This window comes from Flavicella sp. (assembly GCF_029238425.1).
Classification (GTDB): Bacteria; Bacteroidota; Bacteroidia; order Flavobacteriales; family Flavobacteriaceae; genus Flavicella.
In genome coordinates this window covers 1-57,671 of record NZ_JAQWGB010000017.1, presented here as the reverse complement: position 1 = coordinate 57,671, position 57,671 = coordinate 1, and the positions used below count along the sequence as shown (strand labels likewise).

General features: G+C 33.3%; 59 protein-coding genes and 1 pseudogene (1 of these 60 running past the window's edge). 28 read left to right on the top strand and 32 right to left on the bottom strand.

Annotation, left to right across the window (positions count from 1 at the left end; translation table 11 throughout):
- Nucleotides 1-114, top strand: partial view of a glycine cleavage system aminomethyltransferase GcvT gene (gcvT, locus tag P8H68_RS01205; RefSeq protein WP_300320573.1) — the 3' end only. It extends 969 nt beyond the left edge of the window; the window shows 114 of its 1,083 coding nt (coding positions 970-1,083); its start codon lies beyond the left edge, outside the window; the stop codon is at nucleotides 112-114.
- A gap of 10 nt (nucleotides 115-124) precedes the next feature.
- Complete coding sequence (locus tag P8H68_RS01200; protein WP_300320571.1) at nucleotides 125-613, top strand: CIA30 family protein; 489 nt, start codon at nucleotides 125-127, stop codon at nucleotides 611-613.
- Between the two features lie 23 nt (nucleotides 614-636).
- On the opposite strand, the gene P8H68_RS01195 is transcribed toward P8H68_RS01200, so the two are convergent.
- Complete coding sequence (locus P8H68_RS01195; RefSeq protein WP_300320569.1) at nucleotides 637-1,470, bottom strand: carboxypeptidase-like regulatory domain-containing protein; 834 nt, start codon at nucleotides 1,468-1,470, stop codon at nucleotides 637-639.
- 115 nt (nucleotides 1,471-1,585) lie between these two features.
- On the opposite strand from P8H68_RS01195, the gene P8H68_RS01190 reads away from it, so the two are divergent.
- Both P8H68_RS01190 and P8H68_RS01185 read left to right on the top strand, forming a co-directional pair.
- Nucleotides 1,586-2,281, top strand: coding sequence for a YafY family protein (locus P8H68_RS01190; RefSeq protein ID WP_300320566.1), 696 nt, complete (start codon nucleotides 1,586-1,588; stop codon nucleotides 2,279-2,281).
- Between the two features lie 65 nt (nucleotides 2,282-2,346).
- On the top strand, nucleotides 2,347-2,805 hold the full coding sequence (locus P8H68_RS01185; RefSeq protein WP_300320564.1) for a GyrI-like domain-containing protein: 459 nt from the start codon (nucleotides 2,347-2,349) through the stop codon (nucleotides 2,803-2,805).
- 23 nt (nucleotides 2,806-2,828) lie between these two features.
- On the opposite strand, the gene P8H68_RS01180 is transcribed toward P8H68_RS01185, so the two are convergent.
- From P8H68_RS01180 to nadC, 11 genes are all read right to left on the bottom strand, one after another.
- Nucleotides 2,829-3,095 (bottom strand): hypothetical protein, encoded by a 267-nt coding sequence (locus P8H68_RS01180; protein WP_300320561.1) that lies wholly within the window; start codon nucleotides 3,093-3,095, stop codon nucleotides 2,829-2,831.
- Nucleotides 3,082-4,131, bottom strand: a complete 1,050-nt coding sequence (locus P8H68_RS01175) for an FAD-dependent oxidoreductase (RefSeq protein WP_300320558.1) — start codon at nucleotides 4,129-4,131, stop codon at nucleotides 3,082-3,084. The genes P8H68_RS01180 and P8H68_RS01175 overlap by 14 nt, the downstream gene beginning before the upstream one ends.
- Before the next feature lie 65 nt (nucleotides 4,132-4,196).
- Nucleotides 4,197-5,315 (bottom strand): DEAD/DEAH box helicase, encoded by a 1,119-nt coding sequence (locus P8H68_RS01170; protein WP_300320556.1) that lies wholly within the window; start codon nucleotides 5,313-5,315, stop codon nucleotides 4,197-4,199.
- A gap of 108 nt (nucleotides 5,316-5,423) precedes the next feature.
- Complete coding sequence (gene folE / locus P8H68_RS01165; RefSeq protein ID WP_300320554.1) at nucleotides 5,424-6,110, bottom strand: GTP cyclohydrolase I FolE; 687 nt, start codon at nucleotides 6,108-6,110, stop codon at nucleotides 5,424-5,426.
- A 23-nt stretch (nucleotides 6,111-6,133) separates the two neighbouring features.
- The gene (gene hisS, locus P8H68_RS01160) at nucleotides 6,134-7,510 is read right to left on the bottom strand and encodes a histidine--tRNA ligase (RefSeq protein WP_300320551.1); all 1,377 of its coding nucleotides are present in this window, start codon (nucleotides 7,508-7,510) and stop codon (nucleotides 6,134-6,136) included.
- Nucleotides 7,511-7,780: 270 nt separating this feature from the next.
- The gene (locus tag P8H68_RS01155; RefSeq protein WP_300320548.1) at nucleotides 7,781-9,175 is read right to left on the bottom strand and encodes an NAD(P)(+) transhydrogenase (Re/Si-specific) subunit beta; all 1,395 of its coding nucleotides are present in this window, start codon (nucleotides 9,173-9,175) and stop codon (nucleotides 7,781-7,783) included.
- A gap of 50 nt (nucleotides 9,176-9,225) precedes the next feature.
- A complete protein-coding gene (locus tag P8H68_RS01150) occupies nucleotides 9,226-9,534 on the bottom strand; it encodes an NAD(P) transhydrogenase subunit alpha (protein ID WP_300320545.1) in 309 nt (102 codons plus the stop codon).
- An 11-nt stretch (nucleotides 9,535-9,545) separates the two neighbouring features.
- Nucleotides 9,546-10,646 carry a Re/Si-specific NAD(P)(+) transhydrogenase subunit alpha gene (locus P8H68_RS01145; RefSeq protein WP_300320542.1) on the bottom strand — a complete coding sequence of 367 codons (1,101 nt, stop codon included), beginning with the start codon at nucleotides 10,644-10,646 and terminating at the stop codon, nucleotides 9,546-9,548.
- Nucleotides 10,647-11,082: 436 nt separating this feature from the next.
- Nucleotides 11,083-12,963 (bottom strand): T9SS type A sorting domain-containing protein, encoded by a 1,881-nt coding sequence (locus P8H68_RS01140; RefSeq protein WP_300320539.1) that lies wholly within the window; start codon nucleotides 12,961-12,963, stop codon nucleotides 11,083-11,085.
- Nucleotides 12,964-13,043: 80 nt separating this feature from the next.
- A complete protein-coding gene (locus tag P8H68_RS01135; RefSeq protein ID WP_300320535.1) occupies nucleotides 13,044-13,946 on the bottom strand; it encodes a YihY/virulence factor BrkB family protein in 903 nt (300 codons plus the stop codon).
- Nucleotides 13,947-13,966: 20 nt separating this feature from the next.
- Nucleotides 13,967-14,824 carry a carboxylating nicotinate-nucleotide diphosphorylase gene (gene nadC, locus P8H68_RS01130; protein ID WP_300320533.1) on the bottom strand — a complete coding sequence of 286 codons (858 nt, stop codon included), beginning with the start codon at nucleotides 14,822-14,824 and terminating at the stop codon, nucleotides 13,967-13,969.
- 129 nt (nucleotides 14,825-14,953) lie between these two features.
- Between nadC and rlmH the strand changes: the two genes are divergently transcribed.
- The 4 genes from rlmH to P8H68_RS01110 all read left to right on the top strand — a co-directional run bounded on the left by rlmH (nucleotide 14,954) and on the right by P8H68_RS01110 (nucleotide 17,762).
- Nucleotides 14,954-15,427 (top strand): 23S rRNA (pseudouridine(1915)-N(3))-methyltransferase RlmH, encoded by a 474-nt coding sequence (gene rlmH / locus P8H68_RS01125; RefSeq protein ID WP_300320531.1) that lies wholly within the window; start codon nucleotides 14,954-14,956, stop codon nucleotides 15,425-15,427.
- A 74-nt stretch (nucleotides 15,428-15,501) separates the two neighbouring features.
- Nucleotides 15,502-16,170 carry a methyltransferase gene (locus P8H68_RS01120; protein WP_300320528.1) on the top strand — a complete coding sequence of 223 codons (669 nt, stop codon included), beginning with the start codon at nucleotides 15,502-15,504 and terminating at the stop codon, nucleotides 16,168-16,170.
- 94 nt (nucleotides 16,171-16,264) lie between these two features.
- Nucleotides 16,265-17,530, top strand: a complete 1,266-nt coding sequence (locus tag P8H68_RS01115) for a T9SS type A sorting domain-containing protein (RefSeq protein WP_300320525.1) — start codon at nucleotides 16,265-16,267, stop codon at nucleotides 17,528-17,530.
- Nucleotides 17,531-17,609: 79 nt separating this feature from the next.
- The gene (locus P8H68_RS01110; protein ID WP_300320522.1) at nucleotides 17,610-17,762 is read left to right on the top strand and encodes a PspC domain-containing protein; all 153 of its coding nucleotides are present in this window, start codon (nucleotides 17,610-17,612) and stop codon (nucleotides 17,760-17,762) included.
- Here the strand turns inward: P8H68_RS01110 and P8H68_RS01105 are convergent, their stop codons facing one another.
- Nucleotides 17,763-18,995: a glycosyltransferase family 4 protein gene (locus tag P8H68_RS01105; protein ID WP_366144916.1), complete on the bottom strand. Its 1,233-nt coding sequence runs from the start codon at nucleotides 18,993-18,995 to the stop codon at nucleotides 17,763-17,765.
- The gene (locus tag P8H68_RS01100) at nucleotides 18,995-21,286 is read right to left on the bottom strand and encodes a type IA DNA topoisomerase (RefSeq protein ID WP_300320518.1); all 2,292 of its coding nucleotides are present in this window, start codon (nucleotides 21,284-21,286) and stop codon (nucleotides 18,995-18,997) included. The genes P8H68_RS01105 and P8H68_RS01100 overlap by 1 nt, the downstream gene beginning before the upstream one ends.
- Nucleotides 21,287-21,451: 165 nt before the next feature.
- Between P8H68_RS01100 and P8H68_RS01095 the strand changes: the two genes are divergently transcribed.
- Nucleotides 21,452-22,141, top strand: a complete 690-nt coding sequence (locus P8H68_RS01095; protein ID WP_300320513.1) for a hypothetical protein — start codon at nucleotides 21,452-21,454, stop codon at nucleotides 22,139-22,141.
- Nucleotide 22,142: 1 nt separating this feature from the next.
- On the opposite strand, the gene P8H68_RS01090 is transcribed toward P8H68_RS01095, so the two are convergent.
- The gene (locus tag P8H68_RS01090; protein WP_300320511.1) at nucleotides 22,143-22,691 is read right to left on the bottom strand and encodes a TlpA disulfide reductase family protein; all 549 of its coding nucleotides are present in this window, start codon (nucleotides 22,689-22,691) and stop codon (nucleotides 22,143-22,145) included.
- A gap of 117 nt (nucleotides 22,692-22,808) precedes the next feature.
- Here P8H68_RS01090 and P8H68_RS01085 point away from each other — a divergent pair, with 117 nt between their 5' ends.
- The 3 genes from P8H68_RS01085 to P8H68_RS01075 all read left to right on the top strand — a co-directional run bounded on the left by P8H68_RS01085 (nucleotide 22,809) and on the right by P8H68_RS01075 (nucleotide 25,361).
- Nucleotides 22,809-23,441 (top strand): CoA pyrophosphatase, encoded by a 633-nt coding sequence (locus P8H68_RS01085; protein WP_300320509.1) that lies wholly within the window; start codon nucleotides 22,809-22,811, stop codon nucleotides 23,439-23,441.
- A gap of 51 nt (nucleotides 23,442-23,492) precedes the next feature.
- The gene (locus P8H68_RS01080) at nucleotides 23,493-24,308 is read left to right on the top strand and encodes a lysophospholipid acyltransferase family protein (protein ID WP_300320507.1); all 816 of its coding nucleotides are present in this window, start codon (nucleotides 23,493-23,495) and stop codon (nucleotides 24,306-24,308) included.
- 108 nt (nucleotides 24,309-24,416) lie between these two features.
- Nucleotides 24,417-25,361: a hydrogen peroxide-inducible genes activator gene (locus tag P8H68_RS01075; RefSeq protein WP_300320504.1), complete on the top strand. Its 945-nt coding sequence runs from the start codon at nucleotides 24,417-24,419 to the stop codon at nucleotides 25,359-25,361.
- A 37-nt stretch (nucleotides 25,362-25,398) separates the two neighbouring features.
- Here P8H68_RS01075 and P8H68_RS01070 read toward each other — a convergent pair whose 3' ends face one another.
- The 4 genes from P8H68_RS01070 to kdsB form a co-directional block, all read right to left on the bottom strand.
- Complete coding sequence (locus P8H68_RS01070; protein ID WP_300320502.1) at nucleotides 25,399-25,593, bottom strand: hypothetical protein; 195 nt, start codon at nucleotides 25,591-25,593, stop codon at nucleotides 25,399-25,401.
- A gap of 104 nt (nucleotides 25,594-25,697) precedes the next feature.
- On the bottom strand, nucleotides 25,698-25,964 hold the full coding sequence (locus tag P8H68_RS01065) for a hypothetical protein (protein WP_300320499.1): 267 nt from the start codon (nucleotides 25,962-25,964) through the stop codon (nucleotides 25,698-25,700).
- A gap of 73 nt (nucleotides 25,965-26,037) precedes the next feature.
- Nucleotides 26,038-26,742, bottom strand: coding sequence for an HAD family hydrolase (locus P8H68_RS01060; RefSeq protein WP_300320497.1), 705 nt, complete (start codon nucleotides 26,740-26,742; stop codon nucleotides 26,038-26,040).
- Complete coding sequence (gene kdsB / locus P8H68_RS01055) at nucleotides 26,733-27,461, bottom strand: 3-deoxy-manno-octulosonate cytidylyltransferase (protein ID WP_300320494.1); 729 nt, start codon at nucleotides 27,459-27,461, stop codon at nucleotides 26,733-26,735. The genes P8H68_RS01060 and kdsB overlap by 10 nt, the downstream gene beginning before the upstream one ends.
- A gap of 273 nt (nucleotides 27,462-27,734) precedes the next feature.
- Here kdsB and aqpZ point away from each other — a divergent pair, with 273 nt between their 5' ends.
- The 5 genes from aqpZ to P8H68_RS01030 all read left to right on the top strand — a co-directional run bounded on the left by aqpZ (nucleotide 27,735) and on the right by P8H68_RS01030 (nucleotide 31,574).
- Complete coding sequence (gene aqpZ / locus P8H68_RS01050) at nucleotides 27,735-28,436, top strand: aquaporin Z (RefSeq protein ID WP_300320491.1); 702 nt, start codon at nucleotides 27,735-27,737, stop codon at nucleotides 28,434-28,436.
- A gap of 22 nt (nucleotides 28,437-28,458) precedes the next feature.
- Nucleotides 28,459-29,061, top strand: a complete 603-nt coding sequence (locus P8H68_RS01045) for a DUF975 family protein (protein WP_300320488.1) — start codon at nucleotides 28,459-28,461, stop codon at nucleotides 29,059-29,061.
- A 466-nt stretch (nucleotides 29,062-29,527) separates the two neighbouring features.
- On the top strand, nucleotides 29,528-29,896 hold the full coding sequence (locus P8H68_RS01040) for a hypothetical protein (RefSeq protein WP_300320486.1): 369 nt from the start codon (nucleotides 29,528-29,530) through the stop codon (nucleotides 29,894-29,896).
- An 88-nt stretch (nucleotides 29,897-29,984) separates the two neighbouring features.
- A complete protein-coding gene (locus tag P8H68_RS01035; RefSeq protein WP_300320484.1) occupies nucleotides 29,985-31,235 on the top strand; it encodes a DEAD/DEAH box helicase in 1,251 nt (416 codons plus the stop codon).
- Nucleotides 31,236-31,382: 147 nt separating this feature from the next.
- Complete coding sequence (locus tag P8H68_RS01030; RefSeq protein ID WP_300320482.1) at nucleotides 31,383-31,574, top strand: cold shock domain-containing protein; 192 nt, start codon at nucleotides 31,383-31,385, stop codon at nucleotides 31,572-31,574.
- A 74-nt stretch (nucleotides 31,575-31,648) separates the two neighbouring features.
- Here the strand turns inward: P8H68_RS01030 and P8H68_RS01025 are convergent, their stop codons facing one another.
- The gene (locus P8H68_RS01025) at nucleotides 31,649-33,856 is read right to left on the bottom strand and encodes a fibronectin type III domain-containing protein (RefSeq protein ID WP_300320479.1); all 2,208 of its coding nucleotides are present in this window, start codon (nucleotides 33,854-33,856) and stop codon (nucleotides 31,649-31,651) included.
- A 104-nt stretch (nucleotides 33,857-33,960) separates the two neighbouring features.
- On the opposite strand from P8H68_RS01025, the gene P8H68_RS01020 reads away from it, so the two are divergent.
- A complete protein-coding gene (locus P8H68_RS01020) occupies nucleotides 33,961-34,254 on the top strand; it encodes a type II toxin-antitoxin system HigB family toxin (RefSeq protein WP_300320477.1) in 294 nt (97 codons plus the stop codon).
- A gap of 1 nt (nucleotide 34,255) precedes the next feature.
- Nucleotides 34,256-34,612 carry a helix-turn-helix domain-containing protein gene (locus P8H68_RS01015; RefSeq protein ID WP_300320474.1) on the top strand — a complete coding sequence of 119 codons (357 nt, stop codon included), beginning with the start codon at nucleotides 34,256-34,258 and terminating at the stop codon, nucleotides 34,610-34,612.
- Nucleotides 34,613-34,866: 254 nt separating this feature from the next.
- On the opposite strand, the gene P8H68_RS01010 is transcribed toward P8H68_RS01015, so the two are convergent.
- Nucleotides 34,867-36,501, bottom strand: a complete 1,635-nt coding sequence (locus tag P8H68_RS01010) for an ABC transporter substrate-binding protein (protein ID WP_300320471.1) — start codon at nucleotides 36,499-36,501, stop codon at nucleotides 34,867-34,869.
- A 131-nt stretch (nucleotides 36,502-36,632) separates the two neighbouring features.
- On the opposite strand from P8H68_RS01010, the gene mtaB reads away from it, so the two are divergent.
- The 4 genes and pseudogenes from mtaB (at nucleotide 36,633) to P8H68_RS00990 (ending at nucleotide 40,376) form a co-directional block, all read left to right on the top strand.
- Nucleotides 36,633-37,949 carry a tRNA (N(6)-L-threonylcarbamoyladenosine(37)-C(2))-methylthiotransferase MtaB gene (gene mtaB, locus P8H68_RS01005; protein WP_300320468.1) on the top strand — a complete coding sequence of 439 codons (1,317 nt, stop codon included), beginning with the start codon at nucleotides 36,633-36,635 and terminating at the stop codon, nucleotides 37,947-37,949.
- Between the two features lie 26 nt (nucleotides 37,950-37,975).
- Nucleotides 37,976-38,629 (top strand): alpha/beta hydrolase, encoded by a 654-nt coding sequence (locus tag P8H68_RS01000; protein ID WP_300320466.1) that lies wholly within the window; start codon nucleotides 37,976-37,978, stop codon nucleotides 38,627-38,629.
- A 69-nt stretch (nucleotides 38,630-38,698) separates the two neighbouring features.
- On the top strand, nucleotides 38,699-39,586 hold the full coding sequence (locus tag P8H68_RS00995; protein WP_300320463.1) for a lytic transglycosylase domain-containing protein: 888 nt from the start codon (nucleotides 38,699-38,701) through the stop codon (nucleotides 39,584-39,586).
- Nucleotides 39,587-39,602: 16 nt separating this feature from the next.
- Nucleotides 39,603-40,376 (top strand): annotated as a pseudogene (locus P8H68_RS00990) (sulfite exporter TauE/SafE family protein).
- 8 nt (nucleotides 40,377-40,384) lie between these two features.
- Here the strand turns inward: P8H68_RS00990 and P8H68_RS00985 are convergent.
- The 4 genes from P8H68_RS00985 to P8H68_RS00970 all read right to left on the bottom strand — a co-directional run bounded on the left by P8H68_RS00985 (nucleotide 40,385) and on the right by P8H68_RS00970 (nucleotide 47,017).
- Nucleotides 40,385-41,326 carry a nitronate monooxygenase gene (locus tag P8H68_RS00985; protein ID WP_300320460.1) on the bottom strand — a complete coding sequence of 314 codons (942 nt, stop codon included), beginning with the start codon at nucleotides 41,324-41,326 and terminating at the stop codon, nucleotides 40,385-40,387.
- Between the two features lie 36 nt (nucleotides 41,327-41,362).
- The gene (locus P8H68_RS00980) at nucleotides 41,363-42,982 is read right to left on the bottom strand and encodes a S8 family serine peptidase (RefSeq protein WP_300320457.1); all 1,620 of its coding nucleotides are present in this window, start codon (nucleotides 42,980-42,982) and stop codon (nucleotides 41,363-41,365) included.
- Between the two features lie 75 nt (nucleotides 42,983-43,057).
- Nucleotides 43,058-45,514 carry an endopeptidase La gene (gene lon / locus P8H68_RS00975; RefSeq protein WP_300320454.1) on the bottom strand — a complete coding sequence of 819 codons (2,457 nt, stop codon included), beginning with the start codon at nucleotides 45,512-45,514 and terminating at the stop codon, nucleotides 43,058-43,060.
- A gap of 183 nt (nucleotides 45,515-45,697) precedes the next feature.
- Nucleotides 45,698-47,017, bottom strand: coding sequence for a PDZ domain-containing protein (locus P8H68_RS00970; protein ID WP_300320451.1), 1,320 nt, complete (start codon nucleotides 47,015-47,017; stop codon nucleotides 45,698-45,700).
- Between the two features lie 136 nt (nucleotides 47,018-47,153).
- On the opposite strand from P8H68_RS00970, the gene P8H68_RS00965 reads away from it, so the two are divergent.
- The 3 genes from P8H68_RS00965 to P8H68_RS00955 are packed head-to-tail and all read left to right on the top strand — an operon-like array spanning nucleotide 47,154 to nucleotide 50,565.
- Entirely contained in the window at nucleotides 47,154-48,356 is a 1,203-nt protein-coding gene (locus tag P8H68_RS00965; RefSeq protein ID WP_300320448.1) for a pyridoxal phosphate-dependent aminotransferase, read from the top strand.
- Nucleotides 48,357-48,361: 5 nt separating this feature from the next.
- A complete protein-coding gene (murB, locus tag P8H68_RS00960; RefSeq protein WP_300320445.1) occupies nucleotides 48,362-49,372 on the top strand; it encodes a UDP-N-acetylmuramate dehydrogenase in 1,011 nt (336 codons plus the stop codon).
- An 8-nt stretch (nucleotides 49,373-49,380) separates the two neighbouring features.
- Nucleotides 49,381-50,565, top strand: a complete 1,185-nt coding sequence (locus tag P8H68_RS00955; RefSeq protein WP_300320442.1) for a TIGR03862 family flavoprotein — start codon at nucleotides 49,381-49,383, stop codon at nucleotides 50,563-50,565.
- Here P8H68_RS00955 and P8H68_RS00950 read toward each other — a convergent pair.
- From P8H68_RS00950 to sucD, 7 genes are all read right to left on the bottom strand, one after another.
- The gene (locus P8H68_RS00950; RefSeq protein WP_300320439.1) at nucleotides 50,515-50,940 is read right to left on the bottom strand and encodes a transmembrane 220 family protein; all 426 of its coding nucleotides are present in this window, start codon (nucleotides 50,938-50,940) and stop codon (nucleotides 50,515-50,517) included. The two genes, P8H68_RS00955 and P8H68_RS00950, sit on opposite strands and share 51 nt — an antisense overlap.
- A 1-nt stretch (nucleotide 50,941) precedes the next feature.
- Nucleotides 50,942-51,775, bottom strand: coding sequence for a prohibitin family protein (locus tag P8H68_RS00945; RefSeq protein WP_300320436.1), 834 nt, complete (start codon nucleotides 51,773-51,775; stop codon nucleotides 50,942-50,944).
- 16 nt (nucleotides 51,776-51,791) lie between these two features.
- The gene (locus tag P8H68_RS00940; protein WP_300320433.1) at nucleotides 51,792-52,076 is read right to left on the bottom strand and encodes a hypothetical protein; all 285 of its coding nucleotides are present in this window, start codon (nucleotides 52,074-52,076) and stop codon (nucleotides 51,792-51,794) included.
- Nucleotides 52,077-52,544: a MaoC family dehydratase gene (locus P8H68_RS00935; protein WP_300320430.1), complete on the bottom strand. Its 468-nt coding sequence runs from the start codon at nucleotides 52,542-52,544 to the stop codon at nucleotides 52,077-52,079.
- Between the two features lie 21 nt (nucleotides 52,545-52,565).
- Nucleotides 52,566-53,549, bottom strand: coding sequence for a type I phosphomannose isomerase catalytic subunit (locus P8H68_RS00930; protein WP_300320427.1), 984 nt, complete (start codon nucleotides 53,547-53,549; stop codon nucleotides 52,566-52,568).
- Between the two features lie 76 nt (nucleotides 53,550-53,625).
- Complete coding sequence (gene fabG / locus P8H68_RS00925) at nucleotides 53,626-54,375, bottom strand: 3-oxoacyl-[acyl-carrier-protein] reductase (protein WP_152287437.1); 750 nt, start codon at nucleotides 54,373-54,375, stop codon at nucleotides 53,626-53,628.
- A gap of 174 nt (nucleotides 54,376-54,549) precedes the next feature.
- Nucleotides 54,550-55,422: a succinate--CoA ligase subunit alpha gene (sucD, locus tag P8H68_RS00920; protein ID WP_300320417.1), complete on the bottom strand. Its 873-nt coding sequence runs from the start codon at nucleotides 55,420-55,422 to the stop codon at nucleotides 54,550-54,552.
- Between the two features lie 329 nt (nucleotides 55,423-55,751).
- On the opposite strand from sucD, the gene P8H68_RS00915 reads away from it, so the two are divergent.
- Nucleotides 55,752-56,981, top strand: a complete 1,230-nt coding sequence (locus tag P8H68_RS00915; protein ID WP_300320414.1) for an ABC transporter permease — start codon at nucleotides 55,752-55,754, stop codon at nucleotides 56,979-56,981.
- 13 nt (nucleotides 56,982-56,994) lie between these two features.
- The coding region (locus P8H68_RS00910) for an ABC transporter permease (protein WP_300320412.1) at nucleotides 56,995-57,671 on the top strand (677 nt) is incomplete at its 3' end.

The following is a 57,671-nucleotide window of genomic DNA, read 5'->3' as shown; positions in this document are numbered from 1 at the left end:
GGTATGGGATATGTATCTACTGAGTTTTCAAAAATTGGAAGTGAAATATACATCAAAGTAAGAAAACGCTCGCTAAAAGCACAGGTTGTAAAAATGCCATTTTATAAAAAATAATTTTTTAGAGATGCAAGAAAGTAAGCTCTTCGACTTTAATAACAACATTGATATTTCTCAATGGAGAATTGTCAATGATTTTGTCATGGGTGGCATTTCTAAAAGTGAGTTTTTAGTCGATCAAAACAACGGAGTTTTTAGAGGATCTGTTTCTCTCGAAAACAATGGAGGTTTTGCCATGGTAAAGTATACTTTTCCAAAAATAAATATTGCGGATTTTTCAAAAATAAAGATTTCTTTAAAAGGGGATACTAAAAATTATCAAGTAAGAATAAAAGAAAACAGCACTCAAAAACATTCATACATACATCCATTCAAAACGACCAATGAATGGCAAGACATTGAATTTATTCTCCAAGACTTTATTCCTATGTATCGAGGAAGAAAAATGGAACTCACTAATTTTCAAGAAAACAGTATTTCTGAAATTGTTTTTTTGATAGGAAACAAAAAAAGCGAAGATTTCGAATTACGATTGAATAAAATCGAACTCCTATAGGTTTAAGTAAAAAAATCACAAACTCATTTCAAGTTATGTAGAGTTTTGTATCCTTTTATTTCCTCTAGAAACACTTCCATAATCCCAAATTTATCATTCCTAACATACAATTCAGCAATACCTTTTGATACACAATGCTTGATAAATAAATCAATATGAGCCTCTGGAAGCTTTAAAATTCCTATAAAAAACTTATCACCAAAATCAGGTCTAATTTTATCCAAAGCCTCTGAAACCTCTTTCTCATGATTTTTTTTTCGCTTTTTACTTGTTTTTTTCTCAGATCTCCTCGTTTTTCCAATTTTGGCTAAAGGACTCAATAATATCCCTACAAGCTCTATAAGATTAGCCCCACCACCACCTTTAAAAAGTGAAATATCATCATTGCTTGATGCCAGTATCTCATCAACAGTCATTTCATAGGGTTCATTCAATGGAACAAAGGTAAAATCCAAAGCGATAGAAGAGAGCTCAATTGTATCGGAAGTGTCTTTTCCACCAAGACTAACTAAAAGAACGTTCTTATTATCTAAAAAAACTTCATTTAATTCATTGGTAAATTCTTCCAACTCAACTGTCATGTTTTTCTGAATACTTATCATTTCTTCAATTACTATTTTTTTTGGTAAATATTTCACTCCCGAAAAAAATAATGTATCATTCAAACTCGTTTCAATTTCAAACTCGCCATTTTCATTGGTTACAGCTCCCAAATCATTATTTAAGTTTAATACATGAATTCCTTCCACAGGAACTGAATCATTCATAATTCGTCCTTTAATTTGACCCCTTATTTCTTGTATATTTATGATACATAGACACAAGAAGCCTAGTCTAAAAACAGTTTTAAATAGCATCCTTTTTTTATTCTAAAAATATTATCATTAGCTTACAATCGCAATTAATCAAACATAAAACACCGTTAACCAAAAGCAAAAAACCTGTTAACATTTGTTCATCAACTAAAACTATATGGAAGAAAAACCTAGAATATCAAGACTTACTTCTATTCTCACTCAATTACAATCACAGCATATTACGACAGCTAGAAGTCTAGCTGAAAAACATAAAGTTAGTATTAGAACTATATATCGCGATATTCGAACTTTAGAAAACTCTGGTATTCCTGTATTTACTGAAGAAGGGAAAGGTCATTCTCTGATGGAAGGTTACAAATTGCCACCAGTTATGTTTACCGAAGAGGAGGCGAATGCTTTGATTACTGCAGAACAACTGATTCTAAAAAACAAAGATTCCTCTTTTACCAAACACTATAGTGAGGCCATTTTAAAAATAAAGGCCACTCTAAAATCACAACAAAAAGAAAAGACAACCCTACTATCGGATAGAATATATTTTAATGCCAATTTTCAAGAACAAAAGACAAGTAATTACTTAATGCTTTTACAGTCTGCCATCACCAATTTTGAACTTTTAGAAATTAATTATCTATCTCTACAATCAAAAGAATCTAAAAGAGAAGTAGAACCTTTTGCGCTCTATAGCACACAAGAGAATTGGTTGCTAATAGCTTTTTGCAGATTGCGACAAGAATTTAGAATGTTTAGGGTAGATCGCATTCAAAATATAAAACGAACACTTGTTCATTTTGAATCTCATAATATGACTTTAGAAGAGTTTTATAAAAATTATTATAAAGACAAATAACACCCCTGACATACCTCTGTCATTTACCGTGTTTATTTTTGAAAAGAATTAAAAATTTAACACCTATGAATACTGTAGAAAAAGATGCATTGGCCATTGTTGGAATTGAGACAAGAACCTCAAATCATGCCGGAAAGGCAGAAGTACAAATCCCTAAATTATGGCAGGAATTTATGCAAACCCAATCTTTAAAAGAATTGGCTCATAAAAAAAATGAAACTATCTATGCTTTGTATACCGACTATGAGTCTGATCACAATGGCAATTACACCATGGTCCTTGGTCATGAGGTTTCTAATCTAGATAAAATTCCAGAAGAGTTGTCTGTAAAAATAGTGCCTAAGGCACAATACAAAAAATTTACGGCAAAAGGCGACTTAACAAAAGATGCCGTTATCAATACCTGGAGAAAAATTTGGAATACAAATTTAAACAGAAGGTATACAACTGACATAGAAATCTATGACGAAAAAGCAATGAACCCTACTAACGGAGAAGCTTCAATTTATGTAGCCGTACAATAAATATAAAAAGGGCGGTACTAATTTTACTGCCCTTTTTTTAATTTATAAGTATACAACCACATCAAGGTAAACGTGGGAACAAAATCTATTGGAAGGGCTTCTTCTATAAAAGAAACAGCACCAGCTACTTTCCCTTCAGTTCCTTTGTACATTTTTACCATTATATATAATGATAACGGAGCCCAAATAATATCAAAAAATTCTCCTGCTCCAGGAATCAGATAAGACCCCATTCCGATGATATCACAAAGAATGCCTATGATTAACTTATTTGACTTAGTCAGATTCATTTGAAATTAATTTAAATGCATTAACGCCACTCCTAACGGCTCCTTCTAAATATCCTCCATAAGTTTCTGAAGTCTCCGTACCCGAAAATACTAATTTAGAGTCGTAATACAATTCCTGAAAGATTGGATTACCGTATTGTGGACTCAAATAATAGGAATTCAAACTTTTACCAGAAGTATAAGTGTCCAATGACCAGTCTTTTTCTTCATAGCTCAGATAATTTTGCACTTCTTCACCTAAGTACTTTTCTAGAAAGTTAAGAATTCTTTCTCTTCGAGCATCTGATGTCAACTCTCTTAAGCTTTCATTGACAAAGCCCTTTAAAACATATGTATTTTCTTCAAAATTCGTATGATCATACAGTTCTACAACAGGACTCGCTTGACCTATTACGGTTCCAGAAAAACCTTTCTTCTTCCAAAAAGGAGTCTCAAAATGAATTCCTACTTTTATTGCATTGCTCATCCAAGTATGCGTTTGCTCCATGGCTGTTTGAACACTATCTGGTAAACTTGGCTCAAAATTTAATTCTGATGCTAATAATGGTGGTAAAGTAGAAACCACTTTAGCTCCTACATAACTTTTATCGGTAGTTTTAATCATAATATACGTTCCTTGATTTTGAATGCCGAGAACTTCAGTAGCTAACACCACTTTATCTTCAACCGATTTATACAAAGTATCAATCAATTTCCGAGTACCTCCTACGACTCTTTTCGAAGCTGGTTGAGAAGCATCCATTTCAAAATAATGAACTGGAGACATTGAACTATAGACCAGAACACTTTTTCCTTTAGAATATTGATCAAAGACTTTAATTTTTAATTCTTCTAACAATCCCAGCAGTTCTGTATGATAGGTTTGCAACCAGGTTGCTCCAAAATCTATATGATCTTTCGTCAATATTCTCCCACCTATTCTTGATCTAGACTCTAGAATAATAAAATCCTCTTCTCCTTTTTGCTTTAATTTATATGCGGTAACCAAACCTGATAGGCCAGCTCCAACAATTATATATTTATATTCTTTTAACATTCTTTCTAATATACAAAAAGCCTGTTTATTTAGTAAACAGGCTTTTGTTATTGTCGTAATAAAAATTAGATACTAACTTGTTTTGCTCTAATTTCTAAATCATTTTCTATCTCTCTCAAACGTCCTAATTCCGTTGCTGTAACCAACGCCAAAGAAATTCCTTTTTTACCAGCTCTCGCAGTCCTTCCACTTCTATGGGTATAATATTCTAACTGTTCTGGCAATTGGTAATGAATGACAAATGCCAAATCTTTAACGTCAATACCACGGGCAGCAACATCCGTTGCTATTAAAATTTGTCTCGACCCGTTTTTAAAGGCTCGCATTACCTTATCACGGTCCCTCTGTCCCATTTCACCTTCTAAACCACCTACAGAAAACTCATCTTCTTGTAAATATTCTGTCAAATTCTGAACACCAGCCCTTGTTTTACAGAATACAATTCCCCTTCCATCTGGATTTTGTTCAAGAAAAGAAACCAAAGTATTGTATTTCTCTTTTCCATTTACCACAGCATATTGATGTGTAATATTTTTATTGATCAAGGTATCTACATCAACAGTCACTTTTATAGCATTTGGTGACATGTAGGTATTGATGATTCTTTTAATTTCTTCCGGCATGGTAGCAGAAAACAACCAAGTGTTTCGAGTACCATTTGTGTAATTTAAAATTCTATTCAAATCTTGTTTGAACCCCATACTCAGCATTTCATCAGCTTCATCCAAAACAATAGTCTTGATCTTTGTCAAATCTAACGCTCCACGCTCTATCAAATCTACTAATCTACCCGGAGTAGCCACAATAAAATGTGTCGGTCTTTTCAGTTTTTCAATTTGAATATCAATTTTAACCCCACCATATAATTCTTCTGAAAATATTTTTGTTGGAGCATATTTTGTGAAACGAAACAATTGCTTATTGATTTGCTGTACCAACTCTCTTGTTGGAGATAAAATCAAAGCTTGAATTTCATTTTTATTAGGATCTATGTTTTGTAGTATCGGCAAACCAAAAGCAGCTGTTTTACCAGTTCCTGTCTGTGCTAAACCAATAAAATCCGTTTTTTGCTTTAATAGAACAGGTATAGATTTCTCTTGAATATCTGTTGGAGAAACAATTTTATTCTCTTTTAATGCCTTTTGGAAATCCTTAGAGATTCCTAAATCTGAAAATGTGCTCAAAACCTTATAATTTTAGACTGCAAAGATAGTTTTAATTCTAATTGTATTCTGTGAAAAAAATGAATAAAAAAAGCCGCAAATTGCGGCTTCTTTATTCTTTAATATATCTTAAACGTTTGTTTCTAATTTGATATAATCTAGCAGTTCTCGTTTCACATCTTTCTTTTTGAAAGCACCACCATATTCAGCAGTAACAGTACTACTTTCGATATCTTTAATTCCTCTTGAATTAACACACAAATGTTTTGCATCAATAACACAAGCAACATCATCCGTTCCTAAAGCTTCTTGTAATGCTTGAACCACTTGCATCGTTAACCTTTCTTGAACCTGAGGTCTTTTTGCAAAATGCTCCACAATACGGTTCATTTTAGACAAACCTATTACTTTCCCTTTTGAAATATATGCAACATGTGCTCTTCCTACGATTGGTAATAAATGGTGTTCACAAGTAGAATAAACAACTATGTTTTTTTCTACCAACATCTCTCCATACTTATACGTGTTGTCAAAAGTTGACAACTCAGGCTTATTTGCTGGATTTAATCCTGCAAACAATTCATTTACAAATGATTTTGCGACTCTTTTAGGAGTGCCCTGCAAACTATCATCCGTCAAATCCATTCCTAAAGTAATTAAGATATCTTTTACCTTATCCTGGATAATACTTATTTTTTCTGAATCAGAAATGTCAAAAGCATCTTCACGCAAAGGTGTCTCTGCTGAAGTAGCGATATGATTTTCTCCGATCTCGTCTATGTTATCAATACTCATTCCGTTTTTTCCTTCAAACATTGTTCTTATATTATGTTGCAAATTTACGAATTAATCACCACTTGAAGTAATTCTTCTAAACTACATTCTTGTTGTTCTCCGCTTTGCATATTTTTTAATGTATATATATTCGCTTCTATTTCTTTTGAACCTACAATAACCACAAAAGGAATTTCTCTTTTGTTAGCATAATTCATTTGTTTTTTCATTTTCGCAGCATCAGGGTACAACTCTGCCTTCACTCCTTCTGTTCTTAAAGCTTTTATTGCTTTTGTAGCATAAAAAGCCTCCTCATCCCCAAAGTTGATAAATACCACTTCAGGTCTAGGTTTTTCAAACTTAGCGAATAAATTCAATTCTTCTAAAACTAAATAGATTCTATCCAAACCAAAAGATATTCCAACACCACTCATATTTTTCAATCCGAAAATACCTGTAAGATCGTCATATCTACCTCCACCTCCAATAGATCCCATTTTTACACCTTCTGGAGCTGAAACTTCAAAGATAGCTCCTGTATAATAATTCAATCCTCTTGCCAATGTTACATCAACATCTAGAGAAGCAGATTCTAATCCTAATGCTTCTATTTTATCAACAACAAATCTTAAATCCTTTACACCCTGCAAGCCCTCTTCAGAATTTGCAAGCATTTCGTCCAATTGATTTAATTTTTCAGTACTCGAACCATTAAAAGAAAATAATGGTGCTACTTTTTCAATTGCTTCGTCAGAAATTCCTTTTCCTAACATTTCTTTGGTTACACCCTCAGCACCAATTTTATCCAACTTGTCTAAAGCAACCGTAAAATCAATTAATTTATCCTTAGCACCGATAATTTCAGCAATACCAGATAATATTTTTCTATTGTTGATTTTGATAGTCGTACCTACCAAGCCTAACTTACTAAATACGGTATCATATAATTGAATAAATTCTATTTCTTGCCAAAGTGATTTACTTCCTACTACATCTGCATCACACTGGTAAAATTCTCTAAACCTTCCTTTTTGAGGACGATCTGCTCTCCATACTGGCTGAATTTGAAATCTTTTAAAAGGCAATTCCAATTCATTTTGATGCTGTACCACATATCTAGCGAAAGGAACAGTTAAATCATAACGTAAGGCTTTTTCAGATATTTGAGACGTTAACTTTGTACTTTGCTTCTCAGTTAATAAGGTTTCATCTGCTTTTTTTAAATAATCACCAGAATTCAAGATTTTAAAAATCAAACGATCTCCCTCTTCACCATATTTCCCCATCAAAGTAGATGAGTTTTCAAAAGAAGGTGTCTCTATGGGTTGAAATCCAAAAGTTTGAAATACCTGTTTTATAGTCCCAAAAATATAGTCGCGTTTTGCAACTTCGATAGGAGAAAAATCTCTTGTCCCTTTTGGAATACTTGGTTTTTGTGCCATGATAAAAAAATAAGCTGCAAATATCCGAAAAAAACAGACTTGTTGTATAAAAAATCCTTTTAAACTTTGGGCTTCAAAAATAAACTACAAATGACATCTATTTAAACAAAAAACCTCTTAAGACTTTGCAGGCTTGAGAGATTTTATATTAATTAAAAAAGGAAAAATTCGAATCTTTTTAAGAACCTAAATCTTGTAAAATACACCAGAAAAAAACCTAACAGGTCTTAGAGACCTGTCAGGTTTGTAATCTATAATTTTTAGAACTTTTTACATCCCTTTCAATTCTCCCACGAGTTCTGTCAATGCATCTTTTGCATCACCAAATAACATAGAAGTTTTAGAGTTGTAGAACAATTCATTTTCAATCCCAGCATAACCTGCTTTCATACTACGTTTGTTTACTACAATATGCTTGGCATTTTCAACATCTAAAATAGGCATTCCGTAAATCGGAGAAGCTGGATCATTATGAGCTGCAGGATTTACAACGTCATTTGCTCCTACCACCAATACAACATCTGCATTGTTAAACTGAGGGTTGATATCATCCATTTCAGCCAACAAACTATATTCTACGTTAGATTCCGCCAATAATACATTCATATGCCCTGGCATACGACCCGCTACTGGGTGAATTGCATATTTCACATTCACACCTTTTCCGGTCAAAATCTCTTCCAATTCGTGAATAACATGTTGCGCTTGTGCCACGGCTAAACCATATCCAGGAACAATAATTACGTTTTGCGCGTAATTCATCATAATAGCTGTATCACTAGAAGTCGTCTTTTTAATAGTTCCTAGAGTTTTGTTCACCCCTTCTTCCGCCACTGCTGACGCTCCAAAAGAACCAAAAATTACAGAGCCTAAAGTTCTATTCATTGCCTTACACATTGCAACTGTAAGAATAATACCAGCAGAACCTACTAAGATCCCTCCTACAAGCATTACCATATTATCATACAAGATACCTGTAATAGCTGCAGCAATACCAGTCAATGAGTTTAATAATGATATTACTACAGGCATATCTGCTCCTCCAATCGGTAGTACAAATAAAACTCCATACAATAAACCTGCTCCTAATAAAGCATATAATAATATTTGACTATCTGTACCTGTAATCACCATAAATGCTGAAAAGGCAACAATTCCAATAATCACTAAATTATTTATGATGTTGTATTGAGGAATTTTCACAACACTTTTTAAAGAACCATTTAATTTCCCCCAAGCAACCAAACTTCCAGAAAAGGTAATAGCTCCAATAGCAATAGCCGATAATATTGTTGAAACAATTGTTGCTTCGGTTCCTGCAATATTATCATTTCCAATAAATTCCACAACTCCAATCAACGCAGCACTTGCTCCACCAAACCCGTTAAATAAAGAAACTAATTCTGGCATTTTTGTCATCTCTACTTTCATAGCGATCAACCATCCCATGATAGAACCGACTAAAATGGCCAATCCAATCAATACATAAATAATTGTTGGCACTTCAATATCATTGATAAAAATAGTTCCAACAATAGCCAATCCCATCCCTAAAGCTGCAATTGAATTTCCACTTTTAGCAGTCTCTGGATGTCCTAACTTTTTAAGACCAACGATAAACGTAACCGTTGATATTAGATATATTATACTTAATAAAATACTCATCGTTTATATTTTTAAAATCTATTTATAGCAAGCTATAAATGATAGATTTATTATTTTTTCTTTTTAAACATTTCTAACATCCTGTCGGTAACGGCAAAACCACCAACAACATTTAAAACTCCTAATACAACTGCAATAAAACCAAGTGCTAAAGCAACATAGTCCGTTGGATCTGAATGTAACATTACCAATATTGCACCTACAATTACCACCCCACTTAAGGCATTCGCTCCAGACATTAATGGTGTATGTAAAACCGCTGGAATACTTTTAATTACTTCAATACCTACAAATGTCGCTAAGATTAAAATGTAAGTAATCTGAAGATTGTTACTTATAAATTCAATTAATTCGTTCATCTTCTAAATTTTTATTTTTTTCTAATTGTACCGTCTTTTACGATCAGTGTTTCATCAGTGATTTCTTCTTCAACATCATATTTAAACTGATTGTCTTCAGTTAAATGATTCAAGAAATTATAAATGTTTTTTGCAAATAATTCACTTGCATTTGTAGATACACTTTCTGGAGCAATCGTAGTTCCAATAACTTTCACACCGTTTTTAACAACAGTCTTACTCATCTCGCTTACCTCACAGTTTCCTCCTTGGGCAGCAGCTAAATCAACAATCACAGCCCCGTTTTTCATTTGAGAAACTTGCTCTTCTGTTATCAATACAGGAGCTTTTCTACCTGGAATGTTTGCAGTAGTGATCACTAAATCAGCTTGAAATAAAGATTTATCAACCGCTTCTTTTTGTCTTTTCTTGTAATCATCAGAAGCTTCTTTTGCATAGCCTCCTTCAGATTTTTCTCCTGAATTCTCTACCGAAATAAATTTAGCCCCCAAAGATTCCGCTTGCTCCTTAGTTTCTGTTCTAATATCTGTTGCCTCAACTACAGCTCCTAGTCTTTTCGCAGTAGCAATCGCTTGTAATCCAGCAACACCAACACCGTAAATTAATACCTTAGAAGGAGTAATCGTTCCGGCAGCTGTCATCATCAATGGAAAAATCTTAGTCATTTCGTAAGCCCCTAAGATAACCGCTTTGTAACCAGCTAAGTTGCTTTGAGAACTCAAAACGTCCATATCTTGCGCTCTAGAAATTCTAGGAATTGCATCTAACGAAAAGGCTGTAGCTCCTTTCTCTGCAATTGCTTGAATCAATTCTGGACTGGACTTATGGTACAATTGACTTACCAATATCTGTCCTTTGTCAACTAGTTTAAGGTCTTCTTCGTCAAAAGGATTTATTTTTACAAGCACATCAGACTCTTTAAAAACAACTCCTCTTTTTTCTACTTTTACCTCTACTTCTTTGTAATCTGAATTCTTGTATGAAGATGTTTTTCCTGCATCTTCTTCTAACAACAACTCAAATCCTTTAGATGCTAACTGCTTCGCAATGTTAGGAGAGATTGCGACACGTTTTTCACCTTTTTGTGTTTCCTTCAATATGCCTATTTTCATATTTTCTGGTAGTTTAATTTTAATTAATAAATACTTTCATTTTAATTTTTTATTGAAATTATCCATTTGAAACATCACAATGGGTAATTTCAAGAACAACTCGGATAAAATCCAGTTATTTTAAGTCGGCTAAGTTAGCTAAAATGCAAACACAACAATATGGATAGTCTATTTTTACACATACTGTACAGATAAACGGAGTTTAATATGAAAAAAGCAAAAGCTGATCTAATTTACACAGTTTCATAGAAATATTTCTAACAGAATTGAAATATCAAAAAAACAAAATACAATCGATTGGCACAACTACATCGATTTCGAAAACCAGCAAAAATTCAGATTTCGTCAAAAGTTAACATTTGTTGTTATTTTATGTTAAAAAAAAAAGGCAATGATTTAAAACCAATGCCTTTTCAACTAAAACTTCAAACTTTTTCTAATTCACAAAAAGATATTGTGTTTCCCTTGTTGTTTCTCCTTCGAACACGACAATATACATTCCGGAAGGTAAATATGATATATCTAATATTTTAGGTTCATGTATGTCTTCTATAGATTCTTCTCTCAATACTGTCCCTAATAAATTCATTATTCGAAGTATTCCATTTTCTTCAGATTTTACAGTAAGCAAACCTTTATTTGGATTAGGGTAAGCAATAAAACTTTTAACATTAGTATCAATTTCACCAACAGACAAATTATCGCAAACAATTGGAACATGTTCTTCTGGGACAACTGGTTCTTGAAATTCAAAACCAACTTGAGAAACATCTTCTAAAAAGACATTCTGTTCACCTGAATCAGAACAAATATAATTGGCATCGTTCACCGCTGTAGCAATCGAAGGCCCTATGACACTCTCTCCTCCATCCTGTGAAATATCGGTGATGTCATCTACCAACTCATCTGGCATTAAATAAAAATGCTTTGATTTCAATTGAGCAACCATTCCAAATTCTGCATCAACATCCACTACTTTCACATAACTATAAGTCCCTATCTCCAATCCAACATCTTGACAATATTTTTTAGAAATAAAACCACCTTCTATTCGTGCATCGAAGCCACTACCCTTAGAACGTATTCCTTCTGCATCCACAGCTCCACAATGCATAGCATGCGGAGAAATCATTAAAGTTGAATTCCCTTGTTCACTGTATATATTTCTAGCAACAATATCAAAGTTACCTCCATATTGTACATTATTCATCTTACTGTACCCCGTCTCTAAACGTAATGTGGCTCCTCCAAAACCATATAAATCTTTAAACAAAACATTTGTTGCCGCTTGTGATTGAATAGTCCCGTAACCATAGGCTGCATTGCACACACTACCAGATCTTACAATTCCGTTCAATGGCATAAAATAATTTGTAGACACCTCTGATCTGTTCACCATGGTAATCATATAATTCTCCAATCGATCTACATAATAACCTATCAATTCTTCTTTGGTATCATTTCCCGGAAGGCTCGCTGTTCCAGCAATTTCGTCTAGTTCATCCGACAAATCTTGAATAATCGGAGCTAACATATCTTTTGCATTCTGTTGATCGTTTACAGGAATTAAACTTTCTATAGAAGCAATGTGTGTGTTATGAACCGTAGTCACATTTATCGAATAATCTGAATCCATGGCCAATGCCAAATCAAAGGCTGCCAATATTTCTGTGTCTGTACCTGTCAACGTATTTTTAATCGTCCCATCAGAATAGCCACCAACTTTGGTTGTACCCAAAGTGACAGCTGAAAAATCTGTATACACATCATTTACATGAAAATCGGCTACTAAAAAATTTTCTGCATTTCGAATTGCAAAGACTGTCACATTATTGTTAACCACCTGAGTTAAATCAACCGTATAACGTCCTGCTTCCGATGCATCACAAATATGTCCTTCTTCTAACCCCGTTAGATCTGAACATATAATACTTACATTGTAAATTCTTTCCTTTCCATCTGCCAATTTAAAAATTGAATAATTCTTTCCATCATCAACTTGAAAGGGTCTGATGATAGCATCTGGATCAATTTCAATATGTACATTTGATTTTAAGTCAATATTTCGAATAGTGTAATTCCCTGCTGGAATTGTTAAAACTCCACCTCCATTATCTGAAATATCATCAATAGCAGTTTGCCAAGCAACGCTGTCATCTGTGTCAAAATCATTATCCACAGAATAGTCGGTTACTATATTTTTATCATGATTTGAATTGCTTATTGCAGTGTAAAAATTACTTTCTGCATCTATTTGCGCATTCGAAAAAAGTGTAGTCAACAAACTACATAAAAGAAGGTGGTTGTTAGGTTTCATTAATTGAGTTTTTTACAAAACTATTAATGAGGGATAAAAATGATGTATCTAGAAGGTAATTTTATGTCTTCTTCCGTTAATTATATCGTCAAAAAATCATTGTCTTTGGAAGTATTCTTTAACTTAGTCATACTCGCATTCAACTCAAAACCAAGCAGTAATATTATAGAATTCAACCAAATAAACAACATCATAATTAACAAGGTACCAATGGAGCCATACAATTCATTGTACTTTGCAAACTTTTCTACATAAATCCCAAACCCGTAAAAAGTAAAGACGTACAATATAGTTGTCAAGACGGCGCCCGGAGAAAAAAATGAGGATTGTTTTCCTTCCTTAGTTCCAAAATAATACAGCAAAGACACTGTAGTAAATATCATAAAAATAAAAATCAAGTATCTGATATTCCCTAACCAAATATATTGATCACTCAACCAACCATTTTGCATTAAAAAATCAAGCCCAAATTTAAAGGAAATCGTAAACACAACGGTTACAATCAGTAAAACCGACATTAACAATGAAGTCCCAAGAGAAACTATATAACCTTTTACCACACTTCTTACTTCAGTAACATGGTAGGAATATTCAAATCCCCCGAAAATGGCATTGATTCCATTGGTCATTAAAAAAATAGAAACTAGGAAACCAAAAGACAGCAAACCTCCATATTTATTATTCGCAATATCCTCTAAAATTGGGACTACAGCATCATAGGTTTTTGGTGGAACGGCCTCAGAAATAAGTTCCATAAAACTAGCCTGAAAACCATCAATAGGAATAAAGGGAATCAAGGTCAACATAAAAAGCATAAAAGGGAAAATAGCCATAAAAAAACTATAAGAAATACCTCCTGCCCTTGATGTCAATCCACCACGAACAATCCCAACTACATACATATGCAACAAATCATAAAGGGACATTCCCTCTAAACCCGGTATTTTTATTCTTTTTCCTAAATCGACAATTTTCTCAATCATAGCTATTCGAAATCCAACTATTAAAAAGCTTTTAAACTCAGATCCATATTATAAACAGAATGAGTTAAGGCACCTGATGATATAAAATCTACTCCACACTCTGCATAAGATCTTAAAGTTTCTTCGTTGATCCCGCCTGAAGATTCTGTTTGACATTTTCCATTGATCATCGCAACGGCTTTTCTTGTATCTTCAAAAGTAAAGTTATCGATTAATATTCGGTGAATACCATCAGAATTCAATATTTCTCTAATTTCTGCCAAATCACGTGCCTCTATGATAATTTTCAAATCTTTTCCAGTTTCTTTTAAATAGGAATGTGTTTTTTCAATAGCCTTTGTAATACCCCCTGCAAAATCAATATGATTGTCTTTCAGCATGATCATGTCATACAAAGCAAATCTATGGTTGACTCCCCCACCAATCTTCACAGCCCATTTCTCTAGTGCACGAATTCCTGGAGTGGTTTTACGAGTGTCTAAAATTTTTGTTTTAGTACCTTCTAATAAGTTCGTATAATATTTTGTTTTAGTAGCAATCGCACTCATTCTTTGCATTACATTCAGCACCAAACGCTCTGCCTTTAATATAGCATGAGAAGTTCCTTCTACGGTTAGCACAACATCTCCATGTTTTACCTCAGCTCCATCCTCTATCAAGATATTTAACTTTATGTTTGGCTCAACATATTTAAAAACTCTTTCAGCGAATGAAACACCTGCAATTACTCCATTGTCTTTTACCAACAATTGAGCTTTTCCTTTTACGTCAGCAGGAATACAAGCCAAAGAACTATGGTCTCCATCTCCAACATCCTCACGGATTGCATTTTCAATTATTATTTCAAGTTCTTTTTCAAATTGAGCTTCGCTAATCATAATGTAAATTTTATGCGACAAAAATACATTTTCTATCATCCTTAAAAAAAATATTTTGTGGATAAAAATCTATTAAAACTGTAGAAATTTAATCTCTGAATAATTTCTTCTATTCTTTATATTTGCACTATGAAAATAAAACTTTTGGCCATTGGAAAAACAGATGATAAAAATCTGAATGCATTGATAGAAACCTACAAAGCAAGGTTAAAGCATTATGTGAAATTTGATTTAGAAATTATCCCTGACATAAAAAATGTCAAAAATTTATCAGAAAAACAACAAAAGGAAAAAGAAGGAGAATTGCTCCTAAAAAAATTACAAGCAACAGATCAATTGATTTTGTTAGATGATAAAGGAAAAGATTTTACTTCGGTAGAATTCTCAAAATATTTACAAAAGAAAATGAATTCAGGAATCAAACAATTGGTTTTTGTAATTGGTGGTCCCTTTGGTTTTTCTGAGACTGTGTACAAAAAAGCACAGGGAAAAGTCTCTTTTTCTAAAATGACTTTCTCACATCAAATGATTCGATTATTTGTAGTGGAACAAATTTACCGAGGATTTACTATTCTTAAAAACGAACCCTACCATCACGAATAACAGTTGATTACTGAACTATTTTCTTTTAAAGTAATCCAGTGCATATTAATTTGTACTTTTAATAAAAAAAGAAAATGGAAGTTTTTAAGCAGCAACAATGGCATCTGATAGTATTAATTCCGATGCTTATTTTTTTATACAATTTTCCTTTTTTATATTCTGAAACAACAACTGGGTCCTTGTGGAATATTTCGACTATTTCTTGGGGCTATATAGCCGTGTCGGTTCCCATAATACATCAAGTGTATGTATTACTCGCTTGGAGACTAGAGCTCTATCATAAAAGTATTTCCAAAACCTTTGGATCTAATGGATTTAACATGTACAAAATTGGTTTCGCTATTTTAATAATCTTAAGACCCATTAGCCTAATCATTTTAGCGATTTCCAATCAAAACACTTTTCAGCTGAATAGTTACGTTACTATAATTTTGATGTTGCTATTGGCCCTTCCATCAGCCTATTTATTTTACTCAGTAAAAAAATATTTTGGGATTGATAGAGCTTTTGGCGAAGATCACTTCAATGTAAACAAATACAAAAATCAAAGCTTGATAAAAAAAGGAATTTTCAAATACACAAATAACGGAATGTATGTATATGGATTTTTGGCATTGTATATACCTGGACTTTTTTGGCATTCAAAAGCAGCTTTACTTATTGCTCTGTTCAATCATGCTTACATTTGGGTACATTATTATTTTACTGAGTTGCCCGATATCAAAAAAATATACTCCAACTAAATTACCCTTAGATACATACTATTTATTCTTTAATACAAATTGTTTTTATATATAAGGTTCTTTTGTAAAGAAATAACCATTTAAAAACAATATCATGAAATTAAAATTACACTTATTTATAGCAACCGCTATTACTCTTTTCACCCTAATTCCTTTGCAGTCTCAATTATATAATTTTGAAACCGAAGTAGTTGGTTGGAATGGTTCCTTTAATTCATCTGCAACCTATAACGCAACAGAAGATGCATTGGAATATGTTAGAACAAATGCTAATAACTCATTACAACTGGCAGCACCTGCCGATCCAGCTACCGTAGATGCTACTGCAAAAAACTATTTAAGAATTAATTATAAAAATCTAGGGGGAGCAACTCAATTACGTTTGAAAGCAACTTCAGGTGTTGATGATAACAATACTTCCATGACTATTTCTACGACTACAGGCTATGAAAATATATACTTGAATTTGTCGGGTGCAACAGCATGGGATGATGCAAGTGAGGTAATTCTGTTACAATTTAGAAGTGGATATACTGAAGGGGAAGGTGCTATCTTTATCAAAGAAATTGAATTTTTCACTGTATCACCATCGGAATTAGAAGATTTTCTAGGATTTGAATCTGCGGACGATGGAGAGTTTGGTGTTATGGAACCAAATGCAAACGGAAATTCAACAGTTACAGGTTGGTATATTCAGAATGACACGCATTGGGCTTTTGATAACACTACTGTTAAAACAGGTTTATATAGTGCCAAATTTGATGCAGCTGCAGGTATCGGAGATAACAAAATGCAAGGTGCGGGTAGTAGTTCTCCTGCCAACTCAAAATTAGATCTAGCAACTGGAGATTGGTATGTTACAGCGGATGTCTATATACCTGCAGCTAATACGGTTCCTGAATATTTAAAATTCAATGTTAAAGATCCATCAAATAACTTCACAATTACTCTAGCGGATAATCTTGCGAAAGACCAATGGAACACAGTTCAATCACCAACCATTACGGTAAGTTCAGAAAATATTGCGGATGGGTATAATTTAATTTCCAATGGTAGAGATACAAACTCTTTGATGTATGTTGATAATATTCAAGTCGTTGATGCATCTACCGCTTCTTCAAAAGATAATAGACTTGAGAATGTTTCTATTTATCCTAATCCTGCTGCCGAAGTTGTTCATATTTCTACCGATATAGATAGTAATATCTCTATTCTAAACTTAGCAGGACAAACAGTTTACTCAACTCAAGCAAAAAGCACTAGTACCGTGATAACAGTTTCAGATATAAACGCTGGAGTTTATATTGTTTCTATCACAAGTGAAGGAAAGTCCTATAAATCAAAATTAATTATAAAATAGAACCCCATCCCTATTTTATTAGAAAGCTCGTTGAAATGGTTCAACGAGCTTTTTTTTATATCTTTAAAAAAACTTAAATATGATTTTAGGAGTTTCTAAGTGGTTTGGTGAAAAAGTTGGTATCGAAGAAAAATACATGCGGCTAATTTTTACCATTGCAATTGTTTTCTACGGAGTAGGATTGGGATTTTATATTGCCTTGTGGCTTTATAAAATAATCTCAAAGGAGTAATTATTTATTCTTCTCTTCTATCCAACGAGACATAAATTCCGTGCTTCTCATCGTATGAAACAACAACATACTGCCTATAAAATTAGAGTTTCTATGGCCTTTAATGTCAAGCTCTATTTGTGTGATTTTCTTCAATAATATATTACTGAAATAAGATTTATCATAGCAATTTTCAATAAGCTGAAAACCATTCTCCTGAGATTTCTCCCATAAGTTCTTATCCGTATATAACTCTTTTGCTCCAGCAACTAAATCTTCTATAGAATTACTTACAACTCCCGACCAATCATGAGCATCATGCATGGCTTCTGCACCTATTTTTGTGGTTACACTAGGAGTTCCATTGAGCATCGCATCAATGAATTTCCCCTTTAAACCAGCACCAAAACGCAAAGGTGCTAACATTACTTTTGCATTCTGCACTACAGAATTCGCATCTTTCGCCCAACCTTTGATAAAAAAATTCTCCTTTGGATTGTTCAATTGCATTGCCTTTTGTGGCGGATAAGAACCATAAATATGCAATTCAGCCTCTGGTAACTTTTTTCTCAAAACAGGCCATATTTCTTTTTTCAAATACAGTACACTGTCCCAATTAGGGTCATGTCTAAAACTCCCAATGGTCACAAAATGAGATCTATCTTCAAAACTTTGCAATTCTTTTTTCCGCCCTTCCGATACAGGATCTAACAAAAAGGGAACATAACACAATAACTGAGGCGGTACCATAAAAACTTCTTCTAAAATTTTCATTTCTACAGAAGAAATCATCAAACTTACATCTGAACGAAAAATACTCGCTATTTCTCTTTTGGCTACCTCAGAAAATAAATCTGTTTTTTCAAATGCTCTATTTTCTTTAAATGCTTTTTGCCGAGCTTTTCGAAGGCAATGCAAATCTTCAGTATCTAAAATTCTAATAGAATCAGGACTATTTTTTTCTACACGCCAACCAAATTGCTCCTCCGTCATAAAACGATCAAACAAAACTATTTTAGGCTTTGCATCTTCAATATATGTATCAAAACTACTATCATTCAATACAATATTTTTTATTTCAACCCCAATATCTTCTATAGGGTATCTATATTCACTATCATCCGTAGCACTTGCAAATACAACCTTGTATCCCTCATTCAAAAAGCAAGTAATCAATTGCATCATCCTACTTCCAGCTGCAGATGAGTTGGGTTCTGGCCATACACTGCCAATGACAAGTACTTTTTTTTGCATCACATTCCTTTTATCAAAAGTTCTTCAACTAGTTCTTTTGTCATGGTTTTACCTGAGGCATTGCTTCGAATTGCATCAAAAGTATAGCGATAATCACAACCGTCTTTATAAGCTGAACAACCATATGAAGAACTTCCCTTAATGACTTCCCCTTTTTTACATTTCGGACAAATCAAAGCTCCTGACTTTGCATACCTCTTAGATTCTTCAGGCTTTAATATTAATTGATGATTCTCGTCAAAACCGATAGCACCATTAATTTTGGAACCTTCTTTTTTAAAACCTTTTAAAACAACGGTCTCTCCTTTCGATAAAAGTCTTTTAAACTGATTGACTGACACTTTTTTCCCTAAAAACTCAAAGGGAAGTCTAAAGGTACAACCTGCTTTGTATTCAGAACAACCATAAGCACTAGTCCCTTTTAATAATTTCCCTTTTTTGCATTTAGGACAATCGCTTCCAGACACATCACTTTTACTAACTTTTTTGGTTGCTTTTGGCAATGGTGTTTGTTCTGCAGAAAAACGTCTGGTATTTTTTTCCATACGCACTTCTACCACCAAATCGTCTACCATTTTTTTCATATTATTGATAAACTGCCCTGCACTATAATTGCCTTCTTCAATCTCTTTCAATTGCTTTTCCCATTGTCCGGTTAACTCAGCCGATTTCAATAATTCATTTTGAATAGTATCAATCAACTGAATTCCCATTTGTGTAGGAAGAATTTGTTTTTTATTTCTCTCTATATATTTTCTTCTGAAAAGAGTTTCTATAATATTCGCTCTGGTAGAGGGTCTACCAATTCCATTGGCCTTCATCAAATCTCTCAGTTCATCATCCTCCACTTGTTTTCCTGCGGTTTCCATTGCTCTTAATAGTGTTGCTTCGGAATAATTCTTAGGAGGCTTTGTAGTTTTTTCATTAAAAGAAGGGCTATGGGGTCCCGACTCACCTTTTACAAAAGTTGGCATCAACACCTCATCTTTATTCGCCGTTTTTGACTTTGTACTAGAAAAAACAGTTCTCCAACCTTCAGAAATTATTTCTTTTCCAGTTGCTTTAAAACTAACTTTTGCAGCTTCTCCAATGACTGCCGTATTCGATACTTCACACTCTGGGTAAAAAACAGCAATAAATCTTCGTGTAATAATATCATATACATTTTGATCGTGTTCCCCTAAATGACTCTCCATACCTGTAGGAATAATTGCATGGTGATCCGTTACTTTTTTCGAATCAAACACCTTTTTTGATTTCTTCAAAGGTTGCCCTCTAAGCGGTCCTGTCAACTCAGCGTATTGCGTTAATTTTCCAAGAATCCCTGGTACTTTCGGAAAAATATCATCAGGTAAAAATGTGGTATCTACTCTAGGATAGGTGACTAATTTTTGCTCATATAATTTTTGAATGATTTTCAAGGTTTGATCTGCTGTATACCCAAACTTTGTGTTACAGTAAACCTGTAAACCTGTCAAATCAAATAATTTTGGAGCATATTCTTTTCCCTTCTTCTTTGTAACGGAAGTAATTTCAAAAGGAGCATCTTTTACAAGGTTTAAAGATGCCTCACCATCTTCTTTTTTCAGAAACTTTCCTTGTTCGTTATTAAAAACAGTATTTCTATATTCGGTTTGTAGCTCCCAATAAGGCTTCGGTTGAAAATAAAGTATTTCTTTATACCTATTCACCAACATCGCTAAAGTTGGTGTTTGCACTCTACCAACAGAAAGAACCTGTTTTTGAGCACCATAACGAAGCGTATACAAGCGAGTTGCATTCATCCCAAGCAACCAATCTCCTATCGCTCTTGAACTCCCCGCATAATATAAATTATCGTAATCCTCCCCATTTTTCAAATTTTCAAAACCTTCTTTTATGGCTTCAGGAGTTAAGGAAGAAATCCAAAGTCTATCTACCCTTCCAGTATAATTAGCTTGTTTGATCACCCATCTTTGAATCAATTCACCTTCTTGACCAGCATCCCCACAATTGATCACAACATCCGCTTTATCAAATAAGGATTTAATCGTATTGAATTGTTTTTGAACACCATCGTTACTCGTCAATTTTATATCAAATTTCTCCGGCAACATGGGCAACGTATTCAAATCCCAACGTTTCCAGTGTGGCTTGTAATCATCCGGTGTAAATAAAGTACACAAATGACCAAAAGTCCATGTAATTTGGTATCCATTTCCTTCAAAATAACCATCATGTCTTTGATTTGCTCCTAATATAGTAGCAATCTCTCTAGCAACACTCGGTTTCTCGGCAATACATACTTTCATAAAATTCTAGATTTTTATAGCGGGAGGACACAAACTTACACAACTATTTTTAATTAGAAAATAAAACTAACGTACTATAAAAAGGAGTTTTCAACGATTTTCTAAACAAATATTTTGATTTAATTAACGACTAAAAGAATACAAAACCCTAATTTTGTAACACAAATGAAAAAATCAAATCTTTGGAATCGCAGTTGTACCGCAATCATATTTTGTACACTTTTTCTTGTTACTTCAAGAGTTAGTGCACAAATAGAAACAATGCGTCCGGGTAGTTTGGATAGTGATAAGGATTTTATCATTCCCTCTATCCCGAATAGTCCTAATGACACTTTTGAATTTATTAACCCTGAAAATGAGGCCGACAAATTTGAAGCTGCCTTGAACAGAATCATGCTGCAACAAATTGCAAATCAAGAATTAAAATATTTACAGCAAAAAGGGATTATTGATAAGGAAAAATTTTACAAACAGAGAGTAAAAGCTGAAATGGATGCCATTTCTAATCGAATGCCTATTATTGACAAAGATTTAGGTGGATTTAGCACACAGAGTGAATATGTAACAATTATTTGTAGGGATTTTTCTTATGCTGATGGAGATGTCGTTTCTATCGTTGTAAATGGAGAAACCAGAGTTCGTTATATTGAGTTGACAAATAGTTACCAGCAGTTCACGATCAATCTAGTAGAAGGATTAAATACTTTGTCGTTTGTAGCACTTAACCAAGGTTCTTCCGGTCCAAATACAGCAGCATTTATGGTTTTTGATGAAGGTGGAAGAGTATTATCATCCAATCAATGGAATTTGGCTACTGGCGCCAAAGCAACACTTTCTATCGCTCGAGACAAATAACTTATTCAGATAATAGGGCATCTATCATTTGAAAACTTTTAGAACTGTCCCAATTTGCCGCTCCTGTTTTATTTAACACAATGTCACCTTTCTTATTTATGATATAGGTTGCAGGTATGCTGTTGGTGGTATTCAATTCCAAAGGAATTCTAGTGAGACTATTGTAAACTGGTAAATCGTAGTTATATTTTTTTAAAAAAGGTTCCACTTTTACCAAGGATTCATTCGTTACAAATAAAAATACCACTTCATTTTTATAAGCATCATACAAATTTTGAATCGCTGGCATTTCAGCACGACAAGGTGGACACCATGTAGCCCAAAAATTCACGAAAACAACCTTTCCTGAAAAATCTGCTAAATTTATATTATCCGTATTTAATCCTTTTAACTCCCAACTCGCATTTTGAACAGCAACGACTTTAGAATCCAAAGAAGGAGAAAAAGAAATCGTTTTTATAAACCACTCTTTTGAACTTGGATTTAGAAGTAAAATAATTAGGATTACAAAAATAATATTACTCCATTGCTTCTTTACAAATTGTTTCATCACACAAAATTATTTAATTCCATATAAACTTAGTGTAACCAAAGCTACAGTACTTACAAAAAAAGGTAAAAACAGTAATAAAATTTGTAGCTTTAGCTATTCAAATCAAGTAGGCATATGCAACACAGTACTTTCCTCAATCTAAAGGGTCTTTTAAAAAACACGCAATTAGGAGGGACCGAAGACCAGAATCTTATGGTTCCGGATGAAAGAAGGGTTTTAACTCCTAAAAAAACTGTGTTGGACGAAGCAAAAAAAGCAGCTGTTTTGGCATTATTTTATCCTAATAAAAATGGAGAAACCTGTTTGGCATTGACCTTACGACCAAATTATTCTGGAACGCATTCTTCCCAAGTAAGTTTTCCTGGGGGTAAAAGAGAAATAAATGATAAAAACCTTGAAGAAACAGCCTTAAGAGAGACATTTGAAGAAATTGGCATTGAACCTACCGAAATAGAAACCATACGTGAAATCACAGAAGTCTATATTCCTCCAAGTAATTTTTTGGTAACACCCTTTATTGGAATTGCTAAAAACAAACTAGATTTTATAAAAAATCATGAGGTTGAAAAAATGATTGAAGTCCCCCTAAAACATCTTTTAGATGACTCTTTTCTAGCCATTGACACAAAAAAGACATTTTATGCAAAAAACGTGGAAATTCCCTATTTTAATTTTGACAATCAAATGGTTTGGGGAGCTACTGCCATGATAATCAGCGAGATTAAAGAACTTATAAAAAGGCTATAAAAACCATTTCTTTTTGTAAATTTGTTGCCACTAAAAACTAAACACTTCTAAATGAAATTCATTAAAAAAAATCCTTTTGGTCATATTTTATTCTTAAAAAAATGGCTCATCAGAATTGTAGGAGTAGTTTCTCATAGAAGGTATAATAAGTTTAATAAATTACAGATCGAAGGATCTGAAATAATTAGAGACTTACCGGATTCAAACGTTTTATTTGTAGCAAATCATCAAACGTATTTTGCTGATGTAGCTGCTATGTACCATGTATTTAATGCTTCTTTAAAAGGACGGGTAGACACCATCAACAATATCGGTTATATTTGGAATCCCAAATTAAACATGTACTATATAGCTGCGGCTGAAACAATGAAAGCAGGAATTCTTCCAAAGATTTTTGCATATATGGGATCTGTATCTATTCAAAGAACTTGGAGAAGTGAAGGTAAGGATGTAAAAAGACAAGTAAAGATGTCTGATATTAGCAATATAGGAACTGCCTTAAATGACGGTTGGGTGATAACATTCCCTCAGGGAACTACAAAACCTTTCAACCCTATTAGAAGAGGTACTTCACATATTATAAAAACATACAAACCTATCGTTATTCCAATCGTTATTGATGGGTTTAGACGTTCTTTCGATAAAAAAGGTCTTCTTATTAAAAAGCGAGGTGTTTTACAAAGTATGGTGATCAAAAAACCACTTCAAATAGATTATGAAAATGATTCTTTTGATGATATTGTAAAACAAATTGAAATGGCCATTGAGCAACATCCATCTTTCTTAAAAGTTATTTCTGTTGAGGAATATAAAAAACAAGAGGATGAACTTAACAAGCAAAGAGAGTTCTGGCAAACAAAGAGCTAATCCACTAATTTTCAATCAACATCATTGACAGTCAACTATCTATATTTTTATTTTTTAATATAGAGAAAACCAATAGTTTTTATTATTTTTATCGCAAATAATGATACTATGACTATTACACAATTAAAGTATATACTAGCTGTTGCCGAACACAAAAACTTTACCGTTGCCTCTGAGCACTGTTTTGTAACACAGCCTACTTTAAGTATGCAAATACAAAAGTTAGAAGACGAGCTTGATGTTGTCATATTTAACAGAGCAAAAAAGCCAATATCCTTAACAGAAATAGGTGAAAAAATAGTTTTTCAAGCAAAAACGATTGTTGAAGAAAGCAATAGGATAAATGATATAGTAGATCAGCAGAAAGGATATATAGGTGGTGAATTTAAAATCGCCATCATTCCTACTATCATGCCCACACTGTTGCCCATGTTTCTTAAAACATTTAACAACAGACACCCAAAAGTAAATCTTCAAATTGAAGAATTGACTACTGAAGAGTGTATCAAAAAATTAACCGATGGACATATAGATGCCGCAATTGCAGCAACTCCTTTAGAAAATCCAAGTATCAAAGAAAAACCCTTGTACTACGAACCCTTTGTTGGATTTGTTCCTAATTCGCATAAGCTGTCCAAAAACAAGTTATTATGTGTAGATGAGTTGGATGCTGATGATATTTTACTACTAAAAGATGGACATTGTTTTAAAGAAAGTATTTTAAACATGTGTAGTTCTTTCAATTCTGCCAACGCGAAGTCCTTTCGACTAGAAAGTGGAAGTTTTGATACATTGATCAAATTAGCGAAAGAAAATTTAGGGATGACACTGCTTCCTTATTTACATAGTTTGGATTTATCCTCTGAAGACAAAACTCTTTTAAGAGAATTTGAAAAACCTGTACCGGCAAGAGAAGTAAGTTTGCTATATCATAAATCTCAATTAAAAATGCAGTTGATTGAAGCTTTAAAAACAACAATAGATGGCATTGTAAGAGGTGCCATTTCTTTCAATGACGTAAAAATTATCAGTCCAATCGCTAAGAAAAAATAATACTAAAAAAGCCTGTAGAAAATTCTACAGGCTTTTTTTATACTACTAGTTCTAAGCAATCTCTTAACTCTGGTCGATCTACCGTAAAACTGTTCAACCATATCTTTAATTCTTCTATTTCATGGGGAAACAATTTTTTAATTGCTTTTTCTAATTCCTTATGAAATAACTCTGAATTAAAACTTACTTTTTCTAATATTTCTTTAGTATAATCAAATACTGCTCTTGACATTTATTTTTTTTTAGGTAATACTTTTTCAACACATCAAATATACTCAAAAAAAATGCTAGATGTTTCATCTAGCAGTCTTTTAACATTTGTTAACATTACTTCTTTTATAAAGCATTTATTTTTGCGACCAATCCTGTTGCAACAGTCTCTAATTCTGCCTTAATAGATGAAAAATGTGCTTTTTTACTTTCAACATTTTTTACATGAATTTTATCCATTAAAGTATCAAAAGAAGAAATTGCTTCATCAATAATTTCTTGAGTCTTTGAAGCATCTGCACCTTCATTGTTAAACTCCCATACGTAACATGCTTCAATAAGATCTCCTAAAGTATTATGGATATCTTTCTTTAAATTTTTAATTGCTGCCATTATTTTCTTTTTTTATTTGATGCAAATTTAGTCAATTATAACGGATTAGATGTTATAAACAAGTTAAGATACCTCATTGAGCAATCGCTATCAATTCTTTAATGTTTTTAAAGGTTTTATAGGACTCTTTTGAACACTCTAATTCATTTACTTGTTCATGTAACCAAGTTGTATGATACGGGATATGAATCGCTGAAGCACCTATTTCAACTAAAGGTAGTATATCAGATTTTAAAGAGTTTCCGATCATTAAAAACGCTTCGCATTCAATATCCAAATGATTTACAATTTTTACATAATCAGATTCTTTTTTATCGCTCATTACCTCCACATGATGAAAATATTTTAGCAAACCTGATTTTTCTAATTTTCTCTCCTGATCCAGTAGGTCTCCTTTGGTGGCCACAATCAATCTGTATTTTCCTTGAAGTTCTTTTAACACCTCTTCTACTCCATCCAATAATTCAATTGGTTTTTGAAGCATATCCTTTCCAATCCCCAAAATTTCATCAATTACTTTTGCCGGTACTTTTTGATTGGAAATCTCAACTGCCAACTCCACCATCGATAAAATAAAAGCCTTTACACCATAACCATAATGCTTTAAGTTGGCTATCTCTACTCTATACAATTCTTGATTGATTTTGTTTTCAGTTTCATAGGCAGATAAAAGTCGGGCTACCTCGTGCTCTGCTTCTCTAAAATAAGGTTCATTTACCCACAGTGTATCGTCCGCATCAAAAGCAATCACTTTTATTTTATCAAAGTCTATTTCCATAATTCATTTGCCTTTATCAAATCTTCTTCAGTATCAATACCTATTACTTTAAAAGGTGTTTCAACCATTTTAATTTTTTTACCATATTCTAAGAATCGAATTCCTTCTAATTTCTCGGTAGCTTCATTTTGTTGCATAGGCATTTCTGTAAAAGAAGTCAATGCCGATTTTCTAAACGCATATATTCCAATATGCTTATAGTAAGTTGTATCAATTTCTTTATTCTGTGGATAAGGAATTGGGGACCTAGAAAAATACATCACACAATTAAAAGAATCCATCACAACTTTTACATTGTTAGGGTTTTCTATCTCTTCCCATTGATCCATAGGATGCACCAATGATGCTAAATCTATTTTATGATCAGGGTCCTTTTTAAAAACATCAATAAGATCTCTCAAAGGCTCCATTCTGGTAAAAGGCTCATCTCCTTGAACATTTACAACCACATCAACATCTAAATCCACTGCTGCTTCTGCAATTCTATCAGAACCGGTTTCATGATTCTTGAGGCTCATAAAAACCTTTCCTCCTGCCGATTCTACTTTTTCTTTAATTATTTCACTATCCGTTACCACATAGACATCATCAAAAAGTCCTATTTGAACAGCTGCTTGATAGGTTCTTACAATTACGGGTTCTCCTCCTAGGTCTTTTAATAATTTTCCTGGAAATCTAGAGGCTCCATATCGAGCCGGTATCATCGCAATAACTTTCATAGTAGTACGTAAAAATTCAAGTTTAAAAATAAACACCAAAGATAGAAAAAAGGATTTCTAGGTTTTAATTTTTCACAGACATTATGAAATAAAACCAAACAATCTAATTTTTTGTACATTAGTGCAGCATGAAAATAAAAAACTACAGTTATTACTCTAAAAATTGCCATCAACCAAAATCAGTTGACTGTTTATAAACTAACCACATTTATTATGTTATAAATGCATATTTTCATGAACTAAAATCAACAATACTAACTTAAAATTAAATTTATGAAAAAATTATTAGCAGAATTTATTGGAACATTTTGGCTCGTGTTAGGAGGCTGTGGTAGTGCTGTACTCGCTGCTGGTGTTGACACAATTGGAATTGGACTTGTTGGAGTTTCTCTTGCATTTGGTTTGACCGTATTAACTGGAGCTTATGCTTTAGGTCATATTTCCGGTGGACACTTTAACCCTGCCGTATCTGTGGGATTGTTTTTGGGAGGTAGATTTGATAAGAAAGACCTATTACCTTATATAATTTCTCAAGTATTGGGTGGAATTGCAGGAGCAGCCATTTTATTTATTATTGTAAGTAGTTCACCTGATTTTTCAGGAGTAGGAACCGCACCAGGCTCTTTTGCGAGTAATTTTTATGATGCCAATGTATACGGTGTTAATTTTGGAATGATGGGTGCACTTGTAACTGAAGTTGTGATGACCTTTATGTTTTTAATCGTAATCTTAGGAGCGACGCATAAAAATGCCTCTCCAGGATTCGGAGGAATGGCAATTGGTTTGGCTTTAACTTTGATTCACTTAATTAGTATTCCTGTTACCAATACATCAGTAAATCCTGCTAGAAGTACTGCTAGTGCTATTTTTGTTGGTGGTGAAGCCATGGGACAGTTATGGTTGTTCTGGGTAGCCCCTATTGTAGGAGCAGCACTTGCCGGTATTGTGTATAAATTTATGGCACCAAACGATTGATCAATTATTAAACAGATTTAAAATGAATATTTCAGAATTAATGACATCCTCAAAAGAGGCTTTAGCAAACAAATGGGGATTGGCAATTGGAACTTTTTTAGTGTTCCTTTTACTCTCTGGTGGGTCGCAAGCGATTGCAGAAACCTATCCATTAACCCCTCTTTTAACAGTAATAATATCAGGTCCTTTTGGGGTAGGATTGAGTCTTTTTGCATTAAAACTTTCCAGGAATGAAGAAGCTAGATTTGAAGATTCATTTGCGGGTTTTTCTAACTTTTTAAATTCATTCTTAGCCTATATATTAATGACTTTATTAATTGTGGCAGGTACTATTTTATTCATCGTTCCTGGAATTATTATTGCCATTGCGCTAAGTATGACTTACTTTATTATAGCAGAAGATGATCAAATATCAGCAGTAGACGCTTTAAAGAAAAGTTATAAAATGATGGATGGTCATAAAATGAAATATTTCTTTTTATGTCTTCGATATATAGGATTAGCTTTATTATGTATCTTAACACTAGGTATCGGTTTTCTTTGGTTGGTACCTTATATGTATGTAACCAATGCTAAATTTTATGATGAAATAAAAGATGAAACCGTTATTGATATTTTAGCTTAAAAGATTAAAGTTACTCAATCAAAATACAAACCTCATAACATACGTTTATATTTTGTTAAATTTTCAAAGACAATAGGGTTTAAAAGAATTAATTTAATATATTTGTTTTATGATGAAAGAATTTTTAAACATATCTCAATTACTAAAAGCTACGACAACTGCATTAAAATCTATTTTTAATATGGAAAATCGCGGTATGTCAGCTGTATATATTAAAGTTGAAAAACGAAAAAGTCCTTTTGATCATTTTAAGAAATAAAAAAATATCATTCAACTATATCAAAGGTGCTTTTCAAAAGAAAAGCACCTTTTTTTTTTTACTATTAATTTAAAATAACAATTATGAAAACAACGATGCACACAATTATGAAAGCCTTAAAAAACATTTCAACGGTCTTATCCTTTCAAAATAGAAGAATCCCAGAAAGCTACATCCCCATATATATAACTCATTGATTTAAAAATTATGAAAACGCATTACCCAATACAAACAAACACTTATAGTTTCAACATCGCAAAAAATGATGTAAACAATAAAAAAGCATTATTGCCTTCTGTTTTATACGATAAAATGGAATCTACTGCCAAGCTATTTCTAAAAGGCATAGAAGAGCATAAAAACATACAGCAACATCTTTTTAAATTGAATGTTTTACAACATGCATTTTTAAAAGATAGACTGAAAATTACACATACCATTCAAAAGTTAAACGAGCAGGAAATTTTATTTACCGTACTGGTACATAAAGAAAATAGCGCAAGTAAAGAAATTATTTGCAATGCCACTTTTGGATTCAAGATAAAAGACAAGGACAATTTAGAACTTGCCTCCTAGAAGAAATGCCGATACTGTATTAGTATCGGCATTTTGTTTACCGGTTATCCCATCGGAATAACCTACCTTTGCACCTTATACATTATTTATGACATTCAAAGAATTAGAGATCGTTGCTCCAATACAAAAAGCACTTGACTCAAAAGGATATACAACCCCCACTCCCATACAAGAACAAGCCATTCCTATTTTATTAAAAGGAAATGACTTATTAGGGTGTGCTCAAACAGGTACTGGAAAAACAGCAGCCTTCGCTATTCCTATTATTCAACAACTTTTTAATAGTTCTAATACTCAAAAAAGACCAAAACGTATCAAAGCCTTGATTGTGACTCCTACAAGGGAATTAGCCATACAAATTGCTGATAACTTTGCGGAGTATTCAAAAAACACACATTTAAAAAACACGGTAATTTTTGGTGGTGTAAAACAAGCCAGTCAAGTAGGAAGACTTAAACAAGGGGTTGATATTTTAATTGCCACTCCTGGTCGTTTGTTAGACCTAATCAATCAGAACTTACTTTCATTAAGATATATAGAACATTTTGTTTTGGATGAGGCAGATCAAATGCTGGACATGGGCTTTATCAATGATATCAAAAAAATACTTAGGCTTCTTCCTGAAAGAAGACAATCTCTTTTCTTTTCAGCTACCATGCCGCAGAATATTAAAGAGTTATCACAAACCATCCTTCACAATCACCAAACGGTTACCATCAAACCGAAACAAGCAACTGCAGAAAAGGTTGGACAATCTATCTATTTTGTAAAAAAAAGTGATAAAACAAACCTGTTGATTGACATCATCAACCAAAACTCTAAACTAACAACGATTGTTTTTTCTAGAACCAAACATGGAGCAGATAAAGTGGTAAAAAAACTTGCGCAGGCGGGTATCAAATCCGCAGCCATCCATGGTAACAAATCTCAAAACGCTAGACAAAGAGCTTTAGGTGCTTTCAAAAATGGGGAGTTAAATATTTTAATTGCAACTGACATTGCCGCAAGAGGAATTGATGTATCAGACTTGGCCATGGTAATCAATTTTGATTTACCCAATGTACCGGAAACTTATGTTCATAGAATTGGTAGAACTGGTAGAGCTGATGCAAGTGGTAATGCCATTTCATTTTGTGATGTTGAAGAAAGAGCGTATTTACGAGATATAGAAAAACTAATCAATCAAAAAATTCCGGTAATCGAGGGGCATGATTTTGTGGATGACAGCAAGGAATCTTTTGAAAAAAAGGGCCCTTCTAAGCAAAAGCAACAAGCCAGAAGAAAGGGAAATGCGAACAAAGGAAAACCAAAAAACAGGCGAAGAAATCCTAAATCATAAGACTGTCGAAAATCTACTTTTCATTTAATTCAAATGTAAAGATTTCGTTATTCTTTTACCATTTGTTTAAAAAATAAAATAATCATTAGCATTTTTAACAATATAATGCTAAATTTGGTTACAACTAATTATAATTAATTTACAAAAATGAGTAAAGGTACAGTAAAGTTCTTCAATGAAACTAAAGGTTTTGGATTCATTACGGAGGAAGGATCAAGTAATGAACATTTCGTTCACGTAACAGGTTTAATCGATGAAATCCGTGAGGGTGACGAAGTAGAATTTGAATTACAAGAAGGTAGAAAAGGTATGAATGCAGTTAACGTAAAAGTTATCTAAACACATATTTTAAAAAATTAAAAAGCCTATCAATTTATTTTGATAGGCTTTTTTATTGTAGTAAATCTTTATAATTATTCTTTGATAACGCGAATTACTTTCTCATCTATTTTTAAAATGTAGATACCAGACACTAAAGATTCTAAATTTAATTGACTAGTCCTTGAAGACAAAACACCTTGCTTTACTGCGATTCCCGACATATCCAATATTTGATAAGATATATCTATTGAATCCATTTCAATAAACAATTGAGCAGTCGTTGGGTTTGGATAGACAGTAACTTTGAGTTCGTCCTTGAAAACTTCAGCCGTGGATAAAGCCGTATCATCATAAACTTTTATATTATCTATAGCCATATCTCCAGCATAAGTAGCCCCACGAACCGCTCTAAAGAAAAATCGCACCGTTTGATTACCGTAAGCATCTAAATCTACACTTGTAGTTAAAAAATCATCTGAAGTATCATCCTGTTGTTCGTCCACAAATTCTTTCAATAAAATTGAAGTACCACTTTCATCAATCATATAAAGTTGTAATGTTCCCATTTCACTCCCCACCATATGATAATCAAAATCAATTTTTGGTGTTGTAAAGACACTTAAATCAATAGGAAAATTCAAATGCAAATCTGCAGTTGATCCATGATCTGTCCCTGTATTATTATTTGCCTCTAAAAATGCATAATAACCATCTCCGCCAGAGCCAGATTCAGGCCCAGTGCCATTTGAACTTGTTGACCCCGAAGCAATATACCAAACTGCTGTTGTTTCTGCCTGTTGCAGCAAACAATCTTCATCTTCTAAAATAAATTTTGAGTTGTATGATTCGAAATCCTCAAGTATCATTTCACTTACGGTGGCACATAAGGTTGAAAAGGAAGTCAACTGTACCCAAATACTTTCTGAACTCTCAGAACATTGAGATCGAACATAAACGTCATAACTTGTTCCTATACTTAACCCCGTAATTTGATGCGTGGTCTGAGTCACTTCTACAAAAGTACCATTTCCTTGAGTAAACCCCTTTTCACCATATTCTAATTCCCAACTCAACTCTTGATATCCTTGGGACCATTCTAAATCTACGGAACTTGTGCTCCATGAGGTTGCTTTAAAATTAGTTGGTTCTTCACATTCCTTTAAAGTTTCTCTTTCAGTTACTCCTTCCCATAAACTTTTACTAGACTCCCCACAAACTGCTCTTACGTAAAAATCATAATTTGTATCAAAATCCAATCCTGTTACTGTATAAGGATTAGTTGTTATTCCCGTAACAATTGTTCCTACACCTGTATCATTTATAAATCCTTGAGGTCCATACTCTATTTCCCATTCTGTCTCATCTCCATTTACCGTCCAAGAAATTTCTATGGTTGTCGGTGTACTATTTGAACTTTTTATATTATCAGGTTTCGGACAGGTATAGGAAGTTGTAAATTTAGAGGATACCACCCAATTAGAATAATCACTATTGCCACAACTTGCTCTCACGTAAGCTTTATAGCTCGTGTTTTCTAACAGCCCTGCAGCTGAATAACTATTTTGAGATAAAGATTCTCCAGCAATCACAGGCTCATCAAGACTCGATTCTTGAATAATAATTTCCCATGCGGTTTCACTATAACCAGCTGTAAAATTAACGGTAGCAGAAGTATCTTCAATTTCAGAGACTATTATATTACTAGGATCTGAACAACTTGTATTTGTAACAGACAATTCATCTATCATCCAATAATTCCCCTCTACTCCTAAATCATCAAAAACAAATTGAACTTGCATTGATGGGTTTTTGTAGCTAGAAATATCCAATTCGACTAAATCAGGATTTGAAAATGAAGCACTCCCAGAGTGAGTATGCACGGTAACCCATTGAGTTCCGTCAAAGACTTGTACAATAGCTATATTACTGTTGTCGCTACTATTAAAAGCCTCATCAAATTGTAAGATCAATTTAGTTGCGGCACTAGCGTCAAAAACAGGACTTAACAACGTTTCTTTAAAAGTTTCTGCAGCCACTTTTGCTGCTACACTTCTAAAAGGACCTTCTATAATAATCTCTTCCTCAACATAGTTATTAGAGACAAATGCAGCATTGGTGCCATTTAAATTCTGAGACTCAACATTTCCAGAACTCCAAGTATCACCTGTTGCAGAACCTTCATCCATTGTAGTAAAAGAGCCTAAATCTGTATCAAAGTCTTCAGATATGTAGGTCTGAGACTGTAACACTCCGACGAATAGCAATAATATAATTAGAATATTTTTCTTAATAAAACTCATAAGTAGTAATTTATAGGGTTATAAAATGTTGCCAAACATTAAAAACTATAGAAAATTACCAAATTGGTAACTTATTTTCATATCTTTGCATAAACAATAATAAAGTGAGAATAATATCAAAACGAGTACTAAGAGATTTTTGGCTAAAACATGCTGATAGTGAACAACAATTAAAATCTTGGTATCGGGAGACTGAAAAAGCTCAATGGAATAATATTAATGATTTAAAAACTGAATATCCTAATGCGAGTATTTTAAAAGAAAATAGGATTGTTTTTAACATTAAAGGGAATAATTATAGACTGATTGTTAAATTTAATTTTGAGTATCAAATCTCTTGGATAAGATTTATTGGAACTCATGCAGAGTATGATAAAATTAACGCAAACGAAATTTAAAATGAATATATCACCAATTAGAAACGAAAATGATTATCAAAAAGCACTTGTGAGACTTGAAGCAATTTTTGATTCAAAAAAAGGAACTAAAGAAGGAGATGAGTTAGAAATATTATCTATTTTAATTGATAAATATGAAAACGAAACTTCTCCTATCGGATTGCCAGATCCGATTGAAGCTATTAAATTCAGAATGGAGCAAATGGGAATGAAACAAAAAGATTTAGCCGAAGTTGTTGGATTTAAAAGTAGAGTAAGTGAGATTTTGAATAAAAAAAGAAAATTGACATTAGAAATGATTAGAAAATTAAATACTAATCTTCATATTCCAACGGATGTCTTAGTTCAAGATTACTAAAAAACGTTAGGCAACAACGGCTATAAAAAATGTGGGCATCTGTCCTAATTCAAAGGTTTATGATTTATCTATTAAGTCACAAACCTTTTTTTCTTTCGTTTATAAAAAAAGACTAAATTTATAACTCAAAAAAAAGCTATGTTTTGTGCTAGGTCGAAAATCTAGTACTTTTCTAATCCCACACATTTCATAGCCAAAACCGTTGTAGTAGGTATTATTAAAACACTCAAAAGCCTAAATACCCTACCCTTTCACTATCTTATTTTTTTATTTTTTTTTACATGTTTTAAAATCAGGTGATTGATTGGATTTATTCCTAAGCCTTCAACATTATTTTGAGTAAATCGTACAACCTCATCATAATACAAAGGAACCAAAGGTGCTGATTCCATCAACAGACTATCCATTTTTTGATACAGACCTTCTCTTTTCTTTTTATCAACAGTTCGAATAGATTCTTCAAATAACAAGTCATAGTTTTTATTACTATAATGCGTGTAATTTGGTCCGTTTGGTGAAAACTTTTTGGTGTGAAAAATAAATAAATAATTTTCCGCATCAGGATAATCTGCTACCCAACTTCCTCTAAAAATACTCAATTGACCATTTACTTTTGTTTGACGTAAAGTAGAAGGAGGCATCACATCAATCTCTACATTCAATCCTGTTTTTTCCACTTCTCTCTGGATATATTCACACAAATCTAAATACTGACTATTAGTACTAATAGTCACAGATGGTTCCGTATTACCTGTTTCTTCAATATAAGACTGAACTAAATTTTTGGCTTTTTCCGGTTGATAATCATAACCTTTCATATGATTAAAAGAAGGCAACCCTTTTGGAATAAAACCATTTACAGCAGGTGTTCCAATACCATTTCTTAAATACAGAATCATTTTTTTTCTATCAAAACCGTAGTTCAATGCTTTTCTAATCTTTAGCGACTGCACTTCGTTTTCTTTAGCATCCAGATAAATCCCTAAATATTCTGTATTCAAATAAGGCCCCTTTACCATATTTATTTTCCTCTTATAAGTTTCTGTTAAAGTTCCTTTGGTTGTTAAAAGTTCATCCTTATAAGAGGCATCTATACTATTTAAAAAGTCCAGATTCCCTTGCACAAATTGTAAAAACTCACTTTGTTTATCCGGCAAAAAAGTTACTGCTACAGCTTCCATATAAGGCAATCGTTTTCCAAGAGAATCTCTTTCGTAATAGAGGTCGTTTTTTCTAAAGACCAACTTAGTATTTTCTACCCATAGTTTAAAATGAAAGGGGCCTGTACCAATAGGATTGGATCTAAATTTATCTTTAAAACAAGCAATCGCTTCTTTTGGTACCACAGAACAATAGCGCATACTTAACAAACTAATAAAAGGTGGAAAAGCTTGTTTTAATTCAATCCTAAAAATAGAATCATTGACTGCTTCAAATTGAGACACATGCTCTAACACCCATTTACCAGGTGATGCAACTTTCGGATCTAGGAGTCTCTTAAAACTGTATTCAAAATCTTTCGCGGTTACTCTTCTTGTAGAATCTTTTCCAAACAACATATGCTTATGAAAAAATACATCGGAACGTAAAGTAAACTCATAATTCTTTCCTTCATTGGATATCTCCCAAGATTTTGCTATATCAGGCTCCACTTCCAATTGATCATTCAACTGAACCAAGCTATTGAAGAGTTGATTTGTTGCCCAAATAGTTCTTAAATCTTTCGCAAAAGCTGGATCTAACGTGGTAATATTTGCCGCTTCGTTATAACGGAACACTCTATCTGTCTTCTCTGATTGATTTCCTTTGGAGCAGGAAAATAATATTCCCACTATAAGAAACCCCAATAAAACTTTAAGTTTACAATTGTCTAAACGTTGATTATCCATACATTATTTTAATAATTCGGGCATTCATCCTGAATATAAAAGTTAACTAATTTGATGCTAATAATTCAGTCAAAAACGTATAAAAAAATTGAGTTTAAAGACTTACTTTTGTACTCGACAAAAGTACAAGAATGAATACAGATAAAAAAGTAGCTTTTTACACTTTAGGATGTAAATTAAATTTCTCTGAAACTTCAACTATTGCTAGAAGTTTTCAAGATGAAGGATTCGAAAGAGTTGACTTTGAAGAAAAAGCAGATATCTATGTGATCAACACATGTTCGGTTACTGATAATGCTGACAAACGCTTTAAATCGATTGTTAAAAATGCTTTAAAGAAAAATGAGGATGCTTTTTTAATTGCTGTTGGATGTTATGCACAACTTAAACCTGAAGAATTAGCCAATGTTGATGGCGTTGATTTGGTTTTGGGTGCAACGGAAAAATTTAAAGTTACCGACTATATAAATGACCTTTCCAAAAATGACATGGGAGAAGTTCATTCCTGTGAAATCTCTGAAGCTGATTTTTATGTAGGTTCTTACTCTGTTGGAGATAGAACTAGAGCATTTTTAAAAGTGCAAGATGGATGTGATTACAAATGTACTTATTGTACCATTCCGTTAGCCAGAGGAATTTCTAGAAGTGATACTTTGCAAAATGTGTTAAAAAACGCGGAAGAAATCTCACAAAAAAACATTAAAGAAATAGTTCTTACTGGAGTAAATATTGGCGATTACGGAAAAGGTGAATTTGGAAACAAAAAGCACGAACATACTTTTTACGAACTAGTACAAGCTTTAGATGACGTAAAAGGGATTCATAGATTGCGTATTTCTTCTATTGAACCTAATTTACTAAAAAATGAAACCATCGATTTTGTTGCTAATAGCAAAACTTTCGTCCCTCATTTCCACATCCCTTTACAAAGTGGTAGTGACACACTTTTAAAATTAATGAAACGACGTTATTTGCGTCAAATTTACACAGATAGAGTTTCTGAAATAAAAGCTAAAATGCCAAACGCTTGTATTGGTGTGGACGTAATTGTTGGTTTTCCGGGAGAAACTGAAGAATTGTTTCTTGAGACTTACAATTACTTAAATGAGATGGATATATCATACCTTCATGTTTTTACTTATTCAGAAAGGCCTAATACAGAAGCCGTTGAAATGGATGGTGTTGTCTCTGCCAATGTCAGAAAAAAACGAAGTAAAATGTTGCGTGGTTTGTCAGTTAAAAAAAGACGTGCATTTTATGAAAGTCAGTTGCAGACAGAACATACCGTATTATTTGAAAGTGAAAACAAAGAAGGTTATATTCATGGGTTTACAGAAAACTACGTAAAAGTCAAAACCCCATGGAACCCAAGTTTAATAAATACAATTCATAATATTAAGCTTACTAAAATTGACGAAGACGGCCTTGTACGTTTCGATTTTCTTTAATCATTTTTTTGGCGTACCTTATAATTATGAAAAGGCATATTTATTTTATTCCAGGTACTGCAGCAACCTCTAAAATATTTAAAGGATTAAGTTTTCCTAAAGAAAGTTTTGAATTACATTATTTAGAATGGATACTTCCCACTTCTAAGCATGAAAGTTTAGACTCCTATACAAACCGTTTCATGGAACAGATTTCTCATGAGAATCCGATCATCATTGGTGTTTCTTTTGGAGGTGTTTTGGCTCAAGAAATTGGAAAAAAAATAAATTGCGAAAAAATCATCTTGATCTCAAGTATCAAAGATATTCGCGAGCTACCTAAAAAATTAAAACTTATAAAAAAACTTCACCTTTATAAGCTCATCCCTCTCATTCCAATAAATTTTATAGAAAAAATTACGTTACATTTTTCAGGAACACGTTTGAATAAAACCATAACCTCTTACAAAGCATACCTTTCTTATAGAGATCCTAAATATTTATATTGGGCAGTCAAATCTTTACTCTTTTGGAGTTCTGAGAACCATTTGAACAATATACTTCATATTCATGGCGAAAAAGATGTCGTATTTCCAATAAAACATATTTCTAATTGTGTAAGAATAAAAAAAGGATCTCATGTGATGATTCTTTTAAAAGCAAAAAAAATAAATAAAATTTTATCTCAAGAATTAGCATAATGGCGCGAAATTTGTAACTTTAGATATACTCCAAATAACCGTTTTGAGTCTTACTAAATTTTATTCACCATGCGTAACTTTAATAAATATATTATCCCCATAACTCTCGTTTGTATTTCTTTTGCATTGTTTATCTACAGTACAGAAGAACCTATTAAAAACACGAGTGACACCTACCAGATAAAAGCTTTAAAAATCCCAAACAACTTAACTTTTGCTGGAGAAGCTATCCCATTAAATAAACCTGATGTAAGAGAACGAATCGACAAGGAACTACTTGTAAATACGTATTGGCAATCCAATGCTTTATTATTGATAAAACGTTCACACAAATTCTTTCCTGTGATAGAGCCAATACTTACAAAAAATGGAATTCCGGACGACTTTAAATATTTAGCTGTCATTGAAAGTGGACTTGAAAATGTTACTTCATCTGCAGGAGCAAAAGGATTCTGGCAATTGATGCCACATACCGCTAAAGAAAGAGGATTGGAAGTCAATAATAATGTAGATGAACGTTATAATATTGAAAAAGCAACTGAAGCCGCTTGCGATTATCTTTTACAATCAAAAGAAAAATTTGGTACTTGGACTTTAGCTGCTGCGGCCTACAATGCCGGTAACAGAGGGATCTCAAGAAATCAGGAAAAACAAAAAGTAACGGATTATTATGATTTGTTATTAAGTAGTGAAACGCAACGCTATGTTCCAAGAATTATCGCCATTAAAGAAATTCTTTCACACCCAAATCATTATGGATTTATCTTCGACAATGAAGATTTATACAAATTGGAACAGACTAAATTAGTTACTGTAGATACTGCCATCCATAATATTGCCTCCTTTGCGCAGCAAATGGAATGCAACTATAAAGAGTTAAAATTGCACAACCCTTGGTTGAGAGAAAACCATCTAAATAATAAATCTAGAAAAAAATACGAAATTAAGATTCCTTAAAACTCTTACTTTTTAAATGACTTTAACAACAACAATTTTAATACTCTTGATCATCGGACTTACAGCAGGTATTGTAAGTGGTCTTGTTGGAATTGGTGGAGGAATTATTATGGTCCCTTTGTTTGTCTTTCTTTTGGGATATACACAACATGGGGCTCAAGGATTAAGTTTGGCTATTATGCTACCACCTGTTACTTATTTTGCTGTTGCAAATTACCACAAAGCGGGTGAAGTAAACTGGAAGTATACCGTTATTGTTGCTCTATTTTTTACAGTTGGAGGATTCTTAGGATCTGAAATAGCCTTAAGTATCGATCAGGTTTCTTTGAAAAAAGTTTTTGGTGTTGTGATGTTTTTGGCTGGAATAAAAATGTTTTTTGGTAAATAATCTGTTATGAAAGAATCAAAATCTACATCACTACCAAAAAACAAAACAACCCTGACGCTAATAGGTGTTGGATTATTGGCGGGGGTTTTAAGTGGACTCGTTGGTGTTGGAGGAGGCATTGTCATGGTACCTCTTTTTGTGTACTTACTTGGTTTTACACAGCATAATGCACAAGGTCTTAGTTTGGCAGTAATGTTACCCCCTGTAACTTATTTTGCAGTAAACAATTATAACGACACGGAACCCATCAATTGGTATTACATGGTTACCATAGCAGTATTATTTGCAATTGGCGGATTTATTGGGTCAAAAATAGCACTTAAAATAAATCAGAAATCACTCAAGAAAATATTCGCTGTTTTACAGCTTATAGTTGCCATTAAAATGATTTTTGATTTTTAATAACTCGTTTATTCAAACAGCGTACTTTTCACAGCCTCCTGATACTCTTGTATCATATCTTCAATTATTTCTTGAGAAGATTCAATTTGATCAATGACACTTGCTATTTGTCCAATTTCCATCATTCCTTCAAGTGTTTCACCTTCAAAAATTCCCTTTTTCAATCTACGCTTCCCAAGAAACTCCTTTAACTCTGAAACAGTATGATCTTTTGAAAAACGTACCAGTTCTTCAAAAAATTCATTTTTAATCATTCTAACAGGGGCAATTTCTTTTAAAGTCAACATAGTATCTCCTTCTTTTGTCTCCAATACGCGCTCCTTAAAATTTTGATGTGCAGAAGATTCTATACTTGCTGCAAACCTACTTCCCACCTGCACACCATCAGCTCCTAAAACCATAACCGCCAACATACCTCTTCCAGTTGCAATTCCACCAGCTGCTATCAAGGGGATCGTAATTTTCTGTTTGACTGTTGGAATTAATGTAAACGTAGTACTCTCCTCTCTTCCATTATGTCCACCTGCTTCAAAACCTTCGGCCACCACAGCGTCAACACCCGCCTCTTGAGCTTTTAGTGCAAACTTCAAACTACTTACCACATGAACCACTGTGATGCCATGTTCCTTTAGTTTAGCAGTATATAATTTAGGATTCCCTGCCGAGGTAAAAACAATCTTCACTTTTTCCTCTATAACAATCGAAATCAATTCTTCAATATTCGGATAGATCATTGGAATATTCACTCCAAAAGGTTTGTCGGTAGCTTTTTTACATTTTTGAACATGTTCTCTAAACATTTCAGGATACATAGAACCAGAACCAATCAACCCAAGCCCGCCCGCATTACTAACTGCTGATGCTAATTTATATCCACTTACCCAAACCATACCTCCTTGAATAATTGGATATTTTATATTAAATAATTTTGTAATTCTATTTGACTTCATACTCTTTGCTTAACTTAAGCCCTAACTCTATTTTGTCTATCTTTTTAATATTTTCACAGAATGACTGTTGGTTCCTGATACTAATTCTAGAACATACACACCGTTATCCATTCCCTCCATATCAATAATATTATCGCTACTTGAAATATTTTTAACAGCTATTAATTGCCCTAAAACATTGAATATATGTACCTCCTTGTAATCATGATTCTTTGCTAGGGTAATATGCAACTTATCTGTTACGGGATTTGGATAAATCTTTATTATTTGTTTTTTCTGATGTTCAACATCTAACGACTCATAAATAGATTGGAAATCCGGAATTCCATAACCGTATTGATCAGAGGGGTTTTGAAATCTATCTGAAGATTGCACAATAAGATCTTTAATCTCACTTGCTGTTTTATTCGGGAAAGCTTGCCACAAACAAGCACTCATCCCTGCCATAATAGGTCCAGAAAAAGAAGTTCCATTAGACAAACTTACATTCCCTGCGCTATTGATAACATATACATTTCTACCCTGTGCCAAAACTTCTGGTTTGACTCTATTATCTGCTGTTGGTCCGAAAGAACTAAAACTAGCTATAATCTCATTCGCATCTACAGCTCCCACTGATAAAACAGATGGGGCATCCGCCGGAGCGCTTATATATTTCCATGAACTACTTCCTTCATTTCCCGCTGAAGTAACCAACAACATCCCTCTTGAGGATGCGATCTCTGCTCCTCTTGAAATAAAAGTTGTAGCACCATCCATATCTGAATAAGAATAACTATAGCTGGAATCATCATAAGTTGTATAGCCCAAAGAAGTATTTATAATATCTACACCAATACTGTCTGCCGCTTCCGCGGCTTCCACCCATAAACTTTCTTCAAGTGGTGTTTCTGAGCCAACATCTTCCGTCACATATAAGTAAAATTCCGCATTAGGAGCCGTTCCAATAAATTGGTGATCTATAAAAGCCCCAATGGTTGATAAAACAGAAAGTCCATGCGTATTACCTGTATCTCCATAATAATCCGAATTCCTATTGACATAATCATACCCTCCTAAAATCTCTCCATTACTCAAGTTAGCATCATGCAATCTACCAAAAGATGTAAAAGTTTCTACTCCTTTAAAGCCTGCATCAAGAATTGCAATTTTATATCCAGTCCCTAAGTAGCCCAAATCATGAAGAAAATCTCCAGAAAGCATCGTGGTTTGATTTTCTGTCTGTCCATAATTCAATTGAGCTTCCAAAGTTTTTTCTATGCTAAATTTATCTGATGCTTTTTTTCCTATTCCTTTGTTCAAGCTATTATCTTTAAACTGAACAGAATCTACGATACTCAAAGACGCAACCAAATTTATGTCCGTTATAGTACCTCTAACATGCAGCGCATTCAACCATTTAGATTTTGCCAATACTGTAATACCGTTACTTTGCGAAATTGTATTCACATAACTACTCTCCACAGGAACATCCTTAAGGTCTAAACTAATTCCTTGAGCAGTTCTTCTGTCCAAAGAGTGCTGACTGAGCATCAAAAGTGGACTATTCAAGTAAGTATTAGATGTAGGTTTATCTTTCAAATAAACCCATGCATCTTCTTCCTGAGAAAAACACAGACTGCTGAACAAACAAAAAGTAAGAACCAAAAATTTCATCTCAACAATTTACAATTTTAGAAACAAAAAAAGCGAATGAATCAACCATTCGCTTATTTTTTTAAATACTTAGCCTTAAACTAATTTCTTTGCGTTTTTAACTTTTTGCTTTGTCAATGCTATTTTGATCACATCACTCATTTCAGTAACATAATGAAATTTAAGACCTTTTAAATATGATTCTTTTATTTCATCTATATCACGTTTGTTTTCTGCACAAAGGATAATCTCTTTTATATTCGCTCGTTTTGCAGCTAATATTTTTTCCTTGATACCACCTACAGGCAATACTTTTCCTCTTAAAGTAATCTCACCAGTCATAGCCAAGTTTGATTTTACTTTTTTCTGAGTCAATACTGAGACTAATGAAGTCAGCATCGTGATTCCTGCACTTGGTCCATCTTTTGGAGTTGCTCCTTCAGGAACATGAATATGAATTTTATAATCGTCCAACACCTTTTGATCGATTCCAAACTCCTCAATATTTGCTTTTATATATTCCAAAGCAATCGTTGAAGACTCCTTCATTACTTTTCCTAAATTACCCGTGATAGAAAGTTCTCCTTTTCCTTTAGACAAAATAGATTCAATAAATAAAATATCTCCACCAACACTTGTCCAAGCCAAGCCTGTTACTACACCAGCAACGCTGTTATTCTCATACTTATCTCTTTCCATTTTTGAAGCTCCTAAAATGGTAACAATATCCTCATCAGATAATTTTACATTATAGTCATCTTCCATGGCAATAGACTTCGCAGCATAACGCACTACTTTTGCAACCTGCTTTTCTAAACTTCTCACACCAGATTCTCTTGTATAACCTGTTACAATTTTTTCCAATTGCGCTTTCCCAACTTTCAAATGCTCAGTTGTCAAACCGTGCTCTTTTAATTGTTTTGGTAACAAGAATTTTTTAGCTATTTCAGTTTTCTCCTCAATGGTATACCCCGAAACATTGATCAATTCCATACGGTCTCTCAATGCCCATGGCACCTCTCCTATATTATTCGCTGTCGCAATAAACAACACCTTAGAAAGGTCATAACCAACCTCTAAATAATTGTCGTAAAACTCTGTGTTTTGCTCTGGATCCAATACCTCTAACATTGCGGCAGATGGGTCTCCACCATGACTCGAGGCTAATTTATCAATCTCATCTAAAACAAAAACAGGATTTGACGTATTGGCCTTTTTCATATTCTGAATCAATCGTCCAGGCATAGCACCAATATATGTTTTTCTATGTCCTCTGATTTCAGATTCATCTCTTAATCCTCCTAAAGACATACGAATGTATTTTCTTCCTAAAGCCTCTGCCACAGATTTACCAAGGGATGTTTTACCAACTCCTGGAGGTCCATACAAACAGATAATTGGAGATTTCATATCCCCTTTTAGCTTTAAAACAGCCAAATGTTCAATGATTCTTTCCTTCACTTTTTCAAGGCCAAAGTGATCTCTATTCAAAATTTTATCTGCACGTTTTAAATCAAAATTATCTTTTGAATATTCATTCCATGGCAAATCCAACAACAATTCTAAATAGTTTCTTTGAATTGAATAGTCGGGCATTTGAGGGTTCATCCTTTGCAACCTACTAATTTCTTTATCGAAACGTGTTTGCACTTCCTTACCCCATTTTTTATCATTTGCTTTTTCCTTCAACTCAACCAATTCCTCGTCATGGGAAACTCCTCCTAACTCCTCTTGAATTGTTTTCAATTGTTGTTGCAAGTAATATTCTTTCTGCTGTTGATCCATATCAACACGTGTTTTAGATTGAATATCATTACGTAACTCCAAACGTTGCAATTCTTTATTCAACTCTTTTAAAGTGGTAATTGCACGCTCTTTCAAAGAACTTTTTTCTAATAGGCTCTGCTTTTTCTTCACACTTAAATTCATGTTAGAAGAAATAAAATTTACTAGAAAAGATTGACTTTGAATATTTTTAATAGCAAAAGCAGCCTCTGAAGGCAAGTTTGGATTTTCTTTAATTACCTCCAAAGCAGATTCAGTTACTGATGACATAATTTCTTTAAACTCATCAGTATCTTCAATAAAACTATCTTCCAAGAAATCTTGTGTCGTTGCCTTTAAATAAGGTTCTTCCTGAATAACTTCATTTACTTGAAAACGTTTTTTCCCTTGAATAATTACGGTTGTATTTCCATCAGGCATTTTCAACACTCGTAAAATCTGAGCGACTACTCCTACTTTATGAATATCTTTTTCTGTTGGCTTTTCTACCGATGAATCAATTTGAGAAACAACCCCTAAAATTTTATCTCCACTATTTACGTCTTTAATCAACTGTATAGATTGATCTCTACCCGCCGTGATAGGAATCACAACCCCTGGAAACAACACTGTATTTCTTAAAGGTAAAATGGCTAAAGTTTCAGGAATTTCCTCTTTATTTATCTCCTCTTCATCTTCTGCTGTCATCAATGGAATCAACTCTGAATCCTCATCAAGCATATTTTGCAAAGACAAACTGTCTATTTTTATCACTTTTGAATTGCTCATATATATATTTTACTGTCAAACTGACATTAATTCTAAACCAAACTTCAATTCGGAAATCTACCTATTTCCAAAAACCCTTTTAAAACAAGGTTTCATTGAAGTTTTAACGCTCTATTACAGTAAATATTTCAATTCTCGTGCCAAGACGCTTAATCAGACAAACTATACTGTCGATTATATTTTTTAATCCAACTCATCTATCAAATGAAATTTAAAATACATTTCTTCTCCATCTCTTTCTACCAACAGATCCACTCGTCTATTTTTCTTTTTATAAAAATGTTCAATTATGTCACCATAAGATTTATGATGAACTGCTATATCATCAATCTCTAACAATACATCTCCTTTTTTTAATCCCCCTAAATCCCCTGGAGAACCTTTTCTAACATTGGCAATGATATAAGATGGTTTTAAAGCAAAATGATAGTCTAGAGAAACTAAATTATTATCACTTTCAACTAAATTAACCCCGGTTTGGCGAAATTCTAAAACCATAACACTTCCGTTATAATTGATTTCCAATCCGCTCATATTGTAATAAAACTCCTCCTTATATCTTGAGTTTTTTTTCAAGTACATTTTTTCACTTCTATAATCAAACCAAACAGTAAATCTTTTTAAAATCCCCGCACCTAACGTACCACTCCTTCCTTTAATTTTTTTAGCCTTTTTTGCGACATCCTCATTCAAAAAAGAAACTATTGGATTCCCAAAATCATATCCTCCAAAAGCAAAGGTTTCTATTCTAGATTTATCTCCATGAATACTACCCGTCAAACTTTCTCCTAACAAATCTGTGAAATATTTGGGTGGTAATTTTTCAAATTTATTTACATCTTTGAACAACCATAAAGCCTCAGTACCACCTGTATCAATTAGTAATTTTACAGGTTTATGAGCGGTATCATTTTCAAATATTTTAACCTGACCTTCCATGTACGGTTTGTCATTATGAAAAACCAAATCTATTTTTTTGACTTTGTCCTCTTTGTGCTTTTTATCATAAAAATATTCTCTATCATAAACGATTATTTTATTTCTCTTGTAATCAACTTTAATCACATTATTTCGAAAAAAGTCAGCTCCAATCAATCCATGAATCGCAATCCCTGTTTTGGCCGAAAAATTTAATTTTTCATCTTTCAACAAAAAAAAATCTCTGTTAGGAAGTACCATGCTTTTATATCTCACGGTATTCCCCATAGACACATATGCCTTTACCGGTTCTCCATAACCAAAACCTCTAAGATTTACGGTGCGCAAAGAATCTTTAATAAAAAACTTTCCATTTTCTCCCAAAAAAAGAATATTTCCCTTGACACCGGTATCTAAAATAAAATCACCGGGCACCCCATTTAATTCTAAGGGAAGAATGATTAAATTATTTATAAACTTAAATTTTATACTTTGATACTTTTTACCCGGACGCAAATTAGACACCTTTTGTGCAGTCACAGAAAAAGTGAGAAACAAAACCAATATGTAGGCAATTTTCTTCATTCGGTCCATTTTTTCTCTAAGTTACAAAAGAAATCTTTTTTTTCTCAAAAAAAACGAGCTATTATTGAGGCTTTTAAGGTAAAAAAATTAAATTTGTATGCTATTTTAAAATTACAATTTTCACAAAAACAGAAGCATGCCACAAATATCTAAAAAGGGAATATTAACGCCAGAATCACCAATACGAAAACTGGTTCCCTATGCTGAGGCAGCAGAGAAAAAGGGCATTCATATTTATCACTTAAATATTGGTCAACCCGACATACACACTCCCAAAGTTGCCTTAGATGCTGTAAAAAACAATACCATAGAAATTCTTGGTTACACTACATCTAACGGCTCTGAGCAATACCGTGAAAAACTTGCCAATTACTATAGTGGACATAATATAGCGATTGAAAAAGAAAATATTTTGGTGACCACTGGTGCCTCAGAAGCTTTATTATTCACCATCGCTTGCATCACGGACCCTCATGATGAAATTATCATTCCAGAGCCTTTTTACGCTAATTATAATAGTTTTGCTATTGCTGAAGGGGTTAATGTGGTACCTATCACTTCTACGATTGATGAAAATTTTGCTTTGCCTAAAATTTCAGATTTTGAAAAAGTCATCACTAAGCATACAAAAGCGATATTAATTTGCAATCCTGGAAACCCAACCGGAGTTGTCTATTCTAAAAAAGAAATTCATCAATTAAAGGAATTAGCCATCAAATATGATTTATTTCTTATTGCAGATGAAGTGTATAGAGAATTCGTATATGACGATGCAGCACATTATTCTATTCTAAATGAAGAAGGAATGAATCAGAATGCCATTATGATTGATTCTATCTCAAAAAGATACAGCATGTGTGGTGCTAGAATTGGTTGTATTGTTTCAAAAAACAAAGATTTCCTAGATACCATTATGAAAATGGCACAATCTAGATTAAGTCCACCAACTTATGCTCAAATTGCTGCTGAAGCTGCTCTAGAAACCCCACAAAGTTATTTTACTGAAGTGGTGGAAGAATATACTGGCAGAAGAAATATTTTGGTAGAAGAATTGCAAAAAATTGAAGGAGTTAAAGTATTTACTCCTCAAGGAGCATTTTACTGTATCGTTCAATTACCCGTTAAAGATACAGATGTATTTGCTCAATGGATGCTGGAAAAGTTTTCTGATCAAAATGAAACTCTGATGGTTGCTCCCGCAAGTGGATTTTACACTTCCAAAAACTTAGGAAAATCGCAAATAAGAATTGCTTACGTTTTGAATAAAAAAGAGTTGGTTCGATCTGTAGAGATTTTAAAACTTGCCTTAGCTAAATACCAAAAAGAATTTAGCAATTAAAACTTATGCAAATACAACATAATATTTCTCTAAAAAACTTTAATACTTTTGGTATTGATGCCATAGCAAAACAGTATATCGCTGTTAGCAGTCTAGCTGAACTTCAGAAAGTTTTAAACGAACATAAAGATGTATTTGTTTTAAGTGGTGGCAGTAATTTATTACTTGTGAATGATATTGACAAGTTAGTCATACATTTAAACCTAAAAGGGATAAGTACCGAAAAAAGTAATAACAATCAAGTATTAGTTGCTGTCAGCGCAGGAGAAAATTGGCATGATTTTGTATTGTGGTGTATTGATCATAATTTGGGAGGATTAGAAAACTTATCATTAATTCCTGGTAACGTTGGAACCTGCCCTATTCAAAATATTGGTGCCTATGGTGTGGAGGTAAAAGACACCATAGATACAGTCCAAGCAATTGAAATCGAAACAGGAGAAGTCAGAACTTTTAAAAATTCAGAATGTAATTTTGGTTATAGAAACTCTGTTTTTAAAAATTCGTTGAAAGGAAAATACATCATTACCAAAGTAACATTCCTTCTCACAAAAGAATCTCATCAATTAAATTATTCTTACGGAGCTATTCAAACAGAATTAGAGGCACTAAACATCACAGCACCTACTATCAAAAACATCAGTGATGCGGTAATAAAAATTAGAAACTCCAAATTACCAAACCCAAAAGAGATTGGAAATAGTGGAAGTTTTTTTAAAAACCCTATCATCTCTTTGGAACTTTTTGAAAAACTAAAAGTAATACATCCAAACATGCCTTCTTACCCGGTAAACGACCACTCTGTAAAAATACCGGCAGGATGGCTGATAGAACAATCTGGCTTTAAAGGGAAGCGTTTTGGTCAAACAGGCTCTCATAAAAATCAGGCTTTGGTTTTGGTTAATTATGGAAAAGCAACAGGTTTAGAAATTTATGCTTTGGCTAAAAAAATTCAAGCCACAATCTTTTCTAATTTTGAAATAGCGCTAGAGATTGAAGTGAACGTAATTGAATAGCAATTACTATGAAAACCGAAAACTCGAAAAATATTATTATTGTAGGTGGTGGACCAGCAGGAATGATGGCAGCTATTGAACTGAGTAAAACACACAAGGTATCACTATTTGAAAAGGGAAAAACCTTAGGTCGTAAGTTTTTGGTGGCAGGCAAAGGAGGTTTTAACCTAAGCAACAGTTTGATTGATAAAGAGCTTTCCTCCAAGTACACACCTAACTATTTATTTACTAATATTTTAAAATCATTTGATTCCAAAGCAACGGTGACTTGGTTAGAGGAATTAGGGATCCCTACCTATGTAGGGTCAAGTGGTAGAATTTTTCCAGAAAAAGGAATCAAACCGATTGAAGTATTGAACGCCTTAAAACAGAGAATGATCAAACAAAATGTTTCTATCTACCTAGAACATGAAATGATCGATTTCAATAAAAGCTCTATCACTTTTAATAATAAAACCTCAAAGTTTTCAAAAGAATTTGACACTTGTATTTTTGCCCTAGGAGGTGCTTCATGGTCTATTACAGGCTCAGATGGTTTATGGACGCACTTAATGCAAAAAAACAACATAAAAACATCCACTTTTGAACCTTCCAATTGTGGGATTATTGTGAATTATAATAACAAGCCTATAGCACAACATATAGGAACTCCATTAAAAAACATTAGGATTACTTTTCAAGATAAAATCGTAAAAGGTGAAGCCGTCATCTCCACTTACGGATTAGAAGGAAATGCTATATACCCTTTAGCAAATGCAATAGGGACTTTGTTAAAAAAAGGACAAACAACAATTTCAATTGATTTAAAACCTTTCAATACCGAAAAAGAATTAATATCAAAACTAACCAGTACCACACAGCCTAAAAACTATGGTTATGTTTATAATTTGAACAAAGCTCAAATCGCTTTGATAAAATCTTTTACTGACAAAGAAACGTACATAAACCCAATTCGTTTTGTCAAAGCCTTGAAAAGGCTTGCTATTCCTATTGAAGGATTGAGACCTATTGAGGAAGCGATTTCTACAACCGGCGGAGTTCCTTTAGAAGAACTAAATGCAGATCTTTCCTTAAAAAAAATCCCCAACATATTTATTGCTGGGGAGATGTTTGATTGGGACACCATTACTGGTGGTTTTTTATTACAAGGTTGTTTTGCCACCGGTTACTTTGTTGCAAAACACATCAATTGATTGTTTATTTTCAGAAGGTACTTTTACATACAGATAAAACAAACCCGCTGCGGCAATCAGCAAACCTAGAAACTCACGGGTTCCTTCTAAATAAGGTTTTTCATAAACCATTTTCCCAAAAAGTTCTTCCTTGTGCTCTATTTGAATCCAGTCCATGAAATAAGAAAAATAATACCCTGAATACAACAAATAAGCTACAATTAACCCTAACAATAGTTTTTTAGGCAGCACTACAAAATTAGCAACCACACAAAATACTGCTACAAAAAAGTACAATAAAAACCACTCTATTGGATCAGGGTCGTTTAACTGAACTATTGCAAATAAAACATACAATACTGCGAGTGCAATATTTATTTTTTTCCTTTTTTCCATTTTAGTTATTTCCCAAAATTAATGGCAAACCTTCCTTTCCACTTCCTACAACAATCACCTTAGAATTTGGAGATTTTGCCAGTTCTACTGTAGCCTGAATTCCTTTTTCTTTTAAAATATTATCAGTCAAAGATTGATTTAAGATTCTATTTGCTGCTGCTTTTCCTTCCGCATCAATTCTTTGTCTCTCTGCTTCTTTTTGAGCCTTTTGGATTGTAAATTCATATTCTAAGAATTCTTGCTCTTGCTTCAATTTATTTTCAATCGCCGTTTTTATCGTTGGAGGCAATGTTACATCTCTAACTAACACTTCATTCAATTGTACAAACTGCTCATCCAAAATAATTTTAGTTTCTTCAAATATTTCCTCTTGAATTGCATCCCTCTTACTAGAATAAATTTGTTCGGGTGTGTATCTTCCTACCACACTTCTTGCAGCAGATCTAATTGAAGGTTTGATAACTCTATCTAAATAACTTTGCCCTTTCTTTTGGTGCAATAAACCTAATTGATTTGCATCCGGTTGGTACCAAGCACTCAATTCTAGTAAAATATCCAAACCATTAGAGGATAAAACCTTCATCTTTTCCAACAACTCTTGTTGACGTACTTCATAAATAATTACTTTATTCCAAGGTGCTACTAAATGAAACCCCTCACCTAAGGCTGGTTTATCCGTTACAACTCCTCCTCCAAATGTTTTATACAATACTCCAGCTTCTCCTGATCCTATAGTAACAGTTGCCTTTGAGAAAAAAATGACAGCAAAAACAGCAACTATTATAAAAACAGCTCCTCCTTTTGGAAAACGTATATCTAATTGATTATTACTCATATTATTTTATTTTTAGTTAATTATTAATTTCTTCGTTCAACACCATAAACATGGTATCCGATACTTTTATATTTTTTCTTAATCTAGTATAGTTTTCTCCGCCTGGTATGAAACAGCAACCTGCAAATTCACAGTCATAGAACAATTCTACATCAAATAAAATGCCATCCGGCAATTGTTCTTCTTTGTAAATTTTAATTGACAAATTGTCAAATTTCGGCCAACCACCATTCGGACAAAAATCAGAAATGGCGAACATATCAATATTCGCCATTATTTTTTCTTTCAAACGCAGTTCCATTTAATTGGTAAACGTATACAAGAATATAATATCCCCCTGAGCAGCAGGTTTTCTTTCGCCTTTTATTTCAATAGTAACATTCAACACAGCTTTAGATGTCCCTCTTAAATCTACTATAGATTTTAAAGAAGCCACCAAACGTATTTCGCTATCCACTAAAACAGGTTTCACAAACTTAAAGTTCTCTATACCATAGTTTACCATCATTTTGTTATTTCTAACCTCCGCAATTTGTTCCCACAAATAAGGCAATAATGATAAGGTTAAATACCCATGTGCAATGGTAGACTTGAATGGACTTTCTTTTTCTGCTCTTTCTTTATCCAAGTGGATCCACTGATGATCTAATGTCGCATCAGCAAACTGACCGATTTGGTCCTGTGAAATTTTTAAATATTCTGAAGTTCCAATCACTTTCCCTTCGAAAGCTTTGTATTCATCAAAACTATTAATAATAACTACACTCATATTTTTATTTTAGTTGATTACTTAATAAGAAGCCTCTAATAGCTCCACATTACTTGACGGCAAGATAGTCAAACTTTTTTCATTTGCAGCCATCAAAATTGTTTCTCCCTTTTTTATCTCTAGCTCTTGATGCTCTATCTTTAAAACCGCTTTTCCTTCTGTACAAATATAAATCCTAAACGATTCATTTTCTTTGTAAGACAGCAGTAATTCATTACATGCTTTGATATAGCTTGTTTTAAAATAAGGGGTATCAATCATTAAATTTGATTGATTACTATCTTTGGGATATACAGTTCTATATTCTTCAACTTCTCTAAAATCAATTGCATCAATTGATTCTTCAACATGTAATTCTCTTTTCTTTCCAGTAATTGCATCTACTCGATCATAATCATAGACCCTATAAGTAACATCTGAAGTTTGTTGAATTTCCGCCAGCATAACTCCTTGTCCAATCGCATGAACTCTTCCGGCGGGCAAATAATACAACTCTCCTTTTTCTACCGGTAGTGAATTTAAATCTGACATTAAGGCTCCATCAGCAATACTTTTTTGATAAGACCCCTTATCCATCTTTTTATTGAAGCCAACAATCAAATCTGCACCTTTCTCCGAATCCATGATAAACCACATCTCGTTTTTCCCAAGACTGTCATGACGTTCTTTGGCAAGAGCATCATCAGGATGTACCTGAACAGATAAAGGCTTAGCAGCGTCAATAAATTTAATCAGAATTGGAAATTCATTTCCGTACTGATCAAAACACTTTTCTCCTACAAAATTAGCTCCAAAACTTTTTGTTAATGATTTTAAAGACTCTCCAATATGAATCCCCTCACCCACTAAAGTTTCATTCCCAGGAACCCCAGAAATCTCCCAACTTTCTCCAATCTTGGTTTCGGTATAATTTTTATGTAAAACAGTCTTTAATTTTTCTCCTCCCCAAATTCTATATTGAAATATGGGTTGAAATTTCAACAGTCCAATTGCCTTCTTTTCCATACTTTTTTTTATAAATATAACAAAAGAAAGCTATTGCAAACAATCACAATAGCTTTCTTTTTAAGTACTTTATATATTATGCAGTGATCATACCACCGTCAACATTCAATGTTTGACCTGTAATATAAGCTGACATATCAGATGCTAAAAACACACATGCATTGGCAATATCTTCAGGAGAACCTCCTCTTTTTAGTGGAATTGCTTGTCTCCAACCATCTACCACTTTTTCATCCAATTTTGCTGTCATTTCAGTTTCAATAAAACCTGGTGCAATTGAATTACATCGGATATTACGCGACCCTAATTCTAAGGCTACAGATTTTGTAAATCCTAACATCCCAGCCTTAGAGGCTGCATAATTCGTTTGCCCTGCATTTCCTTGAACTCCCACTACAGAACTCATATTGATGATTGAACCAGCTCTCTGCTTCATCATTGGACGAATTACTGCTTTTGTTAAATTGAAAACCGACTTTAAATTTACTTCAATTACATTATCAAAATCTTCTTCACTAATTCTCATTAGTAAATTATCTTTTGTAATTCCTGCATTGTTTATCAAAACATCAATCGTTCCAAACTCTTTTAAAACATCCGCTGCCAATTCTTGCGCTGCATCAAATTTTGCTGCATTAGATTGGTATCCTTTTGCTTTTACTCCTAATTCTTCTAATTCTTTTTCTAAAGCTTGAGCCGCTTCTACAGAAGAGCTATAAGTAAAGGCAACGTTAGCACCTTGTTTTGCGAAAGTAATCGCTATTCCTTTTCCAATTCCTCTAGTAGCACCTGTAATCAATGCCGTTTTGTTTTCAAGAAGTTTCATTTTCAATATTTTTAATTTGCAAGCAAATATACTCAAACCAACACAAACATATAGTAGATTGATTCTAAAAACGCCACACAGCCATGCAATGCATTAGTTCACAACATTATAAAAAACAAAACGGTCTATACCTAATAAAAGATATAGACCGTTTCAGGCGATTTAAAACCTATATTATTTCAACACGCTAGCAACCATTTCACCAATTTTAGCTGGAGAATCTACTACGTGAATTCCATTTTCTCTTAAGATAGCCATCTTAGCTTGCGCAGTATCATCTGCTCCACCAACAATTGCTCCTGCATGTCCCATTGTTCTTCCTGCTGGTGCAGTTTGACCTGCAATAAATCCAATAACTGGTTTTTTGTTTCCAGTTTCTTTGATCCATTTTGCAGCATCAGCTTCTAACTGACCTCCAATTTCACCAATCATAACAATTGCTTCCGTTTCTTCATCGTTCATCAACAACTCAACAGCTTCTTTTGTAGAAGTTCCAATAATTGGATCTCCTCCAATACCAATTGCTGTTGTAATTCCAAATCCTTGTTTTACAACTTGATCAGCAGCTTCATAAGTTAAAGTACCTGATTTAGAAACGATACCTACATTACCTTTTTTGAAGATAAATCCTGGCATGATCCCTACTTTTGCCTCATCCGGAGTAATAACACCTGGACAGTTAGGTCCAACCAAACGAGCTTCTTTTCCTTCTAAATAAGCTTTTACTTTTACCATATCAGCCGTAGGAATTCCCTCAGTAATACAGATAATCACTTTGATTCCTGCATCCGCAGCTTCCATAATAGCATCTGCACCAAATGCTGGTGGAACAAAAATTAACGTTGTATCAGCTCCCGCTTTTTCAACTGCATCAGCAACTGTGTTAAATACAGGCTTACCCAAATGCTCTTGACCTCCTTTTCCTGGAGTTACACCACCAACAACATTGGTTCCGTAATCAATCATTTGACCAGCATGGAAAGTACCTTCCTTACCTGTGAATCCTTGAACAATAATTTTTGAATCTTTATTTACTAAAACGCTCATAGTAGAAGTTTTGTTTATTTTTTAGTTTGTGAGAAAACAAAAGTATCGATATTTTCTTGAACAACGAGCAGTATCCCTAAGTTTTAATATTTCCTAATTTCTAACCTAGAATTATCTATAAATCCTTTATTTCAGATGCACAAAATTTAGGTTTTATCAAAAAACACACATTTAACAGGTCTAAATATGGTTCAACAGCAACTTTTACCCTTTGCCTAAAGGGTAAAAGTTTAGTTTTTAACAAAAGTTTACAGTTTTTCTAAAGCTGCAAGCGTTTATATTATTAAATTTGATGAACCTATTAATCTAACTCTTAGACTGTTCTTGCTATGTTTAACACAGATCTTTGGAATGAAATTTTTCAAAGCATAAATAAAAATAAGCTTAGAAGCATTCTGTCCGGATTTACCATACTTTTTGCGATTCTGATTTTCACTCTGCTGTCAGGTATATCCAATGGTTTGCAAAACACTTTTTCTGGTTTCTTTTCAGATGATGCTAGCAATACCATATTTCTTAGATCTGGTAGAACCTCTAAACCCTACAAAGGAAATCAGACAGGTAAACGCATCAATTTCAGCAATGAAGATTATGAATACGTCAAACATAAATACGACGATAAAATTCAATTTATAACAGCCCGTGTTTACAAAAATTTCACCGGCTCTTACAAAGGAAAAAAGAACGACTATAATATCAGAGCCGTACATCCGGATCATCAATACTTAGAAAACACGAAAGTTGTTTATGGAAGATACCTCAACAATAATGACATAGATAAAAAATTAAAATATGTTGTGATAGGTAGATTAGTGGTTGAAGATCTATTCGGAAACAAAAACCCCATTGGTAAACAAATCACACTACAAGGAATCTCTTTTCAAGTCATTGGGACCTTTGAGGATGATGGTGGCGATAATGAAGAACGTTTGATTTATATGCCTGTCACTACGGCTCAAAGCATCTTTTCAAACAAAGAATATATCAAAGAGATTAGAATTGCCTACAGTCCCAAAATGAATTATGCTCAAACCTTGGCATTCAGCAAGAAACTAACAGAAGATTTCAAAGAACGTTTTTCAGTTGCACCCAACGATCAAAGAGCCATACGTACTGTTAATTTTGCTGAGAGAAGAAGAGATATTAACCAAATGACTTTTGTTATTGGCTTGATGGTCATTTTTATCGGATTTGGTAGTCTTATTGCTGGAATCGTGGGAATAAGCAATATCATGGTTTATATAGTCAAAGAAAGAACCAAAGAACTTGGTATCAGAAAAGTTTTGGGAGCAAAACCTGGTTCTATTGTAATGATTATTCTTTTGGAATCAATTGTGATCACCTCTATTGCTGGTTATGTTGGTATGCTTATTGGAATAGGAACCTTGTCTTTAATTGGAGACAGTTTAGAAGATTATTTTATCACAGACCCAAGTGTAAGCTCTAATTTAGTGGTATCTGCCATGATTATTTTGATCATAGCCGGTTGCTTTGCTGGATATTTACCTGCAAAAAGAGCCGCAAGAATCAAACCCATAGTTGCCTTAAGAAACGATTAATTTATACCAAAGAATGAAGTTTTTATTTGAAAGTGATACCTGGCAAGAAATTTACGAAAGCATTCGTAAAAACAAACTGCGTACCATGGTTACTATCATTGGTGTTACTTGGGGAATATTTCTACTCGTTACTCTTTTAGGTAGCGCTAAGGGGATGGAGAATTCCTTCAATCGATTGTTCGGAAACCTAGCAACCAACAGTGTCTTTATTTGGGGACAAAGAACAAGTATGCCCTTCAAAGGATTTCAAGAAAACAGAAGAGTTCGTATCAAGTTGAGTGATATGGAAAAAATAAAAAATGAAGTTCCTGGTGTTGATTTCGTTGTACCAAGACATGCCAGAAACGGAACCCTATCAAGAAATTTTGAAACCGCTGATTTTACCGTATTTGGTGACTATCCACACCTCAACCGAGTACAGAAGAAAAACATGAGTTTTGGTCGTTTTATAAATGAAAAAGACATCAAAGAAAGAAGAAAGGTTGTAGTAATTTCAGAAGAAATCTTCAAACAATTATATCAAAAAGATGAAGAAGCAGTCGGTTCTAATGTATTAATTAATAATATTAACTTTCACGTTATTGGAGTTTTCAAAAGTGGCGAGTTCGATAATGAAAATAGTGTTCATATTCCCTTTACTTGCTTCCAACAAATATTCAATGCGGGAGACAGTGTGGGTTGGCTTATGAT

Bases quoted from the DNA above. Each gene is read 5' to 3' on its own strand.
- P8H68_RS01200 (WP_300320571.1), top strand. From the start codon at position 125: ATGCAAGAAAGTAAGCTCTTCGACTTTAATAACAACATTGATATTTCT.
- P8H68_RS01195 (WP_300320569.1), bottom strand. From the start codon at position 1,470: ATGCTATTTAAAACTGTTTTTAGACTAGGCTTCTTGTGTCTATGTATC.
- P8H68_RS01190 (WP_300320566.1), top strand. From the start codon at position 1,586: ATGGAAGAAAAACCTAGAATATCAAGACTTACTTCTATTCTCACTCAA.
- P8H68_RS01185 (WP_300320564.1), top strand. From the start codon at position 2,347: ATGAATACTGTAGAAAAAGATGCATTGGCCATTGTTGGAATTGAGACA.
- P8H68_RS01180 (WP_300320561.1), bottom strand. From the start codon at position 3,095: ATGAATCTGACTAAGTCAAATAAGTTAATCATAGGCATTCTTTGTGAT.
- P8H68_RS01175 (WP_300320558.1), bottom strand. From the start codon at position 4,131: ATGTTAAAAGAATATAAATATATAATTGTTGGAGCTGGCCTATCAGGT.
- folE (WP_300320554.1), bottom strand. From the start codon at position 6,110: ATGTTTGAAGGAAAAAACGGAATGAGTATTGATAACATAGACGAGATC.
- hisS (WP_300320551.1), bottom strand. From the start codon at position 7,510: ATGGCACAAAAACCAAGTATTCCAAAAGGGACAAGAGATTTTTCTCCT.
- P8H68_RS01155 (WP_300320548.1), bottom strand. From the start codon at position 9,175: ATGAGTATTTTATTAAGTATAATATATCTAATATCAACGGTTACGTTT.
- P8H68_RS01150 (WP_300320545.1), bottom strand. From the start codon at position 9,534: ATGAACGAATTAATTGAATTTATAAGTAACAATCTTCAGATTACTTAC.
- P8H68_RS01145 (WP_300320542.1), bottom strand. From the start codon at position 10,646: ATGAAAATAGGCATATTGAAGGAAACACAAAAAGGTGAAAAACGTGTC.
- P8H68_RS01140 (WP_300320539.1), bottom strand. From the start codon at position 12,963: ATGAAACCTAACAACCACCTTCTTTTATGTAGTTTGTTGACTACACTT.
- P8H68_RS01135 (WP_300320535.1), bottom strand. From the start codon at position 13,946: ATGATTGAGAAAATTGTCGATTTAGGAAAAAGAATAAAAATACCGGGT.
- nadC (WP_300320533.1), bottom strand. From the start codon at position 14,824: ATGATTAGCGAAGCTCAATTTGAAAAAGAACTTGAAATAATAATTGAA.
- rlmH (WP_300320531.1), top strand. From the start codon at position 14,954: ATGAAAATAAAACTTTTGGCCATTGGAAAAACAGATGATAAAAATCTG.
- P8H68_RS01120 (WP_300320528.1), top strand. From the start codon at position 15,502: ATGGAAGTTTTTAAGCAGCAACAATGGCATCTGATAGTATTAATTCCG.
- P8H68_RS01115 (WP_300320525.1), top strand. From the start codon at position 16,265: ATGAAATTAAAATTACACTTATTTATAGCAACCGCTATTACTCTTTTC.
- P8H68_RS01110 (WP_300320522.1), top strand. From the start codon at position 17,610: ATGATTTTAGGAGTTTCTAAGTGGTTTGGTGAAAAAGTTGGTATCGAA.
- P8H68_RS01105 (WP_366144916.1), bottom strand. From the start codon at position 18,995: ATGCAAAAAAAAGTACTTGTCATTGGCAGTGTATGGCCAGAACCCAAC.
- P8H68_RS01100 (WP_300320518.1), bottom strand. From the start codon at position 21,286: ATGAAAGTATGTATTGCCGAGAAACCGAGTGTTGCTAGAGAGATTGCT.
- P8H68_RS01095 (WP_300320513.1), top strand. From the start codon at position 21,452: ATGAAAAAATCAAATCTTTGGAATCGCAGTTGTACCGCAATCATATTT.
- P8H68_RS01090 (WP_300320511.1), bottom strand. From the start codon at position 22,691: ATGAAACAATTTGTAAAGAAGCAATGGAGTAATATTATTTTTGTAATC.
- P8H68_RS01085 (WP_300320509.1), top strand. From the start codon at position 22,809: ATGCAACACAGTACTTTCCTCAATCTAAAGGGTCTTTTAAAAAACACG.
- P8H68_RS01080 (WP_300320507.1), top strand. From the start codon at position 23,493: ATGAAATTCATTAAAAAAAATCCTTTTGGTCATATTTTATTCTTAAAA.
- P8H68_RS01075 (WP_300320504.1), top strand. From the start codon at position 24,417: ATGACTATTACACAATTAAAGTATATACTAGCTGTTGCCGAACACAAA.
- P8H68_RS01070 (WP_300320502.1), bottom strand. From the start codon at position 25,593: ATGTCAAGAGCAGTATTTGATTATACTAAAGAAATATTAGAAAAAGTA.
- P8H68_RS01065 (WP_300320499.1), bottom strand. From the start codon at position 25,964: ATGGCAGCAATTAAAAATTTAAAGAAAGATATCCATAATACTTTAGGA.
- P8H68_RS01060 (WP_300320497.1), bottom strand. From the start codon at position 26,742: ATGGAAATAGACTTTGATAAAATAAAAGTGATTGCTTTTGATGCGGAC.
- kdsB (WP_300320494.1), bottom strand. From the start codon at position 27,461: ATGAAAGTTATTGCGATGATACCGGCTCGATATGGAGCCTCTAGATTT.
- aqpZ (WP_300320491.1), top strand. From the start codon at position 27,735: ATGAAAAAATTATTAGCAGAATTTATTGGAACATTTTGGCTCGTGTTA.
- P8H68_RS01045 (WP_300320488.1), top strand. From the start codon at position 28,459: ATGAATATTTCAGAATTAATGACATCCTCAAAAGAGGCTTTAGCAAAC.
- P8H68_RS01040 (WP_300320486.1), top strand. From the start codon at position 29,528: ATGAAAACGCATTACCCAATACAAACAAACACTTATAGTTTCAACATC.
- P8H68_RS01035 (WP_300320484.1), top strand. From the start codon at position 29,985: ATGACATTCAAAGAATTAGAGATCGTTGCTCCAATACAAAAAGCACTT.
- P8H68_RS01030 (WP_300320482.1), top strand. From the start codon at position 31,383: ATGAGTAAAGGTACAGTAAAGTTCTTCAATGAAACTAAAGGTTTTGGA.
- P8H68_RS01025 (WP_300320479.1), bottom strand. From the start codon at position 33,856: ATGAGTTTTATTAAGAAAAATATTCTAATTATATTATTGCTATTCGTC.
- P8H68_RS01015 (WP_300320474.1), top strand. From the start codon at position 34,256: ATGAATATATCACCAATTAGAAACGAAAATGATTATCAAAAAGCACTT.
- P8H68_RS01010 (WP_300320471.1), bottom strand. From the start codon at position 36,501: ATGGATAATCAACGTTTAGACAATTGTAAACTTAAAGTTTTATTGGGG.
- mtaB (WP_300320468.1), top strand. From the start codon at position 36,633: ATGAATACAGATAAAAAAGTAGCTTTTTACACTTTAGGATGTAAATTA.
- P8H68_RS01000 (WP_300320466.1), top strand. From the start codon at position 37,976: ATGAAAAGGCATATTTATTTTATTCCAGGTACTGCAGCAACCTCTAAA.
- P8H68_RS00995 (WP_300320463.1), top strand. From the start codon at position 38,699: ATGCGTAACTTTAATAAATATATTATCCCCATAACTCTCGTTTGTATT.
- P8H68_RS00985 (WP_300320460.1), bottom strand. From the start codon at position 41,326: ATGAAGTCAAATAGAATTACAAAATTATTTAATATAAAATATCCAATT.
- P8H68_RS00980 (WP_300320457.1), bottom strand. From the start codon at position 42,982: ATGAAATTTTTGGTTCTTACTTTTTGTTTGTTCAGCAGTCTGTGTTTT.
- lon (WP_300320454.1), bottom strand. From the start codon at position 45,514: ATGAGCAATTCAAAAGTGATAAAAATAGACAGTTTGTCTTTGCAAAAT.
- P8H68_RS00970 (WP_300320451.1), bottom strand. From the start codon at position 47,017: ATGAAGAAAATTGCCTACATATTGGTTTTGTTTCTCACTTTTTCTGTG.
- P8H68_RS00965 (WP_300320448.1), top strand. From the start codon at position 47,154: ATGCCACAAATATCTAAAAAGGGAATATTAACGCCAGAATCACCAATA.
- murB (WP_300320445.1), top strand. From the start codon at position 48,362: ATGCAAATACAACATAATATTTCTCTAAAAAACTTTAATACTTTTGGT.
- P8H68_RS00955 (WP_300320442.1), top strand. From the start codon at position 49,381: ATGAAAACCGAAAACTCGAAAAATATTATTATTGTAGGTGGTGGACCA.
- P8H68_RS00950 (WP_300320439.1), bottom strand. From the start codon at position 50,940: ATGGAAAAAAGGAAAAAAATAAATATTGCACTCGCAGTATTGTATGTT.
- P8H68_RS00945 (WP_300320436.1), bottom strand. From the start codon at position 51,775: ATGAGTAATAATCAATTAGATATACGTTTTCCAAAAGGAGGAGCTGTT.
- P8H68_RS00940 (WP_300320433.1), bottom strand. From the start codon at position 52,076: ATGGAACTGCGTTTGAAAGAAAAAATAATGGCGAATATTGATATGTTC.
- P8H68_RS00935 (WP_300320430.1), bottom strand. From the start codon at position 52,544: ATGAGTGTAGTTATTATTAATAGTTTTGATGAATACAAAGCTTTCGAA.
- P8H68_RS00930 (WP_300320427.1), bottom strand. From the start codon at position 53,549: ATGGAAAAGAAGGCAATTGGACTGTTGAAATTTCAACCCATATTTCAA.
- fabG (WP_152287437.1), bottom strand. From the start codon at position 54,375: ATGAAACTTCTTGAAAACAAAACGGCATTGATTACAGGTGCTACTAGA.
- sucD (WP_300320417.1), bottom strand. From the start codon at position 55,422: ATGAGCGTTTTAGTAAATAAAGATTCAAAAATTATTGTTCAAGGATTC.
- P8H68_RS00915 (WP_300320414.1), top strand. From the start codon at position 55,752: ATGTTTAACACAGATCTTTGGAATGAAATTTTTCAAAGCATAAATAAA.